Genomic DNA, 57,671 nt, shown 5'->3' with positions numbered 1-57,671 from the left:
AGTGGTCTAGGCACTCACCTTTACACCCAATCTCAGTGACTCATCTTTGTGCGTAAGTAATGACACCGTAAATAAAGCACCCATGATAAATTGCTGAAAAGCTCACGAAGCTTTTTAAAAGTTTGGTAGCTAAAAGCGTCTATGCTGGAAAAATAAGAGCGATAATGGATATGGAATTCAATTTAATACTTAACTTATGTCTACAGTTTCCTGCACTAGTTGTGTCGTGGTTCTCAACCAACAACAGGAACAAAATATCTCTCACCAACAACAGTGCCAAGATGAGCCAGTAAACCATAGTCAGACTAATTGTAAAAACTCTACAGTGGTCAAAAATGGTCGCGTTGTTGTTGTCTCCGAACAAGAACAAACCTAGGATACCAGCACATCCCAAAACCCATAAAACATGAGTTAGGAATTTACGAGTTATCCGACAGAAAAGACGACGCGAAAACCGCAAATCCTTAAACCGCCATCTGATTCATTCCAACTGCGGCTGGCGCTGCGACACAATTCTGCACCGAAGTTCCAGGAACCACCGCGTAGCACTCGGCGGTTGATATCACCACCCTCTTCCCAAACTCTTCCATCTGAAGGTGCGCCTTGATAATTGTTGTGCCAAGGGTCTGCACACCATTCCCAAACTAACCCGTGCATATCATACAATCCAAAGGCGTTGGCTACCTGAAAATTCCCTACATCGGTGGTTTCTTTGCGATATCTGGTTTTGCCTTCCATTAAATAGGTATCGCTGTCGCTGTAGTTGACTAGTTCTGTGGTGATTTTTTCGCCAAAGTGAAAGGATGTGGTAGTACTGGCGCGACAAGCATATTCCCATTCGGCTTCGCTGGGGAGGCGATATTCCCGTCCGGTTTGTTGCGATAGCCTCACGCAAAATTCTATAGCTTCGTGCCAAGAAACGTTTTCTACTGGTCGATTCAGTCCTTTAAATTTAGAAGGGTAGGGATTTAAGGTTTGTTTGACTTTGGGTAAGGCGGTAATAGCACGCCACTGTGCTTGGGTTATAGGATATTTACCCATAAAAAAGGGTGCGATCGCTACTCGATGTTGGGGACGTTCATCTGCATCACCTTCAAAGGTGGGTGAACCCATTAAATAAGTACCACCGGGAACCGCTACCATTTCTAGGGTTACACCTTTGCTCAATTCTTCCACAAAGAACTCGGCTGTAGTGCGATCGCGGTTAACTTCTCTACCACCTGTGTCTACTGTGACGACTGCAAATTCACAGGTTTGTAAAGGCGGTAATGGTTTAATAATTTTTGGTTCTATTGGTAATTTTATAAATGTCGCTTGTGTTATTTGTGGTTCAATAATTACTGTTTTAGCAGATTTTAAATCATTGAGAACTTCTGTTGCTGATTGATATCTATCACTCGCTAAATGTTGCAGTAATTTATCGAGGATTTTCCTTAAGTCTTCACTAATATAAATACCTTGGGGTTCTAAATATTCTTGCCATAACCACTGACCGTTCATAGCATCATAAAGGGGATCTTTAATTTGTCCATAAGCATCTTGAATGGGTAAACATTGCGTTAGTAACCGGACACAAGTTACACCCAAAGCATATAAATCACTGGCGGGGCAAGCAAACCCAGCCATCTGCTCACTGGGAGCATAACCCATTGTGTAAATTACTGTAGCTTGTCTAGCTATACTGGTTTGGGTTACTTGTTTTGCCCCACCAAAGTCAATTAATACTAATTTGCCATCGCTATCACGCCGGATAATGTTCTCTGGTTTGATATCTCGATGGACAAAGTTACAAGCATGAATAAATTCTAATACTGGCAATAAATCAGTTAATATTTTACGAATTTTCTCTTCGTTAAAAGATTGCTCTTGAACTTCTTCTAATAGTGTTTTACCTTGGATAAATTCTTGCACTAAATATAAACTAGAAGCTTGGGCAAAGTAAGCTAATAATCTGGGAATTTGACTATGATTTTCTCCTAGTTCATACAGTCGAAATGCTTCTTCTTTGAAGAATTCCGCTGCTTTAGTACGTTGTCCGGTTCCTTGAATTTGCGGAAAGAACTGTTTAATGACGCAAGGTGCATCTAGTCTATCTGCATCTTCAGCTGCGTAGGTTTTACTAAATCCGCCTTCGCCTAATAGTTTTAATACGCGGTAACGGTTTCTCAGCAGTTCGCCAAAACTACTGTGTCCGCAACTTATGCAAAATCTATTGCCGTCAGCATTGAAGGGATTTGAACAATTGGGATTTTGGCAGATTTGCATAACGAGGAGGAGGTAGCAACTTGTCCAAAGTTAGCCCCAATATTATCGAATTGAAAACCGATTTCTAGACAAATAAATATAAACTATATTTCATCTGCTCTGCATAGATACCAGGATGAAAAAATACAGATGAGATTAATTTATTTGCCCCTCTGTTTTGGGTACTCTTGAAATTTGAGAATTAATGATAGCACTAATTTCCATTCCAACAGGAATCATAAGACGGAAATATTGCCATTGTCAAGGGTATTTGATGATAGATGTAAGTACAAATTAACGCCGAATAGATTTGGTAATAATTGATATATTGTGATTTATTTACCTGAAGAGAATCCAGCGGAGAAAACTAGAATTTAGTATAAATTATGTACGAAATAACAGATAAATAAACAGTGAAGTAACATCCTAAGCTGAAAATCCGCAGCAAAACAATGATCGGTGCTTCTTTTCCTGTACTAATTGTTGCTGAATTATTTTTAATCAGTTGGTGATCTATTTTTACAGTAACTACTTGCGCTCTCCTAGAATCCGCATTAATTCAGCTACAAAAGCTACAATCGCTGATACAATAATTAGTAACATACTGAGAGCATTAATATCAGGTTTTACGCCACCTTTAATCCGACTAAAAATTTCCATCGGCAAGGTGTTGTAACCGCTACCAGCAGTAAAACTGGCAATCAGAAAATCATCTAAGCTGAGAACAAAAGCCAGCAGACAACCTGCCACAATTCCCGGCATTAACTGTGGCAATAATACTTTAATAAAAGCTTGTATTGGTGTTGCACCTAAATCTAATGCAGCTTCTTCTAAGTGCGGATCTAAGTTATTTAATCGTGATGCAACTACCAGCCCTACATAAGCTAGGCAAAATACTATGTGCGCGGCGATAATTGTCCATAAACTCAAAGGAATAGCGAAGGCGGCGAGAAATACCAAGGTGGCAACTGCGATCGCAATATCAGGAATAATTAAGGGTAGGTAAGCTACACCACGATACAAACTCTTGCCAGGAAATTGATAACGCGCCAATCCCACCGCCATTAAGGTTCCTAACACTGCGGAAATTCCCACAGCGCCAAAGGCAACTATCAAACTATTGTTCAAAGCGGATAAAATGCGATCGTCACTGAAGAGTTTGCGATACCAATCGAATGTAAATCCTTGCCAAGTTGCACTGTAAGGAGACTGGTTAAAACTATAAAAACCGAGTACCAGTATAGGCAGATACATGAAAATAAACATAATTATTGATAAAACCGCCTGCCATGCGACACGCGGTTTTTTTTGTGTTGGAGAAATATTCATGTTTACAGTGTATTTATTTTCTATATTTTCCTAGCGTATCTAATTTAACTCAAAAGTTTAAAAAATAGGGGTGTACGGGAAGAGAACGCATTGATTGTGGGCGCTGAAATCAGGTTATGGCAATTAAACTCAGATGGACAATGGGGAAAAGTCGGTCAAAACCTGATTTTTATGTTGTGGACATTGCCGGATACGAAAAATCAAGGGTTTTGGGAAGGGTGCAAGGGTGTACTCACAAGTTGAGGTTTTTAACAGAGTGATGAGTCATTACTCTAAAAATCACAATTTAATCAGGGTTCCATCACCCTTACACCCCCACACCCTAAATCAATGATTTTGGGGCAGAATGTAAAAAACTTATACTTGTCAGGCAAGGGTGTAGGGGTATATGGGTGTACTTATTCCAAACCCTTACACCCTATTTTCACAGACAATCTTTGTGCGTAAGTCCTGGTTGATTGAGAATAGTGCAAGATATTTTGGATGATGTCGTTATCGCGGTATGCACTTGAATGAGATCCAGAATTGAATGCAAAATCTACCCTGTTTCCTGGTACATACCATCAACACTACTGCAAACAAATTTTTTCTATGCACCAAATTTACCTCTTGAGGAGAGTGAAATTTCACTACAAAGGTAGACAACTTTTAAAGTAATAAGAGCCTAATATTTTCATGTGCTTATTTATAAAATTGGTTTTCAAAGTGAGTTGATAGTGCTAAGAAAAAATGCTGAGTTTTAACGCATTAGTGTTGAGAAATAGACACTATTAATTCCAATTAATCTTTTAGGAGGTTTGCAATGAAAATAGCTCAAGTTGCTCCACTATGGGAGAGAGTACCACCTCCAGCTTACGGGGGTATTGAATTAGTAGTGGGGCTACTGACAGATGAATTAGTTCGACGCGGACATGAAGTTACTCTATTCGCATCGGGTGATTCTATTAGTTTAGCCAAGCTAGAATCAGTGCATCCTCGTGCCTTGCGACTCGATAAGGATATCAAGGAATATAATATTTATGAAATGTTGCAGTTAGCTTCTGTCTACGACAGGGCAGGTGAGTTTGATATTATTCACTCTCACATGGGTTGTGCCGCCTTGCCTTATGCAAATCTTGTTCATACCCCGACAGTCCATACTTTACATGGAATTTTTACCCCTGATAATCAAAAGATGTTTCAATATGCGAAACGTCAACCTTTTGTCAGTATTTCTCATACTCAAAGGGAAAATTCACTAGGTTTGAACTATGCAGCCACAGTTTACAACGGTATAGATGTTAGTAGTTACAAATTTCATCCCGAACCGGAAGAACCGCCTTATTTAGCATTTTTAGGTCGGATATCGCCAGAGAAAGGGCCACATTTAGCAATTGCCATTGCAAAACAATCGGGTTGGCGATTAAAAATGGCTGGTAAAGTAGATGTGGTTGATGTAGATTACTTTGAAAGAGAAATTAAGCCTTTAATTGATGGCGAACAAATAGAGTATTTAGGTGAAGCAAATCATCAACAAAAAAATGCTCTCATGGGTGGTGCAGTAGCTACTTTATTTCCTATTACTTGGCGAGAACCCTTTGGTTTAGTGATGGTGGAATCAATGGCAGCAGGAACACCAGTAATTGCCATGAAATTAGGTTCGACAAGTGAGGTAATTGCCGAGGGAGAAACGGGTTTTCTCTGTAATAGTGTGACAGAGTGTGTGAATGCAATAAACAAAATCGCAGAGTTAGACAGATATACTTGCCGTCAGTATGTCGAAAATCATTTTAGCCTTCAGCGGATGACGGATGGTTATGAAGAGGTTTATCGGCAAATTCTCGAAAAGAAATTTGCTAAAAATGGTCATGTCCGCAGTCATCTGACTTCTGGAATTATCAAGAAATAAATCATTTTTTGATAGGGTGCGAGATACAAAAAAATCGCATCCTCTTTTTAAGAATGCGTTTGCCTGTCTATTTGAAAATTAAAAAGCCTATTATCTAGCTTGTTTCAGAAAAACGACTTGACAATCTTCACCACCGTATTTCTGACAAGTTTCTAAAGCAAATTTTTTAGCGAGAGATTGTTCACTACCCCAGCCTGTGCCATAACTACCATCAGAACCGACAGCTAAAGCTCCCCAAGCATTTTTAAACCACAATGGTGTTGTACAATCTTTAGCCCCACTTTCACGAATACATTTATTTAAGGCTGCATTTATTGCTGCTTGCTTTGTTTTAGCAGTTCCTGACGAGTAAATTCTAGTAGATGGAGAATAAGAAATAGCTCCAAATACAATTTTGGCAGAACCAGCTTGGGCATTCTGGGTGATTGCAGGTAACATCGAGATAACTGCGATCGCTGTCAATAAGCTTCTTTTAAAATCTACTTTTAACATATTATTTCCTAATAAGATTAGGTGGTGACTACAACACATTTTGGTGTGTTGCAACTATTATTTGCTACGTTAATTAATTTCAGGATTCGCGTTTATACTCATCTTTTGATGAAGATATGCTTCATAAATAATTGCCCAGCTAAAATTCCCGATTTTTCAAACAAGTCAGGAATCTTCTGATGCACAAGAAAGGGTAAAGATTTTCAGTTTTACCCTTTACAAAACATTACATATTTCGATTAAATCCTAGAGTTGAGCGCGGATGGTTTCAATTCTTTTGCGGTTAACACCTAAATCACTTTGACCTAAACGAGAAGCGGAACGGACTTGAATGACATTAGCATTCCGGTCTAGATAAAACTCTACATCATCAACAAATCCCATCAAAGCACTTTTAAATTCGGCATATATATAGTCCTGACTTTCAGTAATAATTGTGGTTCTAGGTAAGGACTGAATGATACTTTTGAGATTAGCGATCGCTTGTTCTGGACTAGTATTAAAAGTTAGTGGTGCAATTTGGTGAACTGTATCTGTACTTTGGCTAGATACACAATTAGGCGAATTAGGGCAAGCTGCTAATTTGCCATTGCTTACACCCAAGTTATTCGGACGTTTACCTGCAAATATCATAGTTTTGTTGGCTGATGGGGAAGTAGCTGTTACATCCCTAATTTACACGCAGTAATTAATACTTGCTGATTCATGGTGGAAATGTGTTATTCCCCAGAGGATACAACGGTGATGCGATCGCTCTATGATCCGGTAAGTACTGTCTAGACAACAACAAGTTATGTCGCCAACAATCTCGATTAACGATAGTCAGCGCTTACAACTCAAACCTCTAGAAATCCCCTCCAAGTTACTGTTAGGGCCAGGCCCCTCCAATGCCCATCCGACAGTTCTCCAGGCAATGAATACCCCACCTCTGGGACATCTTGACCCAGATTTCTTAGGGCTGATGGATGAAATTCAGTCCTTACTGCGCTACGTCTGGCAAACTGAAAATCCTTTAACTATCGCTGTCAGTGGTACGGGTTCTGCTGCAATGGAAGCAACTATCGCCAATGCTGTAGAACCCGGCGATGTTGTTTTAATTGGTGTGGCGGGATACTTTGGTAATCGCCTTGTTGATATGGCTGGGCGATATGGTGCTGATGTCCGCAGCATTACCAAACCTTGGGGACAAGTTTTCTCTTTAGATGAACTCCGTAAGGCAATGGAAACCCATCGCCCGACAATTTTGGCTTTGGTTCACGCCGAAACTTCTACAGGTGCGCGTCAACCTTTGGAGGGTGTTAGTGAATTGTGTCGAGAATTTGGCACGCTGTTATTAGTCGATACTGTAACTAGTCTTGGTGGTGTGCCGATATTTTTAGATGAGTGGGGAGTAGATTTAGCCTATAGCTGTAGTCAAAAAGGCTTGGGTTGTCCGCCTGGGGCTTCACCTTTTACCATGAGTCCTCGTGCTTTGGAGAAATTGCAGCGTCGCAACACGAAGGTGGCAAACTGGTATTTAGATATGACTTTGCTGAGTAAGTATTGGGGTAGTGAACGGGTCTATCATCATACAGCCCCAATCAACTTGTATTATGCTCTGCGGGAAGCACTGCGGTTAGTTGCCGAGGAAGGACTAGCTAACTGCTGGCAACGTCATCAAAAGAACGTGGAATATTTCTGGGACAGGCTAGAAGATGTCGGACTGAGTTTGCACGTTGAAAGGGAGTATCGTTTGCCAACTCTGACTACAGTCCGCATTCCTGAAGGGGTTGATGGCAAGGCGATTGCCCGACAGCTATTAACAGAACACGGAATTGAAGTTGGCGGTGGACTAGGAGAACTGGCTGGTAAAGTTTGGCGCGTTGGGCTAATGGGCTTTAATAGCCGTAAAGAAAATGTTGACCGATTAATAGAAGCCTTGGGGCAAGTTTTGCCTAAATAGTTTTAGCCGGGGTTAGGGGTTAGAGATTAGGGATGCTGAAAAAAACTTGAACGATTTTTCTCTACTCCCTATTCCCTATATTCATAAATATTTAATATTGGTGCGTTAACAGGGAGATAACGCACCTAAATAATAATGGCGATGCCTTACGACAAGCTGCAAAGCGTCTACGCACCCTTAATCCTTCAAATTTCAAATTAAATAACAAATCGACACTTTAAGCTACAATTTCTTCGCGTAGGCAATCAAAAACAACCATAAAAGACGCATCAGGCATCATTTGACGGAGGCGCTGCATATAACCATCAGCATCGGAACGACTGCGAAAGCGAGCGACAATTTCTCTTTGGGCATCGGGTTGTAAACGAGCAATTGCCCAAGCATTGAGGCGTTCTTTGTAAGCGATCGCCTGATTTTCGTTCTGATTAGCTTTGTATTCCGTATTTTGTGGCATGATTTAAAATATCCGTGTGTAATTTTCAGTGAAGGCGTTACTGACTTCTCTTGGCGGGGATGCACTAACGCCTTTTTTCAAGCTGCTGCCACCTTGTTATTCGATTATTTTTGGATTGTCAAGATTTAAGCAGAGTAATTTACAATAACTTAGCTTGTAAATTTAACTTGCGATCGGTCTCAAACCCTTCATTAGCAACTAAAAAAGGAAAAAACAAATCCAAAATTTAAATTATTAACAAGCGTGGCATCTCCACTAGGGTTACTTACTTCTACAGGCACATTTAATACCAACCGGAAAGAAATATTAAGGTTTCAATATATACTTTTTAAGTAGTCCGTATAAAAAAATGCTGGTACAAAAACTTTTTTAATCCAGAAAATAATATTAATTTTTATAACTTATTTTTAAATTAGCTTGCTCGATTTTTTAATTGTTGAGAAAAAAGTCCTAAAAAGTGCTTTCTTTTTATTATATTATTGACCAATACTTGCTAATTCGTTAAAATTTCTGCGAATTATACTTTTGGATACAGGAAATGCCATTAGTAACATCCATAATTCAAAAAATTGCCCCGCAAATAGGTGCAGTAGTTATCGTAGACCCTGAATATGCTTTTGTCGGACACATAACATTTAAAAATGGCAATAAAGCTTGTTTTAGTCATAGCAAATTAAATATTAACGGTTTTGGTTCTGCCGAAATAGCTAAAGATAAAGCATATTCTAATTTTTTCCTAAATCACTTTGGATATAAAGTTACTGAAGGGCAAACTTTTTTCAGCAATAAATTATGTAAAAAAATAGACAGTGAGAGAAATATTGATGCCGGATTTGATTACGCTAAAGAATTAGGTTTTCCTGTAATTGTTAAACCAATTAATCTTAGCCAAGGCAGATTTGTTACTAAAGTCTACAATAAAACAGAGTATTATCAAGTTGCGAAAAAAATCTTACGCATCACCCCAGGATTAATTGTTGAAAGATTTTATCTTGGCAATGATTACAGAATTGTCGTCATGGATGATGAAGTGCTGGCAGTATATCAAAGAATTCCTTTATGTGTTGTCGGTGATGGCAAATCTACTGTTTTAGAACTTTTACAGCAAAAAGAAGAATATTTGTTGGCTATTGGCAGGAAAAAAAATATAGATGCTGATGATTTTCGTATTAAGCGAAAATTAAACCGACAAAAGCTCAAGTTTGATAGTGTTATCCCCAAAAATGTGATTGTCTATCTGTTAGATAATGCCAATTTATCCAGTGGTGGAGATGGAGTAGATATCACTGAAAGTATTCACCCTGACTTTCAAAAATTAGCAATCAATGTCACCAAAGATATGGGATTAAGATTGTCAGGTTTGGATATTATTACTGATGATATCACTATGCCCATGAACAACTATGTGATTATAGAAATCAATGGTTCGCCTGGTCTAACTAATTATGCTTCTATTGGAGATGCTCAAGTACAAAGAGTCGAGAATTTATATTTCAAAATTCTCAAAGCTTTAGAAAATGAGCAAATACACAGCAAAGTGCTGAGTGCTGAGTGCTGAGTACAAACCTAAGAGGTTGTTTTAAAAGTAGTTAGCTGTGATTTTAAGCACTTATTAATCCCCCCTAACCTCCCTTAAAAAAGGGGGAAACTGAATTAAAGTCCACGCCACTTGCTTCAGTCGGCAAAGCCGCCCAACGCAGTGGCTCCCCTTTTGAAGGGGGATTTAGGGGGATCTAAAAGTATTTGATACATTGCCACGGACTTTTCAAACATCCTCTAATTGCTATATTAGAGACGCGATTTATCGCGTCTCTAATATTTAGCTAATTGCCACTTTTGCAGATTCTAATGTGGCAATTAATCTGACACCAAACTCTGCTTCAAACACATCTTTTTTGTAATCTAAACTCCACATTTCTAGGGAGCAGTCATCATCAGGATGAGAGGGAAAAATTGACAGGTAAACTTCATGTACATCAGGATAATATCTACACTTAACCTCAGATATTGCGCCGATTTGTCGTCTATCTAAGGCGACGGCTAATCGTAAAATTGCGCTTAATTGACAAACTATTTGGCGATGATTTTTACTCAATAAATTTCGGAAATTTTCATGCTTTTTCTTTGGCGGAGATTTGCGATGATAACGGGCTAAGTTGGCAATGATTTCGATTTCGGTTTCGGTATAGCCTAATAATTCGCAGTTACGAATGAGATAGTAGGAGTGTTTGTGGTGAGACGAATGGCCGATATGATGACCGCAATTGTGTAAGATTGCTGCTGCCCATAACAGCTGGCGTTCATCATCTCCCCAGTGGTGCAGGGTGCCTTGAGTCTGGTCAAATAAACTCAGGGTAAAGACAGCTACGCGATCGCTGTGATCAATATTAATGTGGTACTTGCTTACTTGTTTCAGCACACTCCGTTGGCGGATGGAACTTTGGTAACGTAAGCGGTCTTCAATTAAACCGTGAGTCAGCATCCAATCAACAATTACTCCTTCGCGCAACGCCCGGCCGCACAGTGTGACTGCATCTACACCCAACAAGATCATCGCTTCTAGCAGTACAATTGCACCTGCTAAAATCACTTCTGACCGCTTTTCGGGCATACCGGGGATGGCTGTTCTTTCGACATTAGTCATTTTTGCCAAACGATTCACCCAACCCTGCAAATCTTGAAGATTCAGTTGGTAGCCATTGAGTGTAGAAGGCATCATCGACAACTTTTCTCTAGCATCAATTAAGGCGAGAGTTTCAATTGTGCCGGATGTTCCAACTAACCTGGGAGATTCGCCAAATTGAATATTTGCTAACACATCCTCTACAGAACGTTCTAACATTCCCCGGACATAAGCTTGCAGATATTGCAACTCAGAATTGCTGATGGGGTCAGTTGTGATGAATTCCCCTGTTAGTCGCACTGCACCTACTTTGGTACTGGTGAGTGTGCGCGGTTCTTCGCTGTCTCCCAAAATAATTTCTGTGGAACCACCACCAATATCAATAATGATGTGGGGCTGGTTGTTAAATTCCATCCCCGACAGCACTCCTAAATAGATGCGGCGTGCTTCTTCTTGACCAGAAATTAAGTCAACGCTTAAACCTAATTCGCTATCTATTCGGTGGAGAAAATCTTTGCCATTGGGGGCTTCTCGCACTGCACTGGTAGCTACAGCAATGATAGTTTCGGCGTTAAAAGTTTTGGCAACTGCTTGGAAGCGTTTTAAACAAGCGATCGCCCTAGCCATCACTTCTGGTTTTAAGTCACCAGTTGTTAAATCGCGATCACCCAGTCTCACAGTTTCTTTTTCTCTGGTAAAAATGCTAAAAGCTGGTAGGGTTGGGTCAATTTTTACCACTACCATGTGCAGAGAATTGGTTCCCAAATCAATGGCAGCAATAATCCGGTGTTGCTGAATTGGTTGAGTTTTGACACTCTCCCAGCCAGCGGAAACTAAATTTAGCATCTAGTTTTCTCTCTCTATTAGGAAGGACGATAAAAGACGGGATTGCGAGATTATGGACTCTGAAACTGTGTGCCACAGATGCTTTCTTGAGTGCTGAGTGCTGAGTGCTGAGTGAAATACTAAGTCTCTCGTCTCTCGCCCTGAGTTGGTAGATTGACCCTGCTATTGATAAATTGAGTGACTAAGCCCTTGTGGGGCGGTTGCTAGGGTGAAGAATTAGCCCCTATATATCAAGGATTCAAGTGCATCAATCAGTTAATGCTCTTTCCCCTACACCTCTATTTTTTGACGATGAATATGTATTCATCGTTGCAAATTTAGGTTGTGTTTTTACAAATAACAAATAAAGTTATTCTATAGATGTAAAGAAGTGTTAACTTATCAAAATTTAGTAATTTTGCTTGATTTTTATGTTGAGTACGCCAGAACGCAACCAGGAACCTGTGTGGCTTGTGATTATCCGGCTTTTACGCTGGCATAAACCGGAAGGGCGGTTAATTTTGATGATTCCTGCCCTATGGGCTGTAGTTTTGGCGGCGGCTGGTCAACCGCCGTTACCTTTGGTGGGAGTAATTGTGTTGGGTACTCTCGCCACAAGTGCTGCTGGGTGTGTGGTCAATGATTTGTGGGATAAAGATATCGACCCAGAAGTTGAGAGAACCCGCGATCGCCCTTTAGCTTCTCGTGCTTTATCAATTAAAGTTGGCATTGCCGTGGCTATTATCGCCCTCGGATGTGCAGCAATGCTGGCATTTTATCTAAATCCTCTGAGTTTCTGGCTATCGGTTGCCGCCGTCCCCGTAATTATACTGTACCCAGGGGCAAAGCGCGTGTTTCCTGTACCGCAGCTGGTACTATCTATCGCTTGGGGTTTTGCGGTGTTGATTAGCTGGAGTGCAGTAACTGGCAGCATTTCCCAGCCAACTTGGTTACTGTGGGGTGCAACTGTACTGTGGACATTGGGCTTTGATACTGTATATGCCATGAGCGATCGCGAAGATGACCAACGCATAGGTATTAATTCTAGTGCTTTGTTTTTTGGCAATTATGCCCCAGATGCGATCGGTATTTTCTTGGCTGGCACAATCTTGTTATTAGGTTGGCTGGGGATTGTGATTCACATTCACCTAGCATTTTGGATGACTTTAGCACTAGCTACTATTGGCTGGATTTGGCAGTATTGGCGCTTGAAACAGAAAGATTTGCCGAATGCAGCTTACGCGCAAATGTTTCGGCAGAATGTCTGGATTGGCTTTATCTTACTGGTTGGGATGATTGTGGGCTTGATTTAATCCTAGAGACGCGATATGTCGCGTCTCTACTGAAGCAATTTACAATAATTTTATAAATGTCCCGTATTTTCCCTGATTACACAAAGATTTCATCAATATTAGTGGTAGTAGCTCCGCAATCTTACGAATATAGTTTATTTGTTGGGTATATGCCGATGAAATTTAGCAGCACCCAACGCAATGCAGCGATCGCACCTTGCTAAAGCCGCCATGATAGTTTTCCTTTCCCTTGGGAGTTTAGGAATCGTTGGTGGTAGTTTTTTAATCAGAAAAGCGTTTAGTAGTACTACTAATGCGGAAATCATTACTAATACATCTCGCTACAGTGAAATCCGCAGTCAACTTTGGACAAGCCCAGCAGAAATCAAGCATTTTCCCCGCGAAATCTTAGCTGATGCAAAGGATGTGCAAATTGCTTACTCTCCAGGCGTTTCTCAAGCTAGTAGTTTCTTGCAAGTACGAGAAAAACAATCCCCCGCACAAATTCAAAAATTACTCAAACAATACAGAAAAATTGCTAAACATCAATACTTAGGTGGCGATACCAACGTCCACGCCAACCTCCCCGATGGTGTTCCAACTACCTTTTTCTACACTGGTGATGCTGGCGGAGAATCTTTTCCACCTTCCTATGAAATCTTAGTGCTGAATGCGAAGGATAGAGGTACTCCAGGATTTAAATGGAATCATGGTAATAGCTACGGTGTCGCCATTGATAGTGCAGCCTCAGAAATTGTTTATTGGGCTGAAAAGTGGTAAGGCTGGGATGGGTTTAAGTTGTAGATTTTTTCGTTAAGACTATCATTAGTCATTTGTCCTTTGTAAATCTAAATGACCAAAGATCAAGAAAGCACTACAAGAAACGCCGTATATCCACTTACGTATAAAAACGAAAAATCAAGGGTTTTAATTAAGAAGGGTGTAGGGGCATAGAGGTATAGGGAGATAAGGGTATACTCACAAGTGTAGGTTTTTAACAGAGTGATGAGTAGTGACTCTAAAAATCACGATTTAATCAGATTTGCATCACCCCTATACCCTTACAACCAATATTCACAGACCATTTTTGTGCGTAAGTCCTACTATTTACGAAGACACAGCTTTGAGATGGGAGAAATTAGCGTATTCCCAACTAACGACTTGGTTACGTCCTGAAGCTTTCGCATTCAACAGACATTGATCTGCACGATGAAGTAAGCTATAACCCTTATCATCATCATCTGCTTGGAGAGTAGCAACGCCTAAGCTAATTGTGACGGGAATAATCAGGTCTTGATTAATGGCGAATGGTTGATCTGCAACTATGCGATTTAAGCGTTCTGCAACTATCATTGATTCTTCGTCAGTGGTGTTACTGAGGACAACTACGAATTCTTCGCCACCATAACGGAAGGGAGTATCTTTAGATCGCAGGTTGTGTCGTAGTCGATGGGCTAATAATTGTAAGAGGCGATCGCCAACTAAATGTCCATAAGTATCATTGACTTTTTTGAAATAGTCTATATCTAAAATAATCAAACTCAAAGGAGTACTTTGAGTGCGCGCTTTTTTTACTTGTCGAGGTAAGTCCCATTCCATCGCCCGACGATTACTAATTTCTGTTAACGAATCTGCTAAAGCGATCGCAGATAATAAATCATTTGTCCGCATAAGTTCACGGTATTTGTGAGCTTTCCGCAAACCAACATTCAATTGAGATAGTATTATCTGATGATGGGCTGCTACACTGACAGGATTTTTGGCGATTATGTCATCTGTTAACTGCCAAATATAAGCATCAGCACCTTGTCTGAGTGCAGTAGCAGTCATTTCCCATTCCCAACACAAATCCTGCTCACTTTTAGCAGCTAACTGATAGGAACGATCCTCGAAAAGGATACAATACAACCAAGATAATTGGTTTTGGTTTTTTAACCAACCGCACAGTTCTATACTTCCATCTAAACTTGATTGTATAAAGATGACATCAGGCGGAGAAATTTCAATTTTAGAAATTGCTTGATGGAAATTATCAATAACTTCTATACTAAAAGCGGTTGTATCCAGGATCTGATCGGGAAGTTGGGAAACAAATTTATCACTTCCAAAGACCAGAATAGAAATATTCATTTTTTTGGTATCTGCCTTATTTCAAGCTAAAAATTCCTACTATTTTTTTTAATAGTGAATCTCTCAGTAATTTTATTATTGATAGATTCGACTATGTTTGATAGTGATAACCCTAAACTAACCATACCCTGATAATTTTAATATCATCTTAATATGTATTCTTAATGCACTCCGTAAAGTTTCTGTATCTGATAATTACTTTCGGTCTTCATCTATTTTTTTTAAAACAGTGTAAATACGGAAATTATATTTATCTTTAATGGAAATACTGGATTTTATATGTTTTACTTAGCGGCAAGTATAAACACAATAAAACAACAGGCTTTATGCGGAAAACACCTCTGTTATGCTTGTCCGAATTTAATAATTAAAAAAGTATGAAATTTAATTTTATCCGTGAAATCCGAGATGCTTAAGAAACATTAGGAATGTTATGTAGTCTCCTATCAGCAAGGATTTGCTTGTGCATAAAGCCTAGTTGTACTGATTTCTTCTACTAGGCTTTATTATGTCGACTTCACCTATTTAATAAGTGAATTCACTAGAGATAAAATCATTGGATGGAAAATAAGTTAATTTAAAAACTTTGTAAAAAATTTATGAGAAAATCAATAACTTTCAATGTGACCGCAGCAAAAACTACTTATTTTATCGACTCTCCAAAAGCTGCGGATTTTACGGTGACAGTCTGATCTTAAACTCAATAGATTCAGTATTTTTGTCAGCACAGTTGTCAGATGTAATTTTGAAAACGGTTAGTTCTAAGGGTATTTTTGATAAATTTTAATATTTGCTGGAGACATAAATGCTATTTTTGGGTTGGGATAGCATACATCTGACAAGAGTGGTGTAGTAACATTACTTATATAGACGCAGGCGATCGCTGCATAAATATCTGCCTAAGTAAAAATCACTAGCAGCAACCCGAAACAAAATGCAAAAATAGGGGTTAGAGGCTAGAGACTAGAGGCTAAAATGATGTTTATAATTTCTATTTGTATCAGTGCCTAGCTGAAAAGTACTGAATTTATGACCAAAATGCCTAATCCCTAGTTCCTAGCCCCTAGTCTCTCATCCCTAATTATTCTCTTCTGCTTTGCACCCATGTCTTCTAATCCCCAATTCATCAGCGGTAACGAAATTCGTACCTTATTTCTTGACTTCTACGCCAAACGGGAACACCAAATTCTCCCCAGTGCTTCCCTCGTACCGGAAGATCCAACCGTGCTGCTGACGATCGCGGGGATGTTACCATTTAAGCCGATATTCCTGGGACAGCGCACACCCGGATTTAAAAGAGCAACCACATCGCAAAAGTGCATCCGTACCAACGATATTGAAAACGTCGGACGCACCAAACGCCATCAGACGTTTTTTGAGATGTTGGGTAACTTTAGCTTTGGTGATTATTTTAAAGAACAAGCGATCGCTTGGGGTTGGGAAATTTCCACACAAGTCTTTGGCTTTTCTCCCCAAAACCTTGTTGTCAGCGTCTTTGAAGAAGATGACGAAGCTTTTGAAATCTGGCGCGACAAAATTGGCGTATCCACTCCCAGAATTAAACATATGGGTGCAGATGATAACTTTTGGGCTTCTGGCCCCACTGGCCCTTGCGGCCCTTGTTCGGAAATTTATTACGACTTCCACCCCGAACGCGGCGAAGATAATATTGATTTAGAAGATGATTCCCGATTTATCGAGTTCTATAACTTGGTATTTATGCAATACAACCGGGATGCATCTGGGAATTTAACGCCACTGCAAAATAAGAATATAGATACTGGTATGGGTTTGGAGAGAATGGCGCAAATCCTCCAAAAAGTACCGAATAACTACGAAACAGATTTAATTTTCCCAATTATTAAAACAGCCGCCCAAATTGCTGGCATTGATTATCATACAAGCGATGAGAAAACCAAAGTCTCTTTAAAAGTCATCGGGGATCATGTACGTTCTGTAGTTCACATGATTGCTGATGAAATCCGCGCCTCGAATGTGGGACGGGGTTACGTGTTGCGGCGGTTAATTCGGCGGGTGGTGCGTCACGGGCGATTAATTGGCATTTCCGGGAATTTTATCACCCAAGTTGCCGAAACTGCGATCACCCTGGCGGAATCAGCTTACCCCAATGTCCGTCAACGAGAAGCATCCATCAACGCAGAACTAGAACGAGAAGAATCGAATTTCCTCAGAACACTCGATAGAGGTGAAAAACTTCTCGAAGAAATTATCCAACAAGTGAAACAGCAAGGGCAAACCCAAATTAGTGGGGAAAGTGCTTTCACCCTGTACGATACCTACGGTTTCCCCTTGGAACTCACCCAAGAAGTCGCGGAAGAAAATAACCTTACCGTTGATGAAGCTGGATTTAATAGCGAAATGCAAAAGCAGGTGGAACGCGCGAAAGCCGCCCACGAAACCATTGATTTAACTGTCCAAGGTTCCCTGGATAAACTCGCAGAACGTATCCACGCCACGGAATTTTTAGGTTATACCCAAGCTGCGGCGACGGTGAAAGTGGAAGTATTACTAGTTAATGGTGTCGCCGAAGAAGCAGCCGAAGCCGGGACAGAAGTGCAAATCGTCCTCAACCAAACCCCATTCTATGCAGAATCTGGGGGACAAATAGGCGATCGCGGTTATATCTCTGGTGATGGTCTTGTTGTCCGCGTGGAAGATGTGAAGAAAGAATCAGATTTCTTTGTCCACTTCGGACGCATCGAACGGGGAACTCTGCGGGTTGGCGATACAGTTACCGCCCAAATTGATCATGCTTGTCGTCGTCGCGCCCAAGCAAACCATACAGCCACCCACTTACTCCAAGCGGCGTTAAAGAAAATTGTCGATGAGGGAATCTCTCAAGCGGGTTCACTAGTTTCCTTCGACAGACTACGCTTTGACTTCAACTGTCCCCGTGCTTTAACAACCGAGGAAGTCCAACAAGTTGAAGAACAGGTGAACATCTGGATTTCTGAGGCACACTCCGCCAAAATCGAAGTATTACCCTTAGCCGAAGCCAAAGCTAGAGGTGCTGTGGCGATGTTTGGGGAAAAATACGGCGATGAAGTCCGCGTGATAGATTTTCCTAGTGTGTCGATGGAATTGTGTGGCGGTACGCACGTAAGTAATACTGCGGAGATTGGCGTATTTAAGATTATCTCTGAGGCTGGTGTGGCTTCTGGAGTACGGCGGATTGAAGCAGTTTCTGGCCCGGCGATTTTAGATTACCTCAACGTTCGGGATAAAGTAGTCAAAGATTTAAGCGATCGCTTTAAAGTTAAACCCGAAGAACTACCAGATAGAATCACCACTCTGCAAACCGAACTGCGAACCGCCGAGAAGCAATTAGAAACTCTGAAAGGACAACTAGCGATCGCCAAATCTGACAGCTTACTAGAAACAGCCCAAACAGTAGGCGACCATAAAATTATTGTTGCCCAACTCGAAGGTGTTGACCCAGAATCTTTGAAAACTGCGGCGGAACGTTTACTGCAAAAAATTGGTAATGGTGCAGTAGTTCTCGGTTCTGTTCCCGAAGCTGGCAAAGTTAGCATAGTTGCAGCATTTAGTCCAGAGGTAAACAAGAAAGGTTTACAAGCAGGAAAATTTGTCGGTGCGATCGCTAAAATCTGCGGCGGCGGCGGCGGCGGTAGACCAAACCTCGCCCAAGCTGGCGGCCGCGATGACAGTAAATTACCACAGGCTTTGGAACAAGCACAGAGTGAGTTAAAAGCTGGGTTGGGTTAACTATTATTTAGAATAAATTTGTAGGATGGGTTATGCGAAGCCGTAACCCATAGTTTATTTTGGATTGAAGGCTTATTTAAGTTAATGCGGAATTTATTGAACTAATTTAAATTTGATATTTATATTGACTGTATAAATTATGAAACTTCAAGAAAATTCACTGAGATGGGCTTTAAATTATGTGTTTAAATATAGCGACACAGATTTATTTCCTAAGCCTGTAGAGTTTGACATTCTTAATGAAGTCGAAGATGAAGCAATAAATCGCTTTAAAGACATAGATTTAGGTAACTATCAACATAATCCTTCTAGAAGATTTATAGTACCCAAGGATGAAATTTCATATAGGACTGCAACACAACTAGATCCATTAGATCACACTATATTAACAGCAATTATTTACGAATTTGGTCAGCTTATTGAAAATAGAAGAATTCCTACATCAGACAATAAAGTTTTTAGTTACAGATTCAATCCACAAAATGATGGGAGTTTATATAACCCTAATATTTCATGGTTAGAATTTTGGAAAACATGTGAACAAAAAAGCTTCAATTATAAATACGCAGTCTCTTTAGATATTGCAGATTTTTATAATCAAATCTACCATCATAATATTGAAAATCAGCTAATTGAATCTGGATTTCCTAATCAGGTAAAAAAGTGGTTGATGAATTTATTAGAAAGTGTAACAGCAAAAGTTTCTAGAGGAATTCCTACTGGGCCACATGCTACTCATTTGTTAGGAGAGCTTTCACTAATTCCTGTAGACAATAGCTTATCTTTAAAAGGTATAGATTTTTGTCGTTTTGTTGATGATATTATTATATTTTGTAACAGCAAGCAAGAAGCAAGAATTATTATTTATCAGATGGCAGAAATACTAGATAAACAACAAAGGTTAATATTACAGAGGCAAAAGACGAAAATATATACATCTGATGAATTAAAACAGCGTTGTACTTTAATGACTAAGGATCAACCTATTAATAGTTATGAAGAAAGTATTATTAATATAATAAAAATGTATTCATCAAGTAATCCATACACAACTGTAAATATTCAGAACATTAATGATGAGCAGTTAAATATTTTCAGCAAATTTTTTGTAGATAAGATATTGTCTGATTATTTAAATAATGATGAACCAAATTATACTCGCCTGAGATGGTTTCTAAGAAGACTTTCACAAGTAGGTATTCCATCTGCTGTTGAGTTCTGTCTTGATAATATTGATTCCTTAACGCCAGCAATCAGCGATATATGCCATTATTTAATATCAATCAATAATAACTATAGTGGTAATTGGAAAATACTAGGTAGTAAAATAATAAACATTTTATACACCGATCTCATTAAATCAAATGAATATTTTCAAATATCATTAATGAGCCTTTTTGCGAGAAATTCGTCACTAAATAATGCCAGTCAGATAATTGCTATATATCAGAATTCCCCTTCAAGCCTGAGAAGAGAAATTTTATTAAGTGCTTATTCCCAAAATATGGGTGACTGGATTCGTGAACTTAAGGAAAGTTATACAATTATGGATATATGGTGTAAACGTGCATTTATTATTGCATCAACAACTTTACCCGTAGAAGAGCGAAAATTTTTTTTGGATTATGTGAAAGATAATAGTTTATTAAATGACATATTAATAAAATGGGCTAAATCCAAATAAAAATGTCTACAGCAAAAAGTTAACTTTTGCAAATAGATTGCACAAATTCATATCCTATTGCTAATACATTGAATTACTCAAATGCAGAAAATTACAGTTGATGAAATCCAACAAAATCCATTAAAATATCTCAACCAAGTTGAGGCAGGTGAAAGTTTTATTATTATTCAAGCAGATAAAGAGATTGCTGAATTAAAACCAATTAAAAGTACTAAAAAAATGCTACGACCGTTTGGTTTATGTGCGGGAGAGTTTACTGTGCCTGATGATTTTGATTTACCTCTGCCTGAAGATATGTTAAACGCATTTGAGGGCAGATGAAAATTCTTCTAGATACTCATATTTTCTTATGGTTTATCAGTGGCGATAAACAGCTACCAACAGATGTTAGAGATGCCATTTGCAATCTAGATAATCAGATTTATCTCAGCGTTGTCTCAATATGGGAGTGCATTGTTAAATATCAATTGGGCAAATTACCATTACCAGAATCTCCTGAAATCTATATTCCCACACAACGCGATCGCCATCAAATTGCAAACCTTGACTTAGATGAAGGTAGTGTTACTCAACTCGCAAGCCTACCACTATTGCATAAAGATCCCTTTGATAGAATGCTAATCTGTCAGTCTTTACAGCATGGCTTAACGATTGCAACAGTTGATTCAGCAATCCGCGCCTACAATATTAGTATTATTTGATAGTGCATCTTTACTATTCATCCACACCGCAGATAAAGCACTTGTATCTAATTCTTGACTTTCACCCTCATCAGTATTTTGAAACAGGACAGCAAATGCACCAGCACCCAATCGATGTTGCGGAAATATGCGGTAACAAGAAATATTCGTCAGGTGTGATTGATACGCTTGTAAATGACTAACCTTGACTGGTTGAAACTGAGGAAAGCGAGATAAAAACCATTCACAAACCTGCTCATTCTCTTCTGGGGAATAAGTACAAGTCATATAGGCAAGATAACCTTGAGGTGCAACAATTTTAGCAGAATTCGCAATAATTCTTTTTTGGCGATTGGCACTTTTATTAATTGCTGTAGGATGAAAACATCCCGGTGCTTTTTCACCTTTAGCTAGTAAAGATTGCCCCGTGCAAGGCGCATCAACAATTACTAAGTTACTCGATGCGGGGATACTTTCAGCAAAAATACTTGAATCTCTGTTCACCACCATAGCTGGGTTGAGTTGGCAACGTTTTAAGTTAGAAATTAACATTCCTAAACGCTTACCAATTACTTCGTTACTAATTAGTAATTCTGGTTGCAAAGCTTTCCAGGCAAAAATACTTTTACCACCTGGAGCCGCACACATATCAAAAACTGTAGGGATTGGCTGAGTAATTGCTAACAAAATTGAAGCTGAAAATACAGAAGAAAAATCTAAGCAATAGAAATATCCTTGATTATGTAGGGGATGTTGACCGGGTTTTTCTCCTAAAGCTAACCTGTCGATAAATTGTGGTTGCCAAGTTAAGGGTGTTTCTACTGCAAAGGGCGATATTTCTGGTTTTGGCTGACACCACAAAATAGACGGGGCAAAAAATTGGGGATTAACTAAGGCGGCAATAAATTTTTCTTGTGCTTCTGCGCTTTCAAATAAACGCCGTGAGAGTTTGAGTAATAAATTGGAAGGTTTTTCCATTATTTGTGTGAATAATTATACGTATTTTTAATCCTAATAAAACTGTTACACAAGAACAATGCTAGACAATGCCTTGGCTGCATACTGAAAATACAATAACCGCTATTCTGACGATGACCGTGATACTACCTCATTGCATTGGAGATGGTCATGATATTGGATAATTTTCAGCGGAAGTTACGCCGAGAATCACAACTATGGCGAGATGAAGGACTAATCAGTGCTTCGCAGTATCAACAACTAGCAGACCGTTATCAATTTAATAACCTAGAAGCGGCTGCACGCGATCGCTCGATGATGACTGCGGTCATGATTGGTAGTATCCTCCTCACATTAGGCATCATTACCTTTGTGGCTGCTAACTGGTTAGGATGGTCGCGGGATGTCAAATTCATCATCATGATGAGTTTGTTTATAGCTACAACTATCACTGGTTTTTACACCTGGAGACAAGCTGCAATTGGCATCTCTGAAGGTAAAAAGCCAAAACGTAGTCAACGCCTCCTGGGTGAAGGATTGCTCATTTTAGGTGCGATGGTGTTTGGTGCAACTATCGCCTTGATGGCTGATGTTTTCAATATTAACGGTTCCACGCCAGAACTGTTTTTTGCCTGGGGTTTTGGCGTTTTGGTTATGGCTTATAGTCTGTCTCTCAATTCCCTAGGAATTCTGGGAATTATCCTCATTCAGATGGGCTATTGGACAGGCTTAGGGGATTTACGTTATTCCGCCAATGAATGGAACTGGGCAATACTGGTTATCAAACATATGCCTTTGCTGTCGTGGGTATTGTTTGTACCTTTAGCCTATATCTGCCGTTCGCGGTGGATTTTTGCGATCGCCGCTTTTATTTTTGCCAGTTCTTTACAATTGAATCTCGATCCCTTACCACTGTCAACTCTGTCGGAAACTGCACCTTGGGTGGCATCCTTCGCTTTTACTCTGCCCCCTGCATTATTCTGGAGCTATGATGACCTGCTATTCCCGACAATTAATTACAGGCTGTTTCAATCTTTAGCCCGTGATTTAGCTTTGATAGCTTTTGGTCTAGCTTTTTATGTCCTGTCTTTTCGTTGGCTGTGGCAGACTTCTGGCTACAATTTCTCTTCGTCAACTAGTAACATAAATATATTCGCCTATCGCCCAATCATTGATTTGGGAATTCTCAGCGGCTTGGCGGTACTACAATGGTTGTTTTTCGCCCGCCAACGAAACAACCCCATTCGTCGAGAAGCCGTCTTCAATTTACCTTTGATTGTCACCTTTCTGGGCTTCACAGCTGTAGTACCTTTCTGGCATCAAGCTATCAACCCTATTGATGATTTGGGGGTTTTTGCTTTTAATGTGTTGTTCACAGTGTTAGCTTGGGGACTCATTCGGGAAGGATTGAAGTTTAATGACAGGCGATCGTTTTGGGGCGGTATGCTGTTGTTAACTCTGCAAGTAATTAGCCGCGTGCTGGAGTATGACACAGAACTGCTGCTCAAGTCTCTGGTGTTTGTGATGTGCGGTTCGGCGTTAATTAGTGCGGGACTTTGGTTTGAACGCCGTGTAGGTTCTAACTCTAAGTCTTCCGGTAAAGCCAAATCCTCCTAATTTTCTTCTCTGGGGATACAAAACGCTAAACTAGCCCCTATCAATTTCTGTGCATCGCTGTTTTTAGAGTTTCTCTGCGTTAGTCCTAATTATTTTGTTTCTCCTTACTACTAGGACTACGCTCATGAAAAATGAATCTTCGGAATCTACTAAAAAGTCTGAATCTACTAAGAATAAATCATTGTCTCCCGAAGCAGAATTTTCCGAGAAGCTGACTTTTCGGGATTATTTGTTAGCTACAGAACAAAGAGCAAATAAGCCGTTACCAATAGGACGGTTGATACTTCCCTTAGCAATTCAAGCCGGAATCATTTTTGCCGTACCTTTCTTATCGGCGTATACTAACATCACAGGTAAAGAAGTAATTCTGCAAACTGTCCCTGTAAATTCTCGTAATGTTCTGCAAGGTAATTCTTTAGAGCTTGACTACAATATCTCTCGCCTTTCTACCCTCAGAAGAGTATCAGGCTGGCAAGAATTACTGCGGAGAAATCGCGGACGGAATGGACAATTAATCGAAGGAACTACCTTGTATGTGATTTTACAGGAGCAGCCATCTTTTAGCCGTGGTGTTCCTAGGGCTTGGAGACCTGTACGAGTAACTAGTAATCAACCTAGATCCCTTCCTACTAATCAAGCCGCCTTAAAAGGTGTTTATCAGGATGGTTATGTACAGTATGGGATCGAAAATTATAATGTGCCAGATGAAGAAAGGCAACAAATCAATAACGATGTTTCTCAAGCTGTGCGACAAACGAGAGACGGACAATTGCGATCAATTATAGTCAAGGTGAAAGTTGACCCACAGGGTAAAGCTATGCCTGTGAGTCTATGGGTACGCGATCGCAACTATCAATTTTAGTCTTCGTGGCGGATATTCCATGCTACACCGAAAGCTGCCCCAGCCCCGGCGATTAACCCGGTACTCATACCTTGGATAGTTTTTTCAATGGGGTCTTGGGTCAAGCAATTGCTGGTAACTTGATTCGCACGTAAACAAAGATTACTTTCTGCCCAGCTGCTAGTACCACCTAAAATGACCCCAGCAATACTACAGGAAGCTACAAGCAGCAGTAGGCGTTTTGTTTTTCTATCCATAGATGGATGTGTGAATATTGAGAAAGCTAGATGTTCCTCAACTACTTTACACATCTATGCTGTTATTGTCAGCTCTCTAGAAAATTAATTGGCGATCGCATTTCCTCTAATCATTTTCTCACTTTGCGGCGCAAAAATCGTTGCCGATATTAATCACCCTAGAATTATCGAGAATGGCTGTTTACCTCTGGAACTTTCAGACAAGATCAGAGTCTATGTATAGCCAGAGTCACTTAGTTTAGGACAGTATTTATTGCTAAAACAATTTAAAATTCAGAATTAACAATTAGTCTGTGGCAAATTTTTGTTAGCTATGCTTTCAGGAAAGTGGAAGTTTCTGCGAATTTTACTACTCAGTATTATTGCTACTGCTGCTACTAGTGTGTATATCACTCAGCATCAACCTGCGACAACAGTTATAAATACTGCAAAACAAGAAAGACCACAATTTTCAGTCATGCATAATTCGGAAAATCTTGTGGTTGATCCAGAACGTGTTAACTATAAATCTATACCATTGGAAAGTCTCAATTCGGCTCGCCAAGGCAGTGACCCCACAACTCTGGCGTTGAATGCAATTGAAGATGTCGGGATAGAAACAGGAACACGGAAGGTAGAAGTAATTTATCCCCAACACAATCAAGCCTTAGTCACCATTACACAAATTCCCCAGCATAGTAATTCAGTCAATGCGATTAAATATCGTGTGGAGATGAATACTTTTGGGCGATCGCTTTTTGTTAGTTCACCGCCCGTGTGGGAAATTATCTGGGCTGGCTCCCAGATACAGTGTAAGCAGGGGAGTCGCCAAAATAAAAGTATGAAGTGTGAAGTATAAACTTTCAGACTTCATACTTCACACTTCATACTTTATTTAGATATCGCCGCGAATATCTTCGATAATGCCATCGCGCATGACGATTTCTACCTGCATTTTGCTAATTAAGTTATCACCTTTTTCTACACGGAAAAATCCTTCCATTTGAAATTGGTTAACTTCTTGATCTAACTCCAGCATCTGCACTTGCTGAAGATTTTGCAGCATTTGATTTTTTTGCTCTAGGAATTCGCTTTTCTTTTGATTAACTTGCAGTTGGATGTTGTCGATTTGTTGCAGAGTTTGGGGGCTAGGTGGTTGGATACTTTGCTTTTGAATGGCGGAGATCGCTCTTTGTCCTTCTAGGTCAAGTTGTTGCAATTGCTGATCAAGTTGATTGATCTGGGCTTGCAATTGCTGTTGTACTTCCTCTCTCCAGAGGGGAGTAACAATAACTTTGACATTCACAATGCGCTTCAAAAGTAGTTGGGGGTTGGAGACATCCATATTTCGCGTTCACTCTATAAAATTTGCGTTGGCAATGATTGAGGTTTGATACTCAGCATTCAGTACTCAGCACTTTTGAAGATCAGGAAAACATTTTGTTAATCAGGTCGCCGTAGCGTTCTGCAACAACGTGTCGCCGGATTTTTAGTGTTTGGGTCATCAAGCCATTTTCAATAGAAAACGGTTCGAGAATCAGCCTGAATGGCCCAATGCGGTCATCTAAACGATAACCTGGACGATTCTGTACTTCCCGATTCAATTCTTGGCGAAACAAATCCTGGATTATTTTACTCTCTAGGTCAACACCAGTGCTGAGTTGAGTTGGTAGATTGAGTTGCACGTTCTGACTTTCAGCCCATTTTTCTAAGGCTTCGAGGTTGGGAACAATTAAAGCACCAATACTGCGCTGATCTTGCCCTACAAGCATGATTTGGTCAATATAAGGCGATCGCAAACAGGCATCTTCAATTGGCTGTGGTTCGATGTTTTCCCCATTAGTCAAGACAATTGTATCTTTTGCCCTGCCCGTCAGCACTAAGTCATTTTCTGGTGTTACCCAACCCAAATCACCGCTATCAAACCATCCTTCAGGATCAATGGCTTTGGCTGTGGCTTCAGGGTTTTGGTAATACCCTTGCATGATTTGTGGCCCTTTCAATAGCACTAAACCTCTTTGTCCTTTGGCTAGAGGCTGGCGATTTTCTGGATCTACAATTTTTACTTCTGTACCGGGAATTGGTTGACCGGATGAACCCCGAAAATTCCGCCAAGGACGACGAGCATTAGTCACGGGAGAAGTTTCTGTTAAACCGTAACCTTGTAAAATTTCTACACCAACAATTTCAAAAAAGTTATCGATGTGTCTTGGTAGCGCCCCACCGCCACTAATAACTTGTTTGATGCGTCCGCCTGTGGCTTCCCTCACTTTGGCATAAACAAGCTTTTCTCCCAAAATATGCAACGGTAGCAGGGCTAATGCTTGGATCTTCGCGGTGGTTCGTTCAATGGCTGAAGCATTGATATGATCTAAACATAATCCTTGGGCAATGCGTTGCGCTTTGATATACTTTTCGCTTATGCCCAGTAAAAAGTTAATCAAGCGTTGTTTGTTAGCAGGTTGTTCTCGAAATTGCTTCTGTACGCCTTCATAAATCGATTCCCACAAGCGAGGGACAGCAATCATGAAATGCGGCTGAAATTCCTTCAAATCGCGTTTAACAGAACGCAAGTTTGTGTAAATTTGGGTACAACCTTGTGATAACAAAAAGTATTCACCACTGCGTTCGTAGCTGTGCCAAGTGGGCAAAATACTCAACACAATATCACCCGGATGTGGTTGGACTATGGCTCTGAGGGAGATAACTTGGTGCATTAAATTGCTGTGAGACAGCATAACACCTTTGGGTTTACCTGTTGTGCCAGATGTATAAATTAAAGTTGCTAAGGAATCAGGCGACTGCTGCGGCTTGACTAATGTCTGATTTGCACCGACTGCTTGTAGCTGGGAAAAATTTAAGATTTTGAGTGCGTCGTCAGCTGGTGGTGTTTCATCTGAAAGTAACACGACCAATCGAATGGGCAAGTCATTCAGACGTTCTTTTAATTTACCGAGAGTTTTTAAATCTTCAACTACTACAACTGTACTGCCGCTGTTGGCAATAATATATAGCAGTTCTTCTTTTTCCGCTTGGGCGCTACGCACTGCGTTAACTCCTCCAGCGGTCATGATACCTTGATCGGCGATAAACCAGCGGGGACTGTTATCGGCAATTAAGGAAATGCGATCGCCTACTTTGACTTCTAAGGCCTGTAACCCAGCTGCAAATTGTTGAATTTGATCCGCCAACTGGGTATATGTAACCACTGTTTCTGGTTTTGAGTGGGGATTTCGCAACGCCACAATATTGCCAAATTCTTTGGCGGCTAAAGGCCAAATCTCCCAAAGTAAATTTACTTTTGTGTAATCGACAGAACCTTGGTATGCCAGCTTTTCTCGCTGACTGATGTTAAATAATGCGGAAGATGCAGATTGGGTGTTTGACATAACACATTGCCTAAAGTGTAGTAATTTTTTAGTTCCAGTTTATTCTGCTATTGACACTACAATACTCTCCTGAATTTTGACATCGCCAATTGTGTCCGCTATTTCGCAAAATCAACGGTTGTATTGATAAAAATTTATGTTAAAGTGAACTTATATAAACTTTAAGCAATACATCCGCCAACGATTGCTTAATTTAGATGTTTGCCAACCAAAACAGCGACCACCTAACTTCTCAATGGGGGTGATTACCTATAAACTTCACAGATGCAATCTGCCTCACTCTGATTAATGCGATCGCTTGTTTAGCATTCCCCAAGCTTCTATCTGGGATTCTAGCTAAAATCAGGTCTACTCAAGCATCTACAAAAATGCCAACTTCACAAAAAGCTAGAGTTGAAATTACTAGTTTTCCCTATTGTACGGTTTATGCAATAACAGGCAGTCAATTTTGTAAATTCAGCCCTCATTTCTGTGACAAATGTTCTAATTACTGATAAATCTCTGCAAAATATTCATTTGCTTTCAGGCTGAGAACCCCGACTTCTTGAATAAGTTGGGGTTCTATATAGCAGTCTTATTTGATTTTTGAAAAAATCTTAGTAGGGGCGTACGGCCATACGCCCCTACCGTTGGGTAACATGAAGTGCGATCGCCTATTACCCTCGTTCAAACATCAAATATGATTCCTATAGCAAGGTACTGAGTGCTAGGGGGAGAATAGTACTTTTTTGCTTGTTATTCTTAATTCATAAACCATTACCAATCAAAATAAAAGCCGACCAATAATAAGGATGGTTAAATTCACTATTCTTATCTGTTAATAAAGCAATTTGGGCTTTTTGTAATGCCTCAGATTTGGTAAGTTTTCCTGTTTTTAAGGTTGTATAAAAGGCATTCATTAAAGCTTGTGTTCCGCCATCAGATACAGCCCATAATGAAGCCATTGTGGCTTTAGCACCTGCTAGTTGCATCTCATATCCCAAACCAAGAATTTCTTGTCCATTCGCTGTTTTTTCGCCTAAACCAGTTTGACAAGCACTCAAAACTACTAAATCTACATTTGACAAAGACCAATTTTCAATATCGCGCAAAGTTGCGTGTTCACCATCACCAAACACAATAAATGAATCTTCGGGAGAACCATTGACAAGTTTGCCATGAGTCGCCAAATGTACAATTTTATAATCGTTCATTTGGGGAATTGTTGCTTGAGGATTGAAATCTTTATCTAAGACAACTTTGCTTCCTGGGAGAATTTTTGCTAAGTTTTCTACTTCTACTTTGGCAAATTCTAAACCACTAAACATCTCTTGGCGTTGTCCGACTTTGACTGTATATTCACCTTTTGTGAAAGCAGCCGCTAAAGCTTTGACTGATGTTGGTGGTTGATTAACTAATTTAGTTAAACTGGCGGCAGTAATATTGTTAATAACAAAGCGTTGAACCAACCAATTTTGCCCATCATATAATGCAGCTAAAGGTACATACCTGAGTTTGCCATCGGGAGCATAAATTATAGTTTTAGCATCCGCTTGTTTTAAATCATTTTCTATGGGTTTAATTAGCCAGTTATATAATTTATTAGCTGGTGCTTTACTATTTTTATAAGGAACAAGAACTGCTTCACGAAATTCATTAATTGTTTGATTTAACTCTGCTGCTTTTACTGGGACAGTGCGGTGAATTGGCGGCGCATCAGCGGAGACAATTACTAACTCTAATCTGTCTTCTAAAACTAAAGGATATAGCAATACAGCTTTTTGATTTAACTGACGTAAGTTATCTCTTAACGAATTGAGTTGACGTAAGTTTAAATTTTCCTGTCCTGATGTGGCTGATAATTGTTGTACCAACGCCACAACCGAGGGACTTTTAATAAACTTGTTAAACTCGGCGTTAGTAGTTTGTTCTAGTTTCACCAATTCAGCGATGCGTTTTTCTTGAGTGGCGTTGCGGGTTTGCGGGGGAATTTTTCGCAGGCTGGTGAGTTCTTTACCCAGAGCGATCGCTTTATCTTGGATAGCGCTATACTTTTGAGATATTTCGGCTTCTTGGGGTTTTAACGGTAATGTCTCTGGTTCGGTTTTAACGGCGACTGTTCCCGAACTTCCCCGCTGAGTATTTCTATTTGTGACTTTTGGTTTACTAGTACCGCGATTCCCAATAAAGTCACTAACTTCCTGAATTTTGAGTAAATCTAAAACTTGCTGTGCTTCCGCTGGACGATTTTGTTGTAGTAATAAATCAGCTAGGCGGCGATATCTTTCTGAGACAGTTTCGGTGTAAGATTTTTGGATATCTGTCGGTACAACTCGTAAATTTTGCCGAATCGTTTCTGTTAAATTGACTGATTGTTTGTAAAATGCGATCGCTAGTGGTGGTTGATTCTGTGCAGCTAGTACATCCCCCAAAAACTTCAGCGTCGCAGCTTCACTGACTTTATCTGCAACTTCTCGATGAATAGTTACCGCTTGCTGATATAGTCCCAAAGCTTTATCATACTGATTTTGCTTTTGATAAACTTGCCCTAAGTTACTAATTGTTACGCCTTCGCCAGTGCGATCGCCAACTTCCCGATAATTAACTAAGGCTTGTTGATTAAATTCGAGAGCTTGGTTATAGTTGCCTAAATTTTGGTAAACGCGCCCAATATTATTTAGTGCAACGGCAATGCCAAGTTTATAGTTATTTTGTTTGTATATCTCTAAAGCCTGTTGATATAACTTTAGTGCTTCGTCATACTTACCCAAACTAGAATATATCTGTCCAATATTATTCAGATTTAACGCTGCACCTTGAAACTGAAACGAGTCTTTACCAAAAGCATCCCCCACATTAGCGCGGTTGGTAACTTGTTGCAGAGCTTGAGCATTTTGACCGAGAGCATTATATAGTAACTTTATTGCTTGCTCATCTGTACTTTTGTACTCCCCAGTACCTAATTTTTTATAAATATTTGTAGATTTTTCCGCAAATTCCAGAGACTTTTGATATTGTCCTAAGCTAAAGTATGCGCCGGAAATATTATTAAAAATTGCCGCTTGTGTACCATAAAATATTGAGCAGCATTCTTGCAACTCTTTTAATGCCTGTTCATAATTATCAAGTGCTTGGACATAGTTACCCAAATTAAGATAAACTACCCCAATGTTGTTTAAAGCTTGGGCAGTTCCACTTTTATCTCCCTTGGCTTGTTGAATTGTTAAACTTTGTTGATAAAACTCTAAAGATTGAGAATATTTACCTGTACGGAAGTAAACTGAGCCAATATCTGCTAATAGACTAGCTTCGCTAGTAGCGTAACTATAACCTTGAGGATTAGCTGCTTTTAATTCTTTTAAAACTGTTAAAGCTGGTTGATAAAAATCGAGTGCTTTTTGATATTCTCCTAGATTTACATATACTTCCCCAATATAAGATAAAGGTATCCATTCGTTTTCTTTGTCGCGGAGTTTGCGGCGAATATCTAAGCCTGACTGAAAAAATTCCAGTGCTTTGGCATACTCTCCTTTCCGTAGGTTAACGTAGCCAATATTTACTAAGCTGTTGGCTTCTCCAGCTTTCGCACCATATTGTTTAAATATTGCTAAGGACTGCTGAAAGAGTTCTAACCCCGCTTGTAAATCAGCTAAACTAACCAAGTCTTTATAAACAAGCCCTTCACCTTGATTATTTAACATAATGGCTGCGGTGATACTTTCTTCGGCTGTTGGTGTTGGCGCTTGAGAAATTGCCTGTGGTGAATGATACAATACCAAAGCTGGAGAAGCTAAAGTCAGCAGAATACTTACAGTAATTTTAGAAAATTGCATAATCACAAATTTTTATTCAGTTAAATAGTTATAGTTTATTGTTCCCATAAACAGAACTAAAGTTATAATTAAAAGCTTAATTCTTGATAAAGCTAACTTTTTTTAAAATGGGCGATCGCTCCAAAAAACAATGGTATAATTGCGCTAATTTTATGAAACTTCTTTGCAATACTTAACTTGGTTCTAATGAACAAAAGTTAATATAGATTAAAAATAATAAATAACATCATATTTTATAAAGTTAACTAAGCTAAATTAAGAGTAAGCTTAATTATTGAAGCCTAACTAAAAGTCTAAAGTAATAGGTACAGATTAAGCTAAATATTACTAGTGTATCTCATGTTATTTAGGGAAAAAATACTAGTGATTGCAACTTGATTTAGACCAACTTACTTAGCCCAGACAATTAGGCAGAAATAATTAATATTCCAGCAAAAGCTAAAGTAGTTTTTTGACTTTGGAATTCTGCGTCACAAAGCTAGGTATTGAGCAAAATGTTGATAAATCAACGTCAGCCAATTACTAATAGCAAACAGTAACATTTACAAGTAAGAACTAACAATGATAGAAAAAATTTTGTTAGCGGTTTCGGGCTTAGGTCATGCAGAAGAAATGCTCAAAACCTTAAAAGAAATCCCATCAATTCAACGTGCCAAAGTTAACGTTCTGCACGTAGTTCCTCCCCAAAGTACTGCATCTGCAATGACAGATAAATGGGAAGAAGGTGGTAAAATTCTTGCCAATGCTATTCAGTCTTTGAATTTAGATGCCAGCCAAGTTTCTTCAATTTTACGGCAAGGCGATCCTAAAGATGTAGTTTGTCAAGTTGCTGATGAAGTTGATGCTGACTTAATTATTATGGGTTCACGCGGACTCAAGCGTTTACAGTCAATTTTGTCAAACTCTGTCAGTCAGTATGTTTTTCAATTGTCTTCCCGCCCCATGTTGCTGGTTAAAGATGATATTTATGTCAAAAGAATTAAGCGCATTATGGTGGCGATTGACAACTCTGATGCAGCAAAACACTGTTTGAATTTAGCTTTATTCTTGCTGCGAGATATTCCCGGTAGCCAGTTAATTTTGACTCACGTTAATACTGACTTGCGCGGTAAAGCATCAGAAGTCACCGAAATTATCCCCGATAAAAATCCTATTTTTGGCGCAGCTTACGCTGAAGCTCAAAAATATGGTGTCCAAACTCGTTGCTATAGCAGCAGCGGTAAACCCGGTGAAGAAATTTGTCGCTTGGCCGAAGAGTTGCAAGTAGACTTACTGTTACTTGGTTCTCCAGATCGTCGTCCATCTGTCGCTAAGAGTTTTGTGGATATAGACCGACTCATCGGTGCTTCTCTGTCTGATTATGTTCGAGTTAACGCTACTTGTCCAGTATTGTTGGCACGGACAGCTGCGTAAAGTGGGTAATTAGGAAAAAGTATTTTTAACTCAACACTTAGCACTTGCAACTTCAATTTAGCGGTTGATAAATAAAAACCCCTGCACCAGTGGTGTAGGGGTTTTTTATATTATGCACAAACTATTAACTATCTTTTTTACCTTCGCGGCTGGCTGTTTGGATGTACAGAATTAATAAAAACACAGAGGGAACTAATACGAACAGAATGCTCGCTACGAACCCTAAGTCATTAACTTGCATGGCAAAGAAGCCTCTCTATAATTTCCAGTCAACAACTTTAGAATAGCATCATCGATGCCCGTGTTAGCCTTATTTTTTTACTTCTTATGTCGCCAATGTTGCTGGCGTGTAAGGCTTAAACTTTAAGGTTTTGTCACCACGCTAACAGGGCCATGTACTATAGTTTGACAGGCTAGACGGTAATTTTCGGGTTTTTTCTTAAATTTGCGGTTTTCTACCTCTGTCCGCGGCGAAAGGTTTTCTAAACCTTCGACTATCTCGACAACACATGTACCACACTGCCCATACCCACCGCAATTGGTCATTTTGCCAAATAGTGTGTACAAATCAATGCCATTCTCCACCGCTTTTAACCGCAAGTTAGCACCATTTGCTGCTATTACTTCTTTATCCTCTTTAACAAATTTAATATTACCCATAAATATTTAATTCCTCGTTGACTGTAAAACACTCGGCTGAAAAGGCTAAGCTTTAATTAGGCTGTATCAACTATATTACTTAACTTATAGTTAGTTGTTACAAATAATTAAGAAATATCAAGTTTTACCAAGAATATACTGTCAAAAAAATAGGACAGGTATAACACCTGTCCTAGGAATTAAAAATTTACTTAACTTACCTAAATCCCACAGCTGCTTGCCACACGAAAGCAAGTAACAAGAAGAAAACAGGAATTACTGGAAGAACGTCTACCAGAGGATCGAAAATTTGGTAAGCTTCAGGCAATTTCGCTAATAACAGTGCTGCTTCCATGTTCGTTTTTATCCACTCTATTCAACACAGCTTTCATAATTGAGATGTATCTTAACATGGTTTGGACACTGAGAATTAGTTATTAGTTATTCATCTCTCTGCCTGGAAAAAAGGGACTTAAATACTAAGGACTAGAGGCGAGGGAAGAGAGTTTTTCGGTTGATTACGTAGTTTTGTCTGATGGCTACTTAACTTGAAAGTGCTGTTAACGGTAGGACGTACAGGGTAGCCAATGGCGTTGCTAAGTACAAAATACTCATCCTTAACCTCTAGCCGCAAAAATATCAGACACCTAGTAACTTGTAGATTAAGCTGTTGATGAAAGTAAGCGTCAGCGCACCTAAAACAGCACTCCAGATACCGAAACGTAACCGAAAGCCCTCTACTAACCAAGCAGCAATACTAAAACAAACAACGGCAATCATAAAGGTAAAGATGCCGGATAATACATCAAAAGTGAGAAAATTTGGTACTGCAAAGATCAGGCGTAAAATCGGTCTGATGATCGCCGTAACAATACCGAGAACTGCTGCCGAAATAAAGGCTTTTTTGGGTGAGTCTACTTCAACTCCTAGGGGGAGTTTACTAATAATCAGCAAGCTGATAGATGTTACGACCCAAACAATTAAAAGCGTCACAATTGCATTCATTGCCACAACCCTTGAAACGCGAATGGCGATTGGCGATCGCTTAATTTAAGCAACCGATTTCAGAATCTTTGAAGCTTTGCCAATTACTTGTAAATTAGCAGATATTTTACTCTACCCAGAATTTATTTTTTATATCTTTAGGTTTGGGTAAGAAGTCAGAAGTCACAATTCCCAATCTACAATCTCACATCCAAAATCCAAAATGGAAGATCAGGAAGTATGTTCTGCCTCATCTTCCATTACTGCATCCTGATATTAAAAATTCTGTTCACATTTATCTTTTTGGAGCAGAATTAGTATTTCCTGGTGCTACTGGAACTTGTGTTGCTGGTGCATTAGGTACACCAGGAATCACACCTTGTCCATCTGTGGGTATTTGGTTAGGATTAACAGGGATATTGGGGTCAAAATTCCCCTGTGGGTTAATTTCTGGAACGGGTGCAGGTGGTACTCCAGGATTAGTGGGAATATAGGGATCTGTCGGCAAACCAGGTTGAGAAACTGAAGGTTGATTAGGCCCTGGGATAATTCCTAAAGAAACGCGATCGCCTCCTACTTGTCGTAACAAATCTAGCGTCTCCACAACATCATTATAAGTTGCAGTCCGTGAAGCATTTAATACTAAAATACCGTTAGGATTTTGTTGGAGATATTGCTGTAGCCTCTGGGCTAACTCATCTCGTTTTACGGGTTGTTTTTCTATGTAAGTATTCCCAACAGCATCAATGGTGACAATTTGAGTGCTACTTTGTCCCGCCACACTAGCCGCTGTACCTGTAGAAGCTTTCGGCAAATCAACGTTAATAGCTTGTTGGCGAGTAAATTGCAATGCTGCTAACAAAAAAAATGTCAGAATACAAAAAACAACATCAATTAAAGGGATGATTTGAATTTGTACTTCTTCAACAGGAGTATGCAGATTAACTTTCATCTTCTTAGAAATTTTAGTTATAGCAAAGTGCTGTGTTTTGAGTGCTGTTAGCGGTAGCGGGGCGTTCAGCCCGTGCTGAGTAATAAATTAATTCTGCCTTCTGTCTTATACTTGCAGTTTATTGCTCAGAATCTAATGAATCAGTCACATTATTAGGTGGTTCTGGATTTTTCGGAAACGAATTTTTGGCTTGTTTGCGCGGTGGAGTAAAAGTTTCGCGGGAAGCTTCATGTACAATTGCTGTACTCTTACTAAATTCCGGTGGAGATTGACGATAAAGTAATTCCATCTCATTCCCCGCCTTACGAAAAATTTTGACTTGGTTAACCAAAAAACTTTGAAATAGCCGATAAAATACCAAGCTAACAATTGCTACTATTAACCCTGTAGCAGTACTAATCAGAGATTCACCAATCCCCGTTGTTACCCCAGCTGTCGATTCTGTGCCTAAATCGCCAATGCGAATTGAGCGCAAAGAGTGAATCAAACCCAACACAGTACCCAACAACCCCAACAGTGGAGATAGTGCAATCACTGCTTCTAAGAGTTTTTCACCGCGACGCATCCCGGCTAATTCGTCTTCGGCTGAGGCTTCCAGTGCTAAACGAAAAGTTTCTAAATCAACTTTTAATAAGCGTAAAGGCGCGTAGAGAAATCGCCCAATTGGCTGATCTGTGGCTTGTTTGGCAATATCCGCGGCTATATCCCAATTTTCTTGGGCTGCGTCTAGCACACGGTTAACTGTTTCCTTTTCTTGATTTAAAATCCGCAACCAAAACCACAGACGCTCTAAAATTACACTTAAAGCCAGAATTGACAGAACTGCCAAAGGCCACATCGCTGGCCCACCCTTTTGAAACAGATCTAAAATATCCACTGCTTAACTTTCCTCCCTCCGTACCTAGAGCAATTATCCCAAAGCATTTTAATTCTAAAGATTAATGTGCAGTTAGAAACTTAGATAAGATAAATTTCATTGTAGAAAGAAGGCAGGAGGCAGAAGGCAGGAGGCAGGAGGCAGAAGTTCAAATATTCATTTACTCAGCACTCAGCACTCAGCACTCAGCACTCAGCACTCATTTACGTAACTTAATTTATTTCTAGACTGGCTTGCAGAAATTATGTCATAAGTAAAAAAGGCTGTTAAATGCAAATCAACTTATGACCGCTGCTGTACAAAACTCTCCTAATTGGGCTGTTCACTTGGTAAACGGCATTCTGGCAATTAAGCCTTTAGCTAAAATTGCCAAGCACCAAGCCCGGCAAATGATGATTAAACGTGCTGAAAAAATTGGTGTACCTTGGACAAAAGCAGTAGAGAAACTACAAGCGCGTGATTGGTCAACTGATTTAGCCCAGGTGCAAAATCCTCAGCTTGCTTATCCAGAATATTACACCACTTCATTTCATGCTTACGACAAGGGCAATCTCAGTTGGTTAGCGGCTTTTGAAGTAGAACCTGCTGCCCATGCTGTTCACGCTAAAATTTGGCCTGGTGCTGAAGCCCAAGGCGATCGCCAACTCCGCCAAAGCTATCATAATATTCTCAAGCCCCTTCTATCTCAGGAACCACGGGACATTCTGGATGTAGGATGTAGTGTGGGATTAAGCACCTTTGCCTTACAGCAAGTTTATCCCCAAGCCAAAGTTACAGGCTTAGATTTATCTCCCTATTTCCTGGCTGTTGCCAACTACCGCGCCCAGCAGCATCAAGCTCATATTAATTGGGTTCATGCCGCAGCGGAATCTACAGGGCTACCAGATAAGTCATTTGATTTAGTTTCGCTGTTTCTTATTTGCCATGAATTACCCCAAGCACCAACCAAGCAAATTTTTGCGGAAGCGCGGCGGCTATTACGTCCCGGCGGTCATTTGGCAATCATGGATATGAATCCCAAATCGGAAATTTACAAAAAAATGCCAGCCTACATTTTGACGCTGCTCAAAAGTACTGAACCATATTTAGATGAGTACTTCTCTTTGGATATTGAACAAGCCTTAATTGATGCAGGTTTCAAACGCCCCACAATTACCAGCAATACCCCGCGTCACCGGACTGTAATTGCCCAGGTGCGTGACTAATTTAGCTTTACTGCTGTGGGCAGCAATTCCACCACTGTTATTTTTAGGTTATTACTATTACCGTGTTGCCTTTGCTCCGGCTTTACCACGCTTGCTGTTGTTTTTTATCGCCGGAGCAATTTCTGGTGGTGTTGCCCTCGGCTTAGAATGGTTAGCAGAAATAGCATTTAACTCCATTGTAAATTGGCAACAAATCCAGCGATCGCTTTTGGGTGCAGCCCTACGCCAAATTATAGAAATTGGGCCAATTGAAGAAGGCTGCAAGTTAATCGCTGTTATTATCCCGACAATCTATCTCCAACGCAGGTATCGGCTACGCAGCAGTAGTATATTGCTATTCACTATCGCTGTCGCTTTAGGTTTTACCGCCGAAGAAAACTGGGTTTACTTTTACTACGGTACAGCATCCTTTCTTGACCGGAGTATCGGTACGCTAGTTCATGCCATGTTTTCTGCACCTTGGGGTTATGCTTTAGGCATTTATCTTGCTGCTAGTCTCCGCATAAATCGCCGTAGAAAATTGATTTTGGCAGCATTCATTAATTCAGTAATCTGTCATGCGCTGGTGAATGTTTTATCTATTGCTTGGCGCTATTCTGCACCAGTCAACTTTCTCAGCTATGGTTTATTTCCCTTTTTAGTGTGGATGTTTTGGCGATTAGAACAACTACTGCGAAGAGTACAAAACCAACACCCAATAATCTTGATTTCTGGTCACACACCCCAGCATCGTGCTTGGCAAAGAGGCTTAATAGTATTCGCCCTCATCCTTGGTGGAAATGCGATTTTTGGACTGTTTCTTTTAGCCAGAATTCTCAGCCCTTTGCGTTGGTCACAGCTTTTGTACCCAGAGATTTGGCAATTTATTTTGAGTCGCTTTTTATTGAACTTCTGTTTTGCAATTGTAGCGTGGTTCATTTATCTCTATTTACGCAATTCATTAGTAAAACCTCTGTGTAACTCTGCGCTCAACTCAGCGTACCTTTGCGTTAAACAATTTAGGATTTAGTCCAACTTGATGAATCACTATAACCACTAGCAATTGTAGCTACTTTCACAACTTGTTTTGGGGCTTGGATTTCTCTAAATAACTGAATTGCTTGATGAAAATAAATTTGGCTAACATCTGCCTTTGCCAATTTTTTATAAGTTAAACCTAATTGAAAATAAGCTTGAGCTAAGTCGCATTTAGCGCCGATTTTATCCAAAAGTTCGATTGCTTCTGTATGATGAGCAAGAGCTAATTGATATTCTGCTTGTTGGCGATAAATTTCGGCTAACCCATTGAGTGTTTTTGCTTTGACCTGCATATAATGAACTGCTTCAGCAAACGTCAATGCTTGATGAAACATTTGATGTGCTTTAGAAAAATCACCTAAATTGAGATATGTTTGCCCTAAAATCTGCATAAAGTAAGCAAATCTTCCCGTCTTGAGAAGTTTTTCGTTGGCAATATTTTGATATGCTACATCTGCTAAATTATATGCAGCATCACAAAAACCCAAATAGGAATTAACTAAAGCTAAACAGACCGAAGCTTTTTCTGCCCAGCGATGATGCTCACTATTTTGCGCTAGGTAAATGACTTGTTGAAATAACTCTACAGCGGCTGCTAGTTCCCACAAATCTATTTTATATAGACCAATGCTTAATAGCGAATCTACTTCCAACATTCGCAGATAGTAAACTTTGTGTTTATTCTCGGAATGAGGAACAAATGATTTAAGTGCTTGTGTTGCCAGAGTGATAGTCTTTTCTTGACAAGCGATCGCCTGACTAATTTTCCCATTTATCCAATATAAATCACCCAATATATTGTATAATTCAGTAATACTTTGTTCATCTTCAATATTGTTCACCACTTGATTAATTGCGGCCAAGATAGGCTGAATTAATCCCATACGATATAAAGTACTACCCAGCGGTAAAAACTGTTGCCACTGATTATGGCGGCTCTTGAGGATAACTTTGCCTGCCAACTCAAATTCATTAATTTCTATATAGTGATAATAGGCTTCCAGTGCTTGTAAAGCATCTTGAAAAGTGGCAATTTTAGGAACACTCGCTGTCCAAAATTCTGCGGCTTTGTGGTGAGTAATTTCCCACTCATCACTATTGCGTAACCGCGCGATCGCCTCGGCTTGAATGACTGGATGCAGCCAATATTCACCTTGATTGCACTCTATTAACGAGCGATTTCTCAGAGAAGCAATGATTTGACGATGTTCAGCAGGTGGAACATCCCAGAGTAAACAAAACAGTCCTGGAGATGGAATGCTTGGTATATCTTGGTAACGATAACAACCCAAACGGCAAAGTAGGCGGTAAGCTTGGGGGTCAAGGGCTTGCAGACGATTAATTTGACTCACCGCGAAATTTTTTAAATCCGTTGCGGCTAAAGGATCAGCGTGATTTTCTTGCCAATAAAGGGACATATCACCGCCAAAATCCTCTTGCATCGCACCGCAGAGAATACCCATTGCTTTAGCATTACCGCTGTAAGTATGATGTATTTGTTGCAAAGTAGAAAGGTTAATAATTAACCCACGGTGACTAAAAAACTTCAGCCACGCCCTTTGATCTAAACCTGGAAGCCGATAATGGTGTACATTTAACCCAGGTTCACACAGGCGATCGCGGCTAGTAATCAAAGTCACAGACTGCACCCGCGCATCAGCTAAAATCCGCAGCAATTCTACATAGTTGCGGTGAGGCGAAATCAGCTTTCCTTGTTGGTCTAATGCAGGTTCGAGATTGTCAATTAACACCCCCATCCGCCGATTATGAAGTTGGCGCTTGAGTCGTCCTAATGTTACCCCAAACTCCACCCCTGGTTCTTCCCCAAAGTCTTGTTTTAGCCATTCCTCGACAACTCGTTCCACTGAGGTGATGTTTTGGGTTTCCTTCGCCATCAAAAGTTCTAAAACCAAGTCAAAACCCTGAGTTTGCAGATATTGTTGGGCGAGAGTCGTTTTACCTAACCCTCCCTCACCTTGGATAACAATTACTTTCGCGCCTTGATTTACCAGAGTATTTAGATGAGCGATCGCCTCTTGTCGTCCAATAAAATTAGTATCCTCTAGTTGTGGCACCGTTTGTAGCGGCGATGGGGAGTCATCAATCACACCTGAAATAGCCGCAGTTTTTCTCAGAACCCGTTCTAAAGTAGCGCGACAGTTACTTTTAGTAATCTTCTCTCGCAATACCTGAGACAGTAACTTCCATAACTGTGAACTAACATCCTTAACATGGCCTTCCGTACAACCGTAAGCATGGGCAATATCTAAATATTTTCTCCCCAACCACACCTGCCCAAGAATAACTTTTTGCAAATCGCTCAACCGTTCCCCGGTCTGAGCAGGAATTATGGTTTCTAACCATGCTAATGCTGCTTCAGCGTCCATTGTGTAACGACAAGGTTAGTTAGGTTCCAGAACTATAGATTAATCTACAGTTTCTACACCCCAATTTTCGGATAAGATTCTATGAATCCGGCTTTTTCCCCGACTTTTTCCTAGTTCATTTAGTTAATTTGTATATCCGAAAATATCTCTTTTGCCTAGCCTGACGACTGAAAATACTGCTTCACAGAAGCCAGATCCACGTAGCGGCTCGCAGGAAAGCCTATTGTCTCCTGCGAGGTACTTTTATCAAGCTACTCAGTCGTGAACTTTGCCATCAGGCATCATTGTTCCTGCCAATTCGGTTCTCCGCATATTGGCCTCGTAGATATCTGCGCCTCTTAAATCTGCTTGATCTAGATCAGCTCCGTCTAGGTCTGCCTTACGGAGCTTTGCCCCCTTTAAGTTAGCTCCAGTCAGATCCGCTCCCCTAAGATCAGCTCCAGTAAGGTTCGTCTTACCTAAGTTTGCTCCCTTCAAGTTAGCTCCACCTAGTTTGACATAGCTCAAATCTGCACCACTTAGATTTGCGTTAGTTAAGTCTGCGCCACTCAGGTCTGCACCAACCATTTCTGCACTAGTTAAGCACACTTCAATCATTCGCGCATCAGCAAGGGTTGCCTGATTCAATTTCGCTTGACTAATATGTGCATGAGTCAGATTCGCTCCCTTTAAGTTTGCACCAATCAAGTGCGCTCCCTCTAGGTGTGCGCCAATCAAATTTGCATTAGTCAGGCAGACCTGAACTAAGTTGACGTTACTAAAGTCCCTTTCTCCTGCTGCATAACGGCTCAAAAGTTCTTGATTATCCATAAAAAAAATAAATTTTTAGTTTTTTAAAGTTAAGTAAATCTTATCATTTAAATTATCAGGTTACTGTTAACTAATGTAAATAATTCTCAATTATGGACAAAACAGTATATTTTGTTGTGAAATGCGATCGCCAAGCAAAGACGACTTTTTTACCTACCTCTTGCAACAGCATCAGATAAAACTGCCGACTTTCACCGACTGACAAAAGAAAGGGCGATCGCTTAGGCTATTGGGCGTAGAGTAGAAAGTATAAAAATATGGTTAACACTACTAGCCCACCAATAGCAGATTTAGCAGACCAAAGCTATACTAGTCCTCGCTATTGGCAAACACAACACCGTCTACGTTCACTAATAGATAACTATGTAGCTGTCGAAAAATTACATGACCGCTTACAAGATTTACCGATACAACTTACCAATCCTCAGCCGCGTCCTTGGAAACCCATTGATTGGCAAGCCATCAACCGCAATCAAATCATCGGTATAGCACCAGAAGTATTTTTATCTATCTTGATAGGTGCAATGGATACAGAAGCACCCATTCGCGGCTACACGCAAACCAGCCGTCAGTATTTAGAAAAATTACATCCCCAGATGGCGCGGTTTGTTGGTGGAACAGTTAATGAAGACGGCGAACTCCAAGAAATTGGTTTGTGGGAAAAAGAAGAACGCCAGCACACACCTGCATTACTAAAGGTTTACACCCAACTAACAGGTGAAAAAATCATCCCCAAACACCGCACAGTCAGAGGCTACCTCCCCACAAATGACCCCCAGGAAGACTTATATCGCCACGGCTTACATCGCGTCGCTACAGAATACGGTGCAACCTGTCTTTACTTGTGGATGATGGCGCACACAACCGACGCACTCCACGACGTTCTAGAAGAACTCGCCAAAGACGAAATCAACCACATGACTAAATTCTGGGGCTTTGGAGTCTGGGCGTACCCCAACACAGGATTCATTCGTATCACCAACACCCTAATTAAAACCCGTTCCCAAAACTATCAACGCAACAACCTGATGCGTACCCTGCGCCGCATGATGAATACACTCAACTGGAACGCCTGGACACTCACCAACAAAACCACCCTCCTTTATACCTTTACCCGCACCATGCACCACCTCTGGAAATGGCACAACACCCTCACCCCAGAGTATTTACAAAACCTCTTGAAATAATCAATTTTTTGCGTCTTTGCGCGAAACCCTGAATAAATCCCCTCATCAACACCAACAACCATGACTTTTCCCCACGACCTCAACCCCGAAAAAATCCCCCAGCACGTAGCCGTCATTATGGACGGTAACGGTAGATGGGCAACCAACCGAGGACTACCCCGCATAGCCGGACATCGCCAAGGGGCAAAAACCCTCAAACAACTATTACGTTACTGCAAAGATTGGGGAATTAAAGCCCTCACCGCCTACGCCTTCTCAACGGAAAATTGGCAACGTCCCATTGAAGAAGTAGACTTTCTCATGCGCTTAATTGAGCGATTTCTGCGCCGGGAATTAGCACAAATGCACCAAGAAGGCATCAAAATTTCCTTCATTGGTGATTTATCAGCCTTACCTCCATCTCTGCAAAAACAAATAGCTCATTCAATGACAGAGACATCCAATAATCAGGCAATTCATTTTACCCTTGCTGTCAATTACGGTAGCCGCAACGAAATTGCTAGAGCCTGTCGTCAAGTAGCGGAACTGGTGGAACAAGGCAAAATCAATGCAGCAGCAGTCAATGAAACCCTGATAGAAGAACACCTGTATACAGTAGATACTCCCGCCCCCGATTTGCTGATTCGGACTAGTGGAGAGATGCGGTTGAGTAATTTTCTGTTGTGGCAAATGGCTTATACAGAGATGTATTTTGCTGATATTCTCTGGCCGGATTTTGACAAAGAAGCATTTCATCAGGCTTTATTGAGTTACCAACAACGCGATCGCCGTTTTGGTAAAGTGAAAGCTTTATTTTCAGCCTAACAAGTAAGTATTCTACATCTAGACTTTTGTGATGTGCGATCGCATCACTCAAGTAACCAGAATTAATCTATAGCAGTCCGATTTTATTTTTGAAAAAATCTAAGTAGGGGCGAACGGCCGTTCGCCCCTACCGTTGGGGAACATGAAGTACGATCTCCTACCGCCCTCGTTCAAAAATCAAATATGATTCCTATAGAATTCCTCAATGAGTTGTGATTATTTTAGGCGATCGCCTGAATTTATCCCTTAATTGAGTGCTGGTTCTGCCAACACCTTTTCAGTTTTTTGCTTCAGGACTGTTGGTAAATCACTAGTTAAAGGCTCACCTTCAACCACTTGTGAACGGAAACCATCTGGCCCAACGGGAACATCACCTGTAATGGTGGTGCGGTAGAGTACGCGCTCAACTTCTATATGATCCAAATCTTGTGGGGCTAAATGCGAGGTAGCGCGGTTGTCCCAAAATGCGATATCACCATTGTTCCAGCGGAAGCGGGTGGTGTAAGCCGGTTTGGTGATTTGGTTAAAGAACAACTCCAGCAATAGTTCGCTCTCTTGTGGCGACACATCCAAAATGTGAGAGGTGAAGCCAGGATTCACAAATAATGCCCGTTCACCAGTTTCAGGATGAACACGCACTACTGGGTGAATCGAAACCTGTGGATTTGCGGCTACGCGCTGGGCATATTTGCTGTTGCTGGGTAAACGCAACCGGGCATTGAAACGGTGTTCGGCTTTTAATCCATCGGCGAGGGCGCGGATGGGTGCAGATAGACCTTCATAAGCTGCTACCAAATTAGTCCACTGTGTGTCACCACCAAAGCTAGGAACGTTAACTGCCCGTAAGATAGAACCCGCAGGTGGGTTAACAACCGCAGTTACATCGGTGTGCCAACGGCTTTCATAGCTGGTGCGCCGTAACCCGTTGCGTCGCTCGAAACGGCTACGGTCAATTGGTAAGATTTGGGAAAAGCCTTCTATTGGTTCATCCTCGTGGGGATGAGCATAAGTAACTTCGCCAAAACGAGATGTAAAGGCGATTTGTGCAGCATGATCTATGTTTTGGCCGCGAAAGAATACGACCTTCCACTTCAATAGTGCTTTGCGAATTTCCGCAACTACGTCATCGTGCAGATGACTCGAAAGATCCACACCGCTGATTTCTGCACCAGTGAAACCAGAAGTAGGTTTAACTTCAATGTGCTTGTAGCCCATTTCTCTTCTCCAAAGTTTGATCTATGGGTGAATGTTTTTATTCGTCAGCTTCTCAAGGAAGGTTAAGCCCCAGAAAATTTCCCAGAAGCATCCGTAGCCAACTAATATACTACGACAAATCTAGCGATTTGTCGTAGTATAAATATTAAGAAAGTTCAATAAAAAACGAATGTCCGCAACTCGATACTTTCTCTAGGTGGTGCATCTAAAGAACTGCTGGGATCTGTAAAGGCTGTATGGGCGGCGAAACGTGCGCGTCCGTCTTCCGCCGAGTCGAAACATTTGATAAACAGTACCTCGTTTCTTTGCATCTGCGGAAAATAGAACCACTGATGGGCGGAATTATAGGTGACAGCGTAGGTTTCACCGATGCGATGTCTGGCGACAAGCCGCAAAGCGTCTACGCGATAAACTAAATCTCCAGCTACAAGGTCTGTTGGTGCAATACTTTGAGCATCACACACCGCCAATGGTGAGTCTTGGATTGTGTTGGCAATTCCTCGCCAAACATTGATAATGGCAAATCGTTGTTTGACTAAAGTATCAATATTATCTATACCCCGTGCGGCTAAATCCTTGTACGCCCGTGTATAGCCAGATTTAGCTGACTCCCACCTTAGCGGGCTGTTTCCACACGGCATTGGCATACAGTGATGCCTCGAAGTCTGGTGCAATATTGTTGCTAGTAATCCGGGCTTCGTGTCGCGACCAGTCAGCAAAGAATAAGTCGTGACTAATGCGCTCTACTATGGCTGGCACATCCCGGCAGATGCTGGGGACATCACCGATGGGTAAACCGAAGCTGACAAAGCCAGCCGGGTTAAATACGTGAATATCCTTGAGGTAAGGGGCGCTACCAAGGATTTTTTCTTGGTATTCATGGGCGCTACCCAGGTAAGGGTATGTACTGAGTTGTTCCTGCTGCTGGTCGGCTGGTGGCTGATAGCGATCGCGCCAGAGGGCGATATGATGAGCAAAATCGGCAAGTTCTGGGCGCTTGGTTGGGTCAACAAAATAGCCAGTCCCAGCGATCGCAAAATCGAACTCAAACACATCATCATGCACTTGCGCCAAAATGCGATCGCCTTGATTGTGCGCTGTTCGCCACGGTGCAGATAAATGTAGGTGGAAGTTAGAAAAAGCAGTTACCCGCGCAATAGCATCTGGTGGTGGTGTCGAGCCAACTTGATTAAACCGCCAAGCTTGAAACCAACGAGCCGCATCAGGCAATTGAGGATAGTTGTAATAAGCACCAGGATAGCCCCGCACGCGATTCACTGGCAGAGAGGCGATTTCTGACCGTCGGGCAAATAAATGTACTTCCTTGACATCTGATTCCAGGGTTGCCAGACTTGCACCTAAATTGGTAGGCGATCGCTCATTTAAATAATCAACTAACCAGTTTCGTGCGGCTGTTGCTACTCCTTGATATAAGGCACTTAAAAGTAAACTGCCAGCTGCCAGCATTAAATACTCAAACCGTATCATCTGTATCAAAGTTGTAGTAGGAGCAGAATCATGATTGAGCTTGTCAGCCATAAACTTTGTATTAATTGCAATCTGTGTGTTCAAGTTTGTCCTACCAATTTCTTTGATGCAGTTCCCAACGAAGCACCTGTAATTGCTCGCAAAGAAGACTGTCAAACTTGTTTTATGTGTGAGGCATATTGCCCAGCAGATGCACTTTATGTTGCACCCCAATCTCACACTGAGATTGCAGTCAATGAAGATGATTTAATTGAAAGTGGCATCATGGGTGAATATCGTAAGATATTGGGTTGGGGATATGGCAGAAAAAACAATAGTGAATTAGATACTGCTCATAAACTACGCCAACTACCGCGCCCCTATCAAAGTTAATTTGGGTGTCTCACATCGTCAACCGAAAGTATGGCAAATTGATAATCAATGAAGCATCTTTGTGTCATTTTTGATTTGGACGGAACATTAGTTGACAGTGAGACACTTTGTAACCAAGCATTGATTGATTTGCTCCCTTTTGTCAATGACTCAGTTGAAAGTCTAATTTATCGATATCGTGGCAGAAAACTAGCTGTAATCTTAGCAGACATAGAGATGAGGTTTGGCGAGAAACTGCCCAGAGATTTTGAGCCAACCTATCGCCAGCGAGTAGATGAGTTATTTGAATTTTATTTGCAACCAGTAACAGGTGTTCCAGAGATGCTAAAAACCTTGGAATATCCTGTTTGTGTTGCTTCCAGTGCGCCAATAGCAAAAATTCGCAAGGCTTTAAATGTAACCAAACTGTCGCATTATTTTGGCGATCGCTTGTTTAGTTCTTATGATATTGGCTCGTGGAAACCCGCTCCAGGTTTGTTTTTATACGCAGCAAATAAAATGGGATTTCCGCCCGAATCTTGTGTGGTTATTGAAGATAGCGATGTAGGAATTCAAGCCGCATGTTCAGCAGGAATCTATGCTTTAAAATATTCTAGTGAAGAGGAAGTAGCAGAAAAAAACAATGTATTTTCTAATATGAAATTCCTACCAATACGGCTTGAACAGATTTATAGCCGTATTCACTAGCTACAGGTTTTATACTCAGTACTCTGCTATACCAGAGGAAATGCGATCGCTTTTAAACCAAAAACCCAGTCGGGATGACTGGGCTTTTGATGGAGTTATATTCCCCAAGGCTTGTTATAGAAGTTATTTATAAGTTGCTTTTCTGTTAATTACTACAACGACGAGATTACGAATTCCAGAAAACAGTAGACACAAAATTTTCAATAACCCTGTCCAATCCACTCACGCCCTGCTTTCTCCGCAGCTTCGGGTGTAAAGTAAAGCTTGCGCTCTCCAAACACTGCACCACCAGAACTAATCAGCCGGAACTGCCAGCAATCAGCCTCTGTGTAAAATACCACAAGGGTAAAGTTCTGAATGCCAACAACTAAATTAATCTTGGTGTTAGTCATTAGTGGTAGCTCAAACTCTACCCTTGTTTTATCAGACTTTCTTTCAAGAGGAAGTAATTTGTGAACAGGTCAGCGACCCAGTAAGCTATATATTAAGTTATGCTGCAAATTTCTAATAAAATCATCATCCCTGATAGCGAACTCGAAATTAGCGCGATTCGTTCTCAAGGTGCAGGCGGTCAAAACGTCAACAAAGTTGCGACAGCTATCCACTTACGCTTTGATATTGAAGCTTCATCACTACCCGCTTTCTATAAACAGCAACTTCTCAAGCTCAACGACCGACGCATTACCCAAGAGGGAGTTGTGGTCATTAAAGCTCAAGAATACCGCAGCCAAGAACAAAACCGGGAAGAAGCTTTGCAACGACTAAAGCAACTCATACTCAGCGCAGTCATATTGCCTCAAATCCGCAAACCCACTAAACGAACTCGCAGTTCTCAAAGAAAACGTCTTGACAGTAAAACTAAGCACGGACAAATCAAGTCAATGAGAAGGCAAATAATTGATTAAAATCTAATATTACCAAATAGGCTAGGCGATCGCCCTTAGATGAGCGCGGTATTGTTCGGTAAATTAGGTGCTTTATTTTTTATCTCACGCAGAGGCTCAGAGAAGAATATAAGAGTGTTATTTAAAATAAATGAAAAATTCTCAACTCTTACTCTCTGAGTCTTTGCATCTCTGCGTAAAAAAATAATTTACTAATATTTATATAATCTACAACAACAAGTAAATGAAAAATATCAAAACATAAATTTTTGTTTTGCCTTGAATACAATATTTTTTCTTATGTGAAAATGACCGATAAAATAAAAAGCATATTTTTACTTGAACTTGATTTATTTAGTGAGTCTATGCAATACTAATTTTGTGTAAAAAAGATAGTTTAAGAAGTTATTTCAAAGCTATTTTATTTAGAAAAATTATATTTACTACTTAATAAAGTATTCGCAGGAGAAGTTGCGAAGTATGCAATTAATTAAAACTAAAGAGTCTCAAAAATATCTTGATATAGCTAAGTCTTTAGCACAGGAATTTGCTGCTACTGCTGTAGAGCGAGATGCCCAAGGGGGAACACCAAAACATGAACGCGATCGCCTGCGCCAAAGCAACTTGCTAAAACTGATCGTACCCACAGAGTACGGTGGTTTAGGAGAAAGCTGGATTACCGTTCTACGAATTACCCGTGAGTTTGCCAAGGTTGATAGTTCTATTGCTCACGTCTTTTCTTACCATCATCTAGGTGTAGTAGTTCCTCACATCTTTGGTTCGGCAGAGCAGAAACAGCGATATTATTCAGAAACTATTCACAACAATTGGTTTTGGTGCAATGCCCTCAACCCTTTAGATAAAAGAACAACACTGATACCAGAAAATAATTATTTCCGTCTTAACGGCATCAAAAGCTTTTGCTCTGGCTCCCAAGATTCAGATATATTACCCATCACTGCTACTGATCAAGAAACTGGTGAATTGAAAATTCTGGCAATTCCTACCCAACGCCAAGGTGTGACTGTTCATAATGATTGGGATAATATGGGGCAACGTCAAACAGACAGCGGTACTGTGACATTTGAAAATGTGCTGGTGTACCCAGAGGAAATTCTGGGTATTAGAGATAAACCCAGTTACTCCTTCACCACTATTCGCGCCTGCTTAACTCAATTGAATCTGGCTAATATCTACCTGGGAATTGCCCAAGGAGCATTTGAAGCGGCTAAAACCTATACTGGCACTAACACCAAACCTTGGCTGACATCAGGTGTAGAAAGTGCCACCCAAGATCCATACATTATCCAGCATTACGGCAATATATGGGTTGAGCTTCAGGCGGCTACTTGTCTGGTTGATCGAGCAGGAGAATTATTACAACAAGCTTGGGAACAAGAATGGTCACTTACCGCAGAACAACGAGGAGAATGTGCGCTGTTTATCGCTACAGCCAAAGTCGTCGCTACTAGAGTTGGTTTAGACATCACCAACCGCATCTTTGAAGTGATGGGCGCACGCGCTACTAATGCCAAATATGGTTTTGACCGTTATTGGCGGAATCTCCGCACGTTCACTCTCCATGATCCAGTAGATTACAAAATCCGAGATATAGGAAATTGGGCGTTAAACGATGAACTACCAAAACCCAACTTTTACTCTTAGAGGTTGTTTGAAAAAAGGGGCGTTGCTGATGAAAAAGATGAACTCGTCTTACGCATACCGCAAGCGGAACCCGCAGGGTAGGCGCAAAGACACAAAGTTACAATAATTAGCACTTGTAAATTGCTAGATTTGAGGCAAAAAATGGGTAAAAATGGGTTCAAGCTTGTGATTTTTGATTGTGATGGAGTTTTGGTTGATAGTGAACCAATAGTCAATCGCATTTTTGCACAAACGCTCACCGAAGCTGGTTTTCCTATCACCTATGCAGAAGTAACTCAAAAATTTATAGGCAAGTCCCTACAAACCTGTTTAGAGATTATTGAGGAATCTTATAATAAACCATTGCCCAAAAACTTTATTGAACGTTGCAAGGAACGAGAAATAGCCGCATTGCAGCAAGAATTAACAGCAGTTTCCGGCATTAACGAAGTATTAGAGCAAATGACATTACCAAAATGTGTGGCATCAAATAGCAGCCACCGTCATATTCAACTGGTGTTAAATTTAACAGGAATTCTGCATAAATTTGACGGCAAGTTATACAGCGCCCATGATGTTTCACGTCCTAAACCTTTTCCTGATGTCTATCTCTATGCAGCCGAGCAAATGAACACAAATCCAGAAAATTGTGTTGTGATTGAAGATTCTGTAACAGGTGTACAAGCAGGATACGCAGCAGGAATGACAGTTTTTGGTTATGCCCAACATAGCGATCGCACTGCGCTGACTGCGGCTGGAGCTAAGATAGTGTTTGATGATATGCAGCAGCTTTGCCAACTGATATCCGAACATGAGTGATTAATGATCTAAGATTACAATTCTCTAGGATTTGCTCGCCAGCGTAAAACGTAAGCTTCTAAAACACGCACTCCCCAATCGAGAAAAACGCTAATGGATGCCAAAATTACTAATATTGCCCAAGCTTGATCAACATTTAAAGTTCCCTGGGCTGACATTAATAGATAACCTAAACCCTGCGTTGAACCGATATATTCAGCGACTAACGCCCCGACTAAAGCCATACCCAAACTTGTGCGAATCCCGGCAATTACCCAACTCAAAACTGAAGGTAAGACAACCATGTACAACATCTGCCAACGATTTGCACCCATCACCTGAAAAGCCGAAACCAACTCGCGTTCAATACTTTGGAGTCCCTGATAAGTTGTAAAAAATATGGGGAAAAACGCGGCTAAAGCTGCTAATAATACTTTTGAGAGTAATCCAATGCCAAACCAGACAATAAAAAAGGGAGCTAAAGCAATCCGAGGTAGAGAATTAAATATCTGAACATAAGGAAGAGTGATTTTTGCCCCTGATGGCGAATAAGCAAGCAGAATTCCCAGACTCACACCGCCAGTCATTGCTAAAGCCAGTCCAGTCATTGCCTCTTGAAATGTCACAAAGATATGTTGAAATATGCTACCGCTAGATAATAACTTCCATATCTCTTGGACGATTGCACTCGGCTTACCAACCAATGCTGGTTCAATAAACTGAGGAATGTTAAATGCTCCTGTCCCAATTTCCCACACGAGCAAAATTACCGCCAGAGGTGTGAGTTGTATCGCTATTTGTTGTAAGCGTTGCCACCCTTGAATTTGATGGGGTTGAAAGCTGGGTGTTTTTGGCTGTTTATTAGTAGCAGAGAGCGTGGATTGTCCGAGAGGGAAAATTTTATGGCGGGTAGTTTTCATTTTATGTTTTAAAGAGTGCGAATCCTCGGTCTTGTTGTTGTAATACTTGTGTGGTTAACTCTGACCACATCTCACGCTGGATTTGCTGAAATCTCGGATCGGTACGAATGGCGATCGCCGATCGTTCTGTAGGTAAATCAATCTTAAATTCCTTGACAATTCTGCCAGGACGCGCACTCAGGAGGAATACACGCTCTGAAAGTGCGATCGCTTCATCCAAGTCATGAGTTACCAAAACAAAGGTGCATCCAGTATCACGCCATAATCGCAGAAATTCATCTTGTAATAGAGCGCGTGTTTGAGCATCTAGACTACTTAGCGGCTCATCAAGTAACACCACATCTGGTTGATAAATCAGCGTGCGAATTAACAACACACGCTGTTGCATTCCGCCTGATAATTCTCTGGGAAAGCTATTTTCAAAGCCAGACAACCCATATTTTTCCAGCATTGTCAAGGCTTTTTTTCTTCTTTCAGTTCGAGGTATACCACGAATTTCTAGAGGTGCAGTCACATTATCTATAACTGTCCGCCAGGGTAACAAAGTTTGCTTTTGGAACAAGTAGCCAATTTCTTTAATCCCATTGGTATTGAAACTACCATTGACATCTGTACCCGGACTAATTAAACCTGCAATCACATTTAATAAGGTACTTTTACCGCAACCACTAGGGCCAATTAAGCTAACAAATTCACCACGATTAATAGTTAAGCTGACATTCTGTAGTGCGTCAATTCGCTTATTTTTACTCCAATAAGAAATGCTGAGATTTTGAGTAGTGATTGTCGAGACTAACATAATTGTGCTGTTCCTTAAGCTCGATGACCGGCAAATTTATCAAAGACCCCTTCAGCATAAGGAACCATTTTCTTAATAATTCCCGTATCAAAAAATACTCTTTGATCAGCTAAATAAGCAGCTTCACTGATAGAGGCATCTTTCGGGACTGAGCGTTTGAGTTCTGTATTCAGACCTGTGAGGATAGCGTCTAAATTTTGACTATCAAACCGTTTACCGACGACTTTAAGAATGTCTTCTGGTGCAGTTTGGTGCATATATATAAAAGTGCGATTAACAACTTCAACTAATCTTTTAATAGCTTCCGGTTTCTCAGAAGCAACGCGCTCATGACTGAGCCAAGCACGAGTCATCGCCTCGTTAGCACCAAAATATTTCTTATGCACATCTGGATCTAAAGCATTCAATAGTTGAAAAACTGTGCCTTCTTTGAGTAATTTGTGGAGGTCGGGCGCACCAGCGATCGCTGCATCTACTTGTTTAGTTTTCAGCAATGTATAACTAGAAGCAGTTGTACTTTGAACATACTCAACATCTTTATCGTTTAGACCATTTTGACGCAGGTATTTGACTAACACTGCCCAACTCCAAGTGCCAACTTCACCTGCTGAAATTTTTCTTCCCTTGAGGTCAGCAACACTATTGATTTGAGAACGCAAATCAGAACGTACAATCAAGGAAGTATCAACAAGATTACGACGATTGGCGACAACATTTAAAGGAACTCCCTTTAGACGAGAAAGATAAACGTGTAAAGGTGCTTGGGCTGTGAAATCAATTTCACCTGCAATCAGCGCATCTCGCATTTTGGCACTACTTTGAAAGGTAACTACTTCAGCATTCAAACCAGCAGCATCAAAAAAACCTAAATCCTCTGGAATCCAAACATCAATAGAGTTAATCCCACTTACTGCCCCCAATTTAATGCTGATAGTTCTTTGATTAGCAGCAGGTTTAGTTATGTTATTACAGGCTTGTGTAACTAGAGCAGTTGTGACTCCTAAAGAAGCATATTTTAAAAAGTCTCTACGTGTGTGCATTTGCTTATTCAAGATTTATTTAAATTACAAGCAAGTAATATTAATGTGGGAATTTGGATTTAAGGCGTTGCTGAATTAGGGGATGAAATCTCAGGGACTAAAATGGTAAGTATTCAGGAGTCAGAAGGTTTAAAGAATCAGGAGAAATATTTGATGAATTAATTTGCTCATCCTCTAGATATTTCTAAATTCTGGCTTCTGAACGGCAGTTGCTTTATGCCGGGAAACCCGTCCACCGCACTGCCTCCTCCTGGGTGCTGAATTCTTACCTAAAATGTGAAACTCATTATTCTTTTGGCGTGAGACGATTCATCCCAAATTTAGACAACGCCGACTTTAAAACCTGATTCAATAACTATTCAAGCAGGTTGAAATCAGACTACTTGAATAATTAGTCTTACGCTTCACTCTGCACTTTTCTCGGTTGTTCAATTAGCCGCAATAACTCGGTTATCAACAATCTGCTGGAAGGTTGCATCAGGTTGAATCAGTCCCCACTTCACCATCCAGTGATAGGTACGGTGGAAATCAGTTTCCGAGTATGGTGCTGGGTCGTTGTAGCGCAGGCGGTTGCGCCGGAAGTCTGATGGTTCGAGTTTGACAATCTCTTCCGATACGTCATCAATCAGATACTTTGTATAGCGGATGGGGTCTGCTTGCAAATCTTTAACAGCGCGACGGATAGCTTTATTGATCGCCTCGAAACTTTCTTCGTCTAGGTCGGGACTAGCAATTTCTAGACCGACATAGTGAGCCTCAGCGATAATCTTGTAGCCCAGTTTTTCGGCAACTGTAATCCAGGGTTCCATGACTGCAACTGCATCAACTAGCCCATCACGCAAAGCGACAAAGCGGTTGAATTGTTTATGTTGTCCACCACCTTCAATGTGTACTACTTTAATCTCCTCTGGAGCCAAGAAGCCTTCAAGGGTTTGGATAGCGATGTAGTGCGAACCGTGGTGAAAGTTCACACCAACAGGTACATTAGCTAGGTCTTGAGGAATGTTGTAGGGTGAATCTGGACGTACGATAATCGCTTGACTGGCGATCGCCGCCCGCTTGGCTATCACCTGTCCACCACGGGAACTATCGTATGTCCGGCGTACTTGTCCCCACTCACACGCGCGATAAAGGGTGCTTTGTCCTTGCTCAAACAGAGAAGGGCCACCAAAAGAACTCACTTGGCGATGATCGTCAATTAGGGTGATATTGGCTGGGCGATCGCTATAGTTGCGTTTGACAAACTCTATCTCTATTCCTAAATCAGCAAAATATCCTTGATCACGAGCTACGTGGTAAGGCAAAGAGAACACCGTCCCACTAATCTCGGTGGTAATCTTCTTGAGTGCCAAATTTGTGTTACTCAAGGTTTATCTCCCTATTTTGTATAAGTAAGGTTTATTCTCCGGTAAATACACGTATTTGGTCAAGATATAAAATATTTATTTACAGTATTAAGTAGCTCGGTGTTAAAAATTGTCGTTATGACAAGGCAGGAGAGAAGAGGTTTTCAAGCTACGTTCTACTTAACTGGAGTCTCAAAAGCGATCGCTCTGCTCAATACTTTAATTATTCGCCACTGGATGTTTCCCCAAGTGGATTAACCGCGCCATTTGGGGTAATTGCTGGATGAACAGTATCGAACCAATAATACAAACTACACCGCCTGCAATCAGTGTATTCGGAGCATTAAAGTAATATGCCGAAGTTCCGGCGAGCAAGTTACCGAAAGGCGACATCCCCATAAAGCACATAGCATAAAAGCTCATCACCCTACCCCGTTTGCTATCTTCCACAATAAATTGCAGCACCGTATTACTAGCAGCTACCTGAAGTGTAGAACTCCAACCAACTAAAACTAAAGCTAATTGCGAAATCCAGAAAACTTGAGATAAAGAGAAAAATATAAAGCCAATTCCCATAATTGCTGGAGAAAAAGCAATGAGACGCTCTAAACCTGCCACCTTTTGCCGGAAACTGAGATAAACGCAGGCGAACACTGAACCCATTGCGGCTGCGGCTGTGAGAAAACCCAAAGTTTCCGAACCTCCCCGCAGAACTTCGACTGCAAAGATGGGGAGAAGTGTTGTATATGACATCCCGACTAAGCTGGCTACTGCGAGTAATGACAGGATAGAACGTACAGGCAAGAAATGATAAGCATATTGAAACCCTTCTTTTAATTTCTGCCAAGGATTAGTCGTCTGTATTTCTACTTTTCTCGATGTAATCTGCATTGCAGATATCGCCCAAATAGCCACAATATAGCTGAGAGTGTCGTACAAAAAGCAATAACCTGCGCCAAACTTGGCAATAAAAATCCCACCAAGTGCAGGGCCAATCAAACGCGCAGCATGAAGAAAGGCCGCATTGAGAGCGATGCCTTCGGCGGGCTACGCCAACGCATTTGCCATGAGTTCACGGCTCACCATATCACTAACAAAGGCGTGACGTACAGGAACATCTAACCCTTTCAAGAAACCTAACAATGTACTAAAAGTCAGCAATGTCCAGAAATCTGCCCAACCGAGAAACGTCATCACTGTCAAAATTACAGATAGGGAAATCCCCACAATCTGAAGCAGCAGTAACAGGTGATGCCGATTGTAGCGATCGGCTAAAATACCGGAAATTGGCGCTAGGACAAATACTGGTAATTGTCCAAAAAATCCTGCTAATCCTAATAATAAAGCCGAATCAGTTAATCGATAAATCAGCCAGAGAATCGCTACTTGCGTCATGAAACTGCCAGTCATCGACCAAGCTTGTCCAGCAAAATAAAGGCGATAATTACGCGATCGCAAAGCAGGAAGATCAAGATTCAACTTGAATCTATATTTAGATAATAATTTCATTAATTTATAGCAAATTGACTAGAAAAACACTCTGCGCTAACCTCCTCACACCTTTGCGTTTAAAAAAAGAAACAGGAAGAAACAAGACAATAGCCTAATTCCTTCCTAGCTCAAAGGTTGAGAAATTCCCCCATACCCAAAAATTACACCGTGACTAATTCCCTGTTAGCAACCACTGACTCAGGTTTGACCCAAATTTTGTCTAAACCACCACTCCGCAGACGATATTGCTGATTGGGGTCTTGTTGTGGGTAATCATCGCGTTTGTGCATCCCTCTAGTTTCCTGACGTTGCAAACCACTGTTGTACATCCAACGCGCCGTAGCCACCATTGCCGCAGCTTCCCGCGATCGCACAATTTGGGTATCATCTGGTGCATGACTATCCCTCTTCTGTCACTTTCCGAGTATTCTAAATAAAAGGATTAAAAGAAAAAACTCTGGAAGGTAAGCAGGGCAATGGATGTGGAATTACAAATCCTGAAACATTTACGTCGAGACGCTCACCCAACA

General features: G+C 40.7%; 52 protein-coding genes and 2 pseudogenes. 24 read left to right on the top strand and 30 right to left on the bottom strand.

The window, feature by feature from the left end; genetic code table 11:
- The first annotated feature begins 196 nt into the window (after nucleotides 1–196).
- Nucleotides 197–376, top strand: a complete 180-nt coding sequence (locus tag IQ244_RS21990) for a hypothetical protein (RefSeq protein ID WP_193898018.1) — start codon at nucleotides 197–199, stop codon at nucleotides 374–376.
- Nucleotides 377–426: 50 nt separating this feature from the next.
- Here IQ244_RS21990 and IQ244_RS21985 read toward each other — a convergent pair whose 3' ends face one another.
- Nucleotides 427–2,265, bottom strand: coding sequence for a bifunctional serine/threonine-protein kinase/formylglycine-generating enzyme family protein (locus IQ244_RS21985; RefSeq protein ID WP_193898017.1), 1,839 nt, complete (start codon nucleotides 2,263–2,265; stop codon nucleotides 427–429).
- Nucleotides 2,266–2,772: 507 nt separating this feature from the next.
- Nucleotides 2,773–3,573: an ABC transporter permease gene (locus tag IQ244_RS21980; protein ID WP_193898009.1), complete on the bottom strand. Its 801-nt coding sequence runs from the start codon at nucleotides 3,571–3,573 to the stop codon at nucleotides 2,773–2,775.
- Nucleotides 3,574–4,375: 802 nt separating this feature from the next.
- On the opposite strand from IQ244_RS21980, the gene IQ244_RS21975 reads away from it, so the two are divergent.
- Nucleotides 4,376–5,461, top strand: a complete 1,086-nt coding sequence (locus IQ244_RS21975) for a glycosyltransferase family 4 protein (protein ID WP_193898008.1) — start codon at nucleotides 4,376–4,378, stop codon at nucleotides 5,459–5,461.
- Between the two features lie 90 nt (nucleotides 5,462–5,551).
- Here IQ244_RS21975 and IQ244_RS21970 read toward each other — a convergent pair whose 3' ends face one another.
- Both IQ244_RS21970 and IQ244_RS21965 read right to left on the bottom strand, forming a co-directional pair.
- On the bottom strand, nucleotides 5,552–5,953 hold the full coding sequence (locus tag IQ244_RS21970; RefSeq protein WP_193898006.1) for a DUF4189 domain-containing protein: 402 nt from the start codon (nucleotides 5,951–5,953) through the stop codon (nucleotides 5,552–5,554).
- A gap of 246 nt (nucleotides 5,954–6,199) precedes the next feature.
- A complete protein-coding gene (locus tag IQ244_RS21965; RefSeq protein ID WP_193898004.1) occupies nucleotides 6,200–6,586 on the bottom strand; it encodes a DUF1499 domain-containing protein in 387 nt (128 codons plus the stop codon).
- A gap of 160 nt (nucleotides 6,587–6,746) precedes the next feature.
- Here IQ244_RS21965 and IQ244_RS21960 point away from each other — a divergent pair, with 160 nt between their 5' ends.
- On the top strand, nucleotides 6,747–7,895 hold the full coding sequence (locus IQ244_RS21960) for an alanine--glyoxylate aminotransferase family protein (RefSeq protein ID WP_193898002.1): 1,149 nt from the start codon (nucleotides 6,747–6,749) through the stop codon (nucleotides 7,893–7,895).
- A 217-nt stretch (nucleotides 7,896–8,112) separates the two neighbouring features.
- Here the strand turns inward: IQ244_RS21960 and IQ244_RS21955 are convergent, their stop codons facing one another.
- Complete coding sequence (locus IQ244_RS21955; protein ID WP_193898000.1) at nucleotides 8,113–8,349, bottom strand: hypothetical protein; 237 nt, start codon at nucleotides 8,347–8,349, stop codon at nucleotides 8,113–8,115.
- 538 nt (nucleotides 8,350–8,887) lie between these two features.
- Between IQ244_RS21955 and IQ244_RS21950 the strand changes: the two genes are divergently transcribed.
- Entirely contained in the window at nucleotides 8,888–9,907 is a 1,020-nt protein-coding gene (locus IQ244_RS21950) for a cyanophycin synthetase (RefSeq protein ID WP_193897998.1), read from the top strand.
- A gap of 261 nt (nucleotides 9,908–10,168) precedes the next feature.
- On the opposite strand, the gene IQ244_RS21945 is transcribed toward IQ244_RS21950, so the two are convergent.
- A complete protein-coding gene (locus tag IQ244_RS21945; RefSeq protein WP_193897996.1) occupies nucleotides 10,169–11,818 on the bottom strand; it encodes a Ppx/GppA phosphatase family protein in 1,650 nt (549 codons plus the stop codon).
- 410 nt (nucleotides 11,819–12,228) lie between these two features.
- Here IQ244_RS21945 and IQ244_RS21940 point away from each other — a divergent pair, with 410 nt between their 5' ends.
- From IQ244_RS21940 to IQ244_RS21930, 3 genes are read left to right on the top strand one after another with little or no spacing between them, the layout of a single operon-like run.
- Nucleotides 12,229–13,110 carry a 4-hydroxybenzoate solanesyltransferase gene (locus tag IQ244_RS21940; RefSeq protein WP_193897994.1) on the top strand — a complete coding sequence of 294 codons (882 nt, stop codon included), beginning with the start codon at nucleotides 12,229–12,231 and terminating at the stop codon, nucleotides 13,108–13,110.
- A gap of 56 nt (nucleotides 13,111–13,166) precedes the next feature.
- Complete coding sequence (locus IQ244_RS21935) at nucleotides 13,167–13,313, top strand: hypothetical protein (protein ID WP_193897992.1); 147 nt, start codon at nucleotides 13,167–13,169, stop codon at nucleotides 13,311–13,313.
- The gene (locus IQ244_RS21930; RefSeq protein ID WP_193897991.1) at nucleotides 13,291–13,869 is read left to right on the top strand and encodes a hypothetical protein; all 579 of its coding nucleotides are present in this window, start codon (nucleotides 13,291–13,293) and stop codon (nucleotides 13,867–13,869) included. The genes IQ244_RS21935 and IQ244_RS21930 overlap by 23 nt, the downstream gene beginning before the upstream one ends.
- 327 nt (nucleotides 13,870–14,196) lie before the next feature.
- Here IQ244_RS21930 and IQ244_RS21925 read toward each other — a convergent pair whose 3' ends face one another.
- Complete coding sequence (locus tag IQ244_RS21925) at nucleotides 14,197–15,219, bottom strand: GGDEF domain-containing protein (protein WP_193897989.1); 1,023 nt, start codon at nucleotides 15,217–15,219, stop codon at nucleotides 14,197–14,199.
- A 1,104-nt stretch (nucleotides 15,220–16,323) separates the two neighbouring features.
- On the opposite strand from IQ244_RS21925, the gene alaS reads away from it, so the two are divergent.
- The 4 genes from alaS to IQ244_RS21905 all read left to right on the top strand — a co-directional run bounded on the left by alaS (nucleotide 16,324) and on the right by IQ244_RS21905 (nucleotide 21,351).
- On the top strand, nucleotides 16,324–18,966 hold the full coding sequence (gene alaS / locus IQ244_RS21920) for an alanine--tRNA ligase (RefSeq protein ID WP_193897987.1): 2,643 nt from the start codon (nucleotides 16,324–16,326) through the stop codon (nucleotides 18,964–18,966).
- A 139-nt stretch (nucleotides 18,967–19,105) separates the two neighbouring features.
- Complete coding sequence (locus tag IQ244_RS21915) at nucleotides 19,106–20,650, top strand: RNA-directed DNA polymerase (protein ID WP_193897985.1); 1,545 nt, start codon at nucleotides 19,106–19,108, stop codon at nucleotides 20,648–20,650.
- A gap of 81 nt (nucleotides 20,651–20,731) precedes the next feature.
- A complete protein-coding gene (locus IQ244_RS21910; RefSeq protein WP_193897983.1) occupies nucleotides 20,732–20,971 on the top strand; it encodes a type II toxin-antitoxin system Phd/YefM family antitoxin in 240 nt (79 codons plus the stop codon).
- The gene (locus tag IQ244_RS21905; RefSeq protein ID WP_193897981.1) at nucleotides 20,968–21,351 is read left to right on the top strand and encodes a type II toxin-antitoxin system VapC family toxin; all 384 of its coding nucleotides are present in this window, start codon (nucleotides 20,968–20,970) and stop codon (nucleotides 21,349–21,351) included. The genes IQ244_RS21910 and IQ244_RS21905 overlap by 4 nt, the downstream gene beginning before the upstream one ends.
- Here the strand turns inward: IQ244_RS21905 and IQ244_RS21900 are convergent.
- Nucleotides 21,316–22,308, bottom strand: coding sequence for an RsmB/NOP family class I SAM-dependent RNA methyltransferase (locus IQ244_RS21900; protein WP_193897980.1), 993 nt, complete (start codon nucleotides 22,306–22,308; stop codon nucleotides 21,316–21,318). The genes IQ244_RS21905 and IQ244_RS21900 overlap by 36 nt on opposite strands.
- A 150-nt stretch (nucleotides 22,309–22,458) precedes the next feature.
- Between IQ244_RS21900 and IQ244_RS21895 the strand changes: the two genes are divergently transcribed.
- Both IQ244_RS21895 and IQ244_RS21890 read left to right on the top strand, forming a co-directional pair.
- Complete coding sequence (locus IQ244_RS21895; RefSeq protein WP_193897979.1) at nucleotides 22,459–23,904, top strand: DUF2157 domain-containing protein; 1,446 nt, start codon at nucleotides 22,459–22,461, stop codon at nucleotides 23,902–23,904.
- 124 nt (nucleotides 23,905–24,028) lie between these two features.
- Nucleotides 24,029–24,766 (top strand): GDYXXLXY domain-containing protein, encoded by a 738-nt coding sequence (locus IQ244_RS21890; RefSeq protein WP_193897978.1) that lies wholly within the window; start codon nucleotides 24,029–24,031, stop codon nucleotides 24,764–24,766.
- On the opposite strand, the gene IQ244_RS21885 is transcribed toward IQ244_RS21890, so the two are convergent.
- Nucleotides 24,763–25,002 carry a hypothetical protein gene (locus IQ244_RS21885; protein ID WP_193897977.1) on the bottom strand — a complete coding sequence of 80 codons (240 nt, stop codon included), beginning with the start codon at nucleotides 25,000–25,002 and terminating at the stop codon, nucleotides 24,763–24,765. The two genes, IQ244_RS21890 and IQ244_RS21885, sit on opposite strands and share 4 nt — an antisense overlap.
- 313 nt (nucleotides 25,003–25,315) lie before the next feature.
- Here IQ244_RS21885 and IQ244_RS21880 point away from each other — a divergent pair, with 313 nt between their 5' ends.
- Entirely contained in the window at nucleotides 25,316–25,840 is a 525-nt protein-coding gene (locus tag IQ244_RS21880; protein ID WP_193897976.1) for a hypothetical protein, read from the top strand.
- A gap of 36 nt (nucleotides 25,841–25,876) precedes the next feature.
- Here IQ244_RS21880 and IQ244_RS21875 read toward each other — a convergent pair whose 3' ends face one another.
- The 3 genes from IQ244_RS21875 to IQ244_RS21865 form a co-directional block, all read right to left on the bottom strand.
- Nucleotides 25,877–26,326 carry a YlqD family protein gene (locus tag IQ244_RS21875; RefSeq protein ID WP_193897975.1) on the bottom strand — a complete coding sequence of 150 codons (450 nt, stop codon included), beginning with the start codon at nucleotides 26,324–26,326 and terminating at the stop codon, nucleotides 25,877–25,879.
- An 82-nt stretch (nucleotides 26,327–26,408) separates the two neighbouring features.
- Complete coding sequence (locus tag IQ244_RS21870) at nucleotides 26,409–28,370, bottom strand: AMP-dependent synthetase/ligase (RefSeq protein WP_193897974.1); 1,962 nt, start codon at nucleotides 28,368–28,370, stop codon at nucleotides 26,409–26,411.
- 746 nt (nucleotides 28,371–29,116) lie between these two features.
- Nucleotides 29,117–32,182, bottom strand: coding sequence for a CHAT domain-containing protein (locus IQ244_RS21865; RefSeq protein ID WP_193897973.1), 3,066 nt, complete (start codon nucleotides 32,180–32,182; stop codon nucleotides 29,117–29,119).
- Between the two features lie 561 nt (nucleotides 32,183–32,743).
- On the opposite strand from IQ244_RS21865, the gene IQ244_RS21860 reads away from it, so the two are divergent.
- The gene (locus tag IQ244_RS21860) at nucleotides 32,744–33,595 is read left to right on the top strand and encodes a universal stress protein (protein ID WP_193897971.1); all 852 of its coding nucleotides are present in this window, start codon (nucleotides 32,744–32,746) and stop codon (nucleotides 33,593–33,595) included.
- Nucleotides 33,596–33,719: 124 nt separating this feature from the next.
- On the opposite strand, the gene psbM is transcribed toward IQ244_RS21860, so the two are convergent.
- The 6 genes from psbM to IQ244_RS21830 form a co-directional block, all read right to left on the bottom strand.
- Nucleotides 33,720–33,836, bottom strand: a complete 117-nt coding sequence (psbM, locus tag IQ244_RS21855; RefSeq protein ID WP_015113622.1) for a photosystem II reaction center protein PsbM — start codon at nucleotides 33,834–33,836, stop codon at nucleotides 33,720–33,722.
- Nucleotides 33,837–33,958: 122 nt separating this feature from the next.
- The gene (locus tag IQ244_RS21850) at nucleotides 33,959–34,255 is read right to left on the bottom strand and encodes a 2Fe-2S iron-sulfur cluster-binding protein (RefSeq protein ID WP_193897969.1); all 297 of its coding nucleotides are present in this window, start codon (nucleotides 34,253–34,255) and stop codon (nucleotides 33,959–33,961) included.
- Between the two features lie 196 nt (nucleotides 34,256–34,451).
- Nucleotides 34,452–34,589 (bottom strand): photosystem II reaction center protein K, encoded by a 138-nt coding sequence (locus IQ244_RS21845; RefSeq protein ID WP_006195022.1) that lies wholly within the window; start codon nucleotides 34,587–34,589, stop codon nucleotides 34,452–34,454.
- A 284-nt stretch (nucleotides 34,590–34,873) separates the two neighbouring features.
- Nucleotides 34,874–35,239, bottom strand: a complete 366-nt coding sequence (locus IQ244_RS21840; RefSeq protein ID WP_193897967.1) for a phage holin family protein — start codon at nucleotides 35,237–35,239, stop codon at nucleotides 34,874–34,876.
- 274 nt (nucleotides 35,240–35,513) lie between these two features.
- Nucleotides 35,514–36,170, bottom strand: a complete 657-nt coding sequence (locus IQ244_RS21835) for an ExbD/TolR family protein (RefSeq protein ID WP_193897965.1) — start codon at nucleotides 36,168–36,170, stop codon at nucleotides 35,514–35,516.
- Nucleotides 36,171–36,288: 118 nt separating this feature from the next.
- On the bottom strand, nucleotides 36,289–37,047 hold the full coding sequence (locus tag IQ244_RS21830) for a MotA/TolQ/ExbB proton channel family protein (protein WP_193897963.1): 759 nt from the start codon (nucleotides 37,045–37,047) through the stop codon (nucleotides 36,289–36,291).
- Nucleotides 37,048–37,331: 284 nt separating this feature from the next.
- Between IQ244_RS21830 and IQ244_RS21825 the strand changes: the two genes are divergently transcribed.
- Nucleotides 37,332–38,252, top strand: coding sequence for a class I SAM-dependent methyltransferase (locus IQ244_RS21825; RefSeq protein ID WP_193897961.1), 921 nt, complete (start codon nucleotides 37,332–37,334; stop codon nucleotides 38,250–38,252).
- Nucleotides 38,245–39,261 carry a PrsW family intramembrane metalloprotease gene (locus IQ244_RS21820; RefSeq protein ID WP_193897959.1) on the top strand — a complete coding sequence of 339 codons (1,017 nt, stop codon included), beginning with the start codon at nucleotides 38,245–38,247 and terminating at the stop codon, nucleotides 39,259–39,261. The genes IQ244_RS21825 and IQ244_RS21820 overlap by 8 nt, the downstream gene beginning before the upstream one ends.
- Here the strand turns inward: IQ244_RS21820 and IQ244_RS21815 are convergent.
- Nucleotides 39,251–41,656 (bottom strand): tetratricopeptide repeat protein, encoded by a 2,406-nt coding sequence (locus IQ244_RS21815; protein ID WP_193897957.1) that lies wholly within the window; start codon nucleotides 41,654–41,656, stop codon nucleotides 39,251–39,253. The two genes, IQ244_RS21820 and IQ244_RS21815, sit on opposite strands and share 11 nt — an antisense overlap.
- Before the next feature lie 255 nt (nucleotides 41,657–41,911).
- Nucleotides 41,912–42,466 carry a pentapeptide repeat-containing protein gene (locus IQ244_RS21810; protein WP_015113631.1) on the bottom strand — a complete coding sequence of 185 codons (555 nt, stop codon included), beginning with the start codon at nucleotides 42,464–42,466 and terminating at the stop codon, nucleotides 41,912–41,914.
- 257 nt (nucleotides 42,467–42,723) lie between these two features.
- Between IQ244_RS21810 and IQ244_RS21805 the strand changes: the two genes are divergently transcribed.
- A complete protein-coding gene (locus IQ244_RS21805; protein ID WP_193897955.1) occupies nucleotides 42,724–43,653 on the top strand; it encodes a ferritin-like domain-containing protein in 930 nt (309 codons plus the stop codon).
- 60 nt (nucleotides 43,654–43,713) lie between these two features.
- Nucleotides 43,714–44,457 carry an isoprenyl transferase gene (locus IQ244_RS21800; protein ID WP_193897953.1) on the top strand — a complete coding sequence of 248 codons (744 nt, stop codon included), beginning with the start codon at nucleotides 43,714–43,716 and terminating at the stop codon, nucleotides 44,455–44,457.
- 246 nt (nucleotides 44,458–44,703) lie between these two features.
- Here IQ244_RS21800 and IQ244_RS21795 read toward each other — a convergent pair whose 3' ends face one another.
- From IQ244_RS21795 to IQ244_RS21785, 3 genes are all read right to left on the bottom strand, one after another.
- Complete coding sequence (locus IQ244_RS21795; RefSeq protein ID WP_193897951.1) at nucleotides 44,704–45,672, bottom strand: TauD/TfdA dioxygenase family protein; 969 nt, start codon at nucleotides 45,670–45,672, stop codon at nucleotides 44,704–44,706.
- A 155-nt stretch (nucleotides 45,673–45,827) separates the two neighbouring features.
- Nucleotides 45,828–46,319 carry a CmcJ/NvfI family oxidoreductase gene (locus tag IQ244_RS21790; protein ID WP_322746093.1) on the bottom strand — a complete coding sequence of 164 codons (492 nt, stop codon included), beginning with the start codon at nucleotides 46,317–46,319 and terminating at the stop codon, nucleotides 45,828–45,830.
- Nucleotides 46,273–47,139 carry a hypothetical protein gene (locus tag IQ244_RS21785; protein ID WP_322746092.1) on the bottom strand — a complete coding sequence of 289 codons (867 nt, stop codon included), beginning with the start codon at nucleotides 47,137–47,139 and terminating at the stop codon, nucleotides 46,273–46,275. The genes IQ244_RS21790 and IQ244_RS21785 overlap by 47 nt, the downstream gene beginning before the upstream one ends.
- A 51-nt stretch (nucleotides 47,140–47,190) precedes the next feature.
- On the opposite strand from IQ244_RS21785, the gene IQ244_RS21780 reads away from it, so the two are divergent.
- Together IQ244_RS21780 and IQ244_RS21775 are read left to right on the top strand one after the other, a co-directional pair.
- Nucleotides 47,191–47,532, top strand: coding sequence for a 4Fe-4S binding protein (locus IQ244_RS21780; protein ID WP_193897949.1), 342 nt, complete (start codon nucleotides 47,191–47,193; stop codon nucleotides 47,530–47,532).
- A gap of 48 nt (nucleotides 47,533–47,580) precedes the next feature.
- Complete coding sequence (locus IQ244_RS21775) at nucleotides 47,581–48,219, top strand: HAD-IA family hydrolase (RefSeq protein ID WP_193897947.1); 639 nt, start codon at nucleotides 47,581–47,583, stop codon at nucleotides 48,217–48,219.
- A 200-nt stretch (nucleotides 48,220–48,419) separates the two neighbouring features.
- Here IQ244_RS21775 and IQ244_RS21770 read toward each other — a convergent pair whose 3' ends face one another.
- Nucleotides 48,420–48,611 carry a hypothetical protein gene (locus IQ244_RS21770; RefSeq protein ID WP_193897945.1) on the bottom strand — a complete coding sequence of 64 codons (192 nt, stop codon included), beginning with the start codon at nucleotides 48,609–48,611 and terminating at the stop codon, nucleotides 48,420–48,422.
- A 99-nt stretch (nucleotides 48,612–48,710) separates the two neighbouring features.
- Here IQ244_RS21770 and arfB point away from each other — a divergent pair, with 99 nt between their 5' ends.
- The 3 genes from arfB (at nucleotide 48,711) to IQ244_RS21755 (ending at nucleotide 51,566) form a co-directional block, all read left to right on the top strand.
- Nucleotides 48,711–49,124, top strand: a complete 414-nt coding sequence (arfB, locus tag IQ244_RS21765) for an alternative ribosome rescue aminoacyl-tRNA hydrolase ArfB (protein ID WP_193897943.1) — start codon at nucleotides 48,711–48,713, stop codon at nucleotides 49,122–49,124.
- A 459-nt stretch (nucleotides 49,125–49,583) separates the two neighbouring features.
- Nucleotides 49,584–50,768 carry an acyl-CoA dehydrogenase family protein gene (locus IQ244_RS21760; RefSeq protein ID WP_193897941.1) on the top strand — a complete coding sequence of 395 codons (1,185 nt, stop codon included), beginning with the start codon at nucleotides 49,584–49,586 and terminating at the stop codon, nucleotides 50,766–50,768.
- Between the two features lie 141 nt (nucleotides 50,769–50,909).
- Entirely contained in the window at nucleotides 50,910–51,566 is a 657-nt protein-coding gene (locus IQ244_RS21755) for an HAD family hydrolase (RefSeq protein ID WP_193897939.1), read from the top strand.
- A gap of 14 nt (nucleotides 51,567–51,580) precedes the next feature.
- Here IQ244_RS21755 and IQ244_RS21750 read toward each other — a convergent pair whose 3' ends face one another.
- From IQ244_RS21750 to IQ244_RS21725, 6 genes and pseudogenes are all read right to left on the bottom strand, one after another.
- Nucleotides 51,581–52,465, bottom strand: a complete 885-nt coding sequence (locus IQ244_RS21750; RefSeq protein ID WP_193897937.1) for an ABC transporter permease — start codon at nucleotides 52,463–52,465, stop codon at nucleotides 51,581–51,583.
- Between the two features lies 1 nt (nucleotide 52,466).
- Nucleotides 52,467–53,264, bottom strand: coding sequence for an ABC transporter ATP-binding protein (locus IQ244_RS21745; protein ID WP_193897935.1), 798 nt, complete (start codon nucleotides 53,262–53,264; stop codon nucleotides 52,467–52,469).
- 14 nt (nucleotides 53,265–53,278) lie between these two features.
- A complete protein-coding gene (locus IQ244_RS21740) occupies nucleotides 53,279–54,304 on the bottom strand; it encodes an ABC transporter substrate-binding protein (RefSeq protein ID WP_193897933.1) in 1,026 nt (341 codons plus the stop codon).
- A 428-nt stretch (nucleotides 54,305–54,732) separates the two neighbouring features.
- Nucleotides 54,733–55,671, bottom strand: coding sequence for an ABC transporter substrate-binding protein (locus tag IQ244_RS21735; protein WP_193897931.1), 939 nt, complete (start codon nucleotides 55,669–55,671; stop codon nucleotides 54,733–54,735).
- A 198-nt stretch (nucleotides 55,672–55,869) separates the two neighbouring features.
- A pseudogene (locus IQ244_RS21730) lies at nucleotides 55,870–57,159 on the bottom strand (MFS transporter).
- A gap of 143 nt (nucleotides 57,160–57,302) precedes the next feature.
- Nucleotides 57,303–57,548: pseudogene (locus IQ244_RS21725) on the bottom strand (pyridine nucleotide-disulfide oxidoreductase); the annotation flags it as partial.
- Nucleotides 57,549–57,671: the final 123 nt, after the last annotated feature.

This window comes from Nostoc sp. LEGE 06077 (assembly GCF_015207705.1).
Lineage (GTDB): Bacteria > Cyanobacteriota > Cyanobacteriia > Cyanobacteriales > Nostocaceae > Nostoc_B.
This window is presented reverse-complemented; position numbering and strand designations above follow the sequence as displayed.

What these genes read in the sequence shown, in the direction of transcription:
- IQ244_RS21910 (WP_193897983.1), top strand. Translation starts at nt 20,732, where the DNA reads ATGCAGAAAATTACAGTTGATGAAATCCAACAAAATCCATTAAAATAT.
- IQ244_RS21950 (WP_193897998.1), top strand. Translation starts at nt 8,888, where the DNA reads ATGCCATTAGTAACATCCATAATTCAAAAAATTGCCCCGCAAATAGGT.
- alaS (WP_193897987.1), top strand. Translation starts at nt 16,324, where the DNA reads ATGTCTTCTAATCCCCAATTCATCAGCGGTAACGAAATTCGTACCTTA.
- IQ244_RS21960 (WP_193898002.1), top strand. Translation starts at nt 6,747, where the DNA reads ATGTCGCCAACAATCTCGATTAACGATAGTCAGCGCTTACAACTCAAA.
- IQ244_RS21810 (WP_015113631.1), bottom strand. Translation starts at nt 42,466, where the DNA reads ATGGATAATCAAGAACTTTTGAGCCGTTATGCAGCAGGAGAAAGGGAC.
- IQ244_RS21940 (WP_193897994.1), top strand. Translation starts at nt 12,229, where the DNA reads ATGTTGAGTACGCCAGAACGCAACCAGGAACCTGTGTGGCTTGTGATT.
- IQ244_RS21975 (WP_193898008.1), top strand. Translation starts at nt 4,376, where the DNA reads ATGAAAATAGCTCAAGTTGCTCCACTATGGGAGAGAGTACCACCTCCA.
- IQ244_RS21985 (WP_193898017.1), bottom strand. Translation starts at nt 2,265, where the DNA reads ATGCAAATCTGCCAAAATCCCAATTGTTCAAATCCCTTCAATGCTGAC.
- IQ244_RS21815 (WP_193897957.1), bottom strand. Translation starts at nt 41,656, where the DNA reads ATGGACGCTGAAGCAGCATTAGCATGGTTAGAAACCATAATTCCTGCT.
- IQ244_RS21825 (WP_193897961.1), top strand. Translation starts at nt 37,332, where the DNA reads ATGACCGCTGCTGTACAAAACTCTCCTAATTGGGCTGTTCACTTGGTA.
- IQ244_RS21875 (WP_193897975.1), bottom strand. Translation starts at nt 26,326, where the DNA reads ATGGATGTCTCCAACCCCCAACTACTTTTGAAGCGCATTGTGAATGTC.
- IQ244_RS21895 (WP_193897979.1), top strand. Translation starts at nt 22,459, where the DNA reads ATGATATTGGATAATTTTCAGCGGAAGTTACGCCGAGAATCACAACTA.
- IQ244_RS21740 (WP_193897933.1), bottom strand. Translation starts at nt 54,304, where the DNA reads ATGCACACACGTAGAGACTTTTTAAAATATGCTTCTTTAGGAGTCACA.
- IQ244_RS21955 (WP_193898000.1), bottom strand. Translation starts at nt 8,349, where the DNA reads ATGCCACAAAATACGGAATACAAAGCTAATCAGAACGAAAATCAGGCG.
- IQ244_RS21745 (WP_193897935.1), bottom strand. Translation starts at nt 53,264, where the DNA reads ATGTTAGTCTCGACAATCACTACTCAAAATCTCAGCATTTCTTATTGG.
- IQ244_RS21945 (WP_193897996.1), bottom strand. Translation starts at nt 11,818, where the DNA reads ATGCTAAATTTAGTTTCCGCTGGCTGGGAGAGTGTCAAAACTCAACCA.
- IQ244_RS21785 (WP_322746092.1), bottom strand. Translation starts at nt 47,139, where the DNA reads ATGCTGGCAGCTGGCAGTTTACTTTTAAGTGCCTTATATCAAGGAGTA.
- IQ244_RS21935 (WP_193897992.1), top strand. Translation starts at nt 13,167, where the DNA reads ATGTCCCGTATTTTCCCTGATTACACAAAGATTTCATCAATATTAGTG.
- IQ244_RS21755 (WP_193897939.1), top strand. Translation starts at nt 50,910, where the DNA reads ATGGGTAAAAATGGGTTCAAGCTTGTGATTTTTGATTGTGATGGAGTT.
- IQ244_RS21770 (WP_193897945.1), bottom strand. Translation starts at nt 48,611, where the DNA reads ATGACTAACACCAAGATTAATTTAGTTGTTGGCATTCAGAACTTTACC.
- IQ244_RS21885 (WP_193897977.1), bottom strand. Translation starts at nt 25,002, where the DNA reads ATGGATAGAAAAACAAAACGCCTACTGCTGCTTGTAGCTTCCTGTAGT.
- IQ244_RS21840 (WP_193897967.1), bottom strand. Translation starts at nt 35,239, where the DNA reads ATGAATGCAATTGTGACGCTTTTAATTGTTTGGGTCGTAACATCTATC.
- IQ244_RS21970 (WP_193898006.1), bottom strand. Translation starts at nt 5,953, where the DNA reads ATGTTAAAAGTAGATTTTAAAAGAAGCTTATTGACAGCGATCGCAGTT.
- IQ244_RS21775 (WP_193897947.1), top strand. Translation starts at nt 47,581, where the DNA reads ATGAAGCATCTTTGTGTCATTTTTGATTTGGACGGAACATTAGTTGAC.
- IQ244_RS21980 (WP_193898009.1), bottom strand. Translation starts at nt 3,573, where the DNA reads ATGAATATTTCTCCAACACAAAAAAAACCGCGTGTCGCATGGCAGGCG.
- IQ244_RS21750 (WP_193897937.1), bottom strand. Translation starts at nt 52,465, where the DNA reads ATGAAAACTACCCGCCATAAAATTTTCCCTCTCGGACAATCCACGCTC.
- IQ244_RS21780 (WP_193897949.1), top strand. Translation starts at nt 47,191, where the DNA reads ATGATTGAGCTTGTCAGCCATAAACTTTGTATTAATTGCAATCTGTGT.
- IQ244_RS21850 (WP_193897969.1), bottom strand. Translation starts at nt 34,255, where the DNA reads ATGGGTAATATTAAATTTGTTAAAGAGGATAAAGAAGTAATAGCAGCA.
- IQ244_RS21880 (WP_193897976.1), top strand. Translation starts at nt 25,316, where the DNA reads ATGCTTTCAGGAAAGTGGAAGTTTCTGCGAATTTTACTACTCAGTATT.
- IQ244_RS21965 (WP_193898004.1), bottom strand. Translation starts at nt 6,586, where the DNA reads ATGATATTTGCAGGTAAACGTCCGAATAACTTGGGTGTAAGCAATGGC.
- IQ244_RS21795 (WP_193897951.1), bottom strand. Translation starts at nt 45,672, where the DNA reads ATGGGCTACAAGCACATTGAAGTTAAACCTACTTCTGGTTTCACTGGT.
- IQ244_RS21835 (WP_193897965.1), bottom strand. Translation starts at nt 36,170, where the DNA reads ATGAAAGTTAATCTGCATACTCCTGTTGAAGAAGTACAAATTCAAATC.
- IQ244_RS21800 (WP_193897953.1), top strand. Translation starts at nt 43,714, where the DNA reads ATGACTTTTCCCCACGACCTCAACCCCGAAAAAATCCCCCAGCACGTA.
- arfB (WP_193897943.1), top strand. Translation starts at nt 48,711, where the DNA reads ATGCTGCAAATTTCTAATAAAATCATCATCCCTGATAGCGAACTCGAA.
- IQ244_RS21845 (WP_006195022.1), bottom strand. Translation starts at nt 34,589, where the DNA reads ATGGAAGCAGCACTGTTATTAGCGAAATTGCCTGAAGCTTACCAAATT.
- IQ244_RS21860 (WP_193897971.1), top strand. Translation starts at nt 32,744, where the DNA reads ATGATAGAAAAAATTTTGTTAGCGGTTTCGGGCTTAGGTCATGCAGAA.
- IQ244_RS21990 (WP_193898018.1), top strand. Translation starts at nt 197, where the DNA reads ATGTCTACAGTTTCCTGCACTAGTTGTGTCGTGGTTCTCAACCAACAA.
- IQ244_RS21865 (WP_193897973.1), bottom strand. Translation starts at nt 32,182, where the DNA reads ATGCAATTTTCTAAAATTACTGTAAGTATTCTGCTGACTTTAGCTTCT.
- IQ244_RS21790 (WP_322746093.1), bottom strand. Translation starts at nt 46,319, where the DNA reads ATGCCAATGCCGTGTGGAAACAGCCCGCTAAGGTGGGAGTCAGCTAAA.
- IQ244_RS21930 (WP_193897991.1), top strand. Translation starts at nt 13,291, where the DNA reads ATGCAGCGATCGCACCTTGCTAAAGCCGCCATGATAGTTTTCCTTTCC.
- IQ244_RS21805 (WP_193897955.1), top strand. Translation starts at nt 42,724, where the DNA reads ATGGTTAACACTACTAGCCCACCAATAGCAGATTTAGCAGACCAAAGC.
- IQ244_RS21760 (WP_193897941.1), top strand. Translation starts at nt 49,584, where the DNA reads ATGCAATTAATTAAAACTAAAGAGTCTCAAAAATATCTTGATATAGCT.
- IQ244_RS21915 (WP_193897985.1), top strand. Translation starts at nt 19,106, where the DNA reads ATGAAACTTCAAGAAAATTCACTGAGATGGGCTTTAAATTATGTGTTT.
- IQ244_RS21905 (WP_193897981.1), top strand. Translation starts at nt 20,968, where the DNA reads ATGAAAATTCTTCTAGATACTCATATTTTCTTATGGTTTATCAGTGGC.
- psbM (WP_015113622.1), bottom strand. Translation starts at nt 33,836, where the DNA reads ATGCAAGTTAATGACTTAGGGTTCGTAGCGAGCATTCTGTTCGTATTA.
- IQ244_RS21900 (WP_193897980.1), bottom strand. Translation starts at nt 22,308, where the DNA reads ATGGAAAAACCTTCCAATTTATTACTCAAACTCTCACGGCGTTTATTT.
- IQ244_RS21925 (WP_193897989.1), bottom strand. Translation starts at nt 15,219, where the DNA reads ATGAATATTTCTATTCTGGTCTTTGGAAGTGATAAATTTGTTTCCCAA.
- IQ244_RS21870 (WP_193897974.1), bottom strand. Translation starts at nt 28,370, where the DNA reads ATGTCAAACACCCAATCTGCATCTTCCGCATTATTTAACATCAGTCAG.
- IQ244_RS21890 (WP_193897978.1), top strand. Translation starts at nt 24,029, where the DNA reads ATGAAAAATGAATCTTCGGAATCTACTAAAAAGTCTGAATCTACTAAG.